A 57,671-nucleotide genomic window follows, 5' to 3' on the forward strand; every position below is an offset into this window, starting at 1 on the left:
AATCCACCAATACACTATCGAGTTCTCAAAGAACACACACCCACCAACACCACCCCACAGGGCGACCTTCGATGAGTTGTCGTTCAGGATTCGCCACCCAATCGCGGGCAACTCGTCCAGTGTGCCAGATCCTCGCGGTGTTCGCAACTCGCTGGTCGCGGCCGTTCGGTTCTGGCGACCCCGGGTCCTCGTCCTGGCACATGACTGTGCCCGGATCGATTTGTCTGGGGCGGTCAACGTCTACCCGGTTTCCTCTCCCCTACCGAACTCCTCTCGGAGCCCTCCGGGGCGGCGCCGCGGCGCGCTGACTTCGAATAAGTTACGCACCACGGCGCGAAGTTCCAAATCCGCTGGTCAGATGCCCGCCTGCGCAGCATGTGGTCATTCGGCACGGGTGGATGCATCGCCGATTCAGGACAGCTCAGACGGCACACGATCCGGTACGGACGTACCCGTCGTCCATCGGTGTGCACCTGCGATGCTGCGCTCAGGGGGGATTCGGACCGATCACCCCCGTCGGACAGACGACACGCAGAGCGGACAAGGAATCCCGTTGCGATTGGGTCGCAGTGGAGCTCGGCCGGCGTCCCACGCGATAGCGTATGTAGGACCAGCGTCCGGTTCGCCCGGATGCACTGGTCAACCGGGAGCACTGTCGCCTCGAGACCGCGGGCCGCTCTTGGTCATCATCCCGGCCGTGCGTACGCGCGACCGGACATCCACAGAGAGGTGGACACCATGCTCTGGACAATCATCAGCGCAATCGTCGTCGGTCTGATCGTCGGCGCACTCGCGCGACTGCTGATGCCGGGCAAGCAGGACATCGGCGTGATCATGACCATCGTGCTCGGCATCGTCGGGTCACTGGTCGGATCGTGGCTGACCTACCAGCTTGGCTACAACAACAGCAACGGCGGCTGGGAGGTCATCCCGTTCATCGTCGGCATCGTCGTGGCGATCGTGTTGATCGCCGGCTACCTGGCGATCCGCGGGCGTGCCGTGCGGCAATAGCTCCCAGAGACCAGTAGGCGTCCACAGCGCTGGACGTCCGACAACGCAGATGACCGCGTCCGGCCGAGGAGGCCGACGCGGTCATCTGTCTGTCCTGAGGTGTTTGACGTGGGCTTGTTGCCCCACGCACAACTACTTGAAGACGTCGAGCTTGCCGAACTTGTCGGCGAGCAGGTAGTACACCGCCAGGCGCGGATTGGACTTGCCGTCCTTCATGCCGGCCAGGACGTCGGCGATGGCCTTGTCGAGTTCGGCGTCACTCTGGGTGAGTCCGAGCTTCTTCTTCAGGAAGTTCTCGCGGACCGTCTTGAGTTCCGCGGGGTCACTGGCCGAGACCAGCGCGGCGTCGCGGTTACGCAGCGCGAGGGCGTAGGTCGACGCCATCTTGTCGATCACCGCGGTATCGGCGTTCGGTGCGTAAGCGAGAACGGTGTCACGTGCATCGGACATCGGGAGCCTCCATTGGTTGATGTCGGATTTCTTCACGGCCGTGGGTCACGTTACGCGCGTGAGCCTCCCCGGGAGGCCGACTCGAAATGAATTCTCACCTGCGTGCGTAGCATCGACGGTGATGCTGTACATCGGTACCTCCGGCTGGCAATACCGGGATTGGCGCGGACATTTCTATCCGCGTCGAATCCCGCAGCGAGAGTGGTTGGCATACTTCGCTTCCCAGCTCTGCACCGTCGAGGTAAACAACACCTTCTATCGACTGCCCGACAGGGCGACTTTCGAGTCGTGGCGCGGCCAGCTACCGACAGACTTCCGCATGGCGGTCAAGATGAGTCGCTATCTGACCCATGTCAAGCGACTCAAGGAGCCCGAGGAACCGGTCGAGCGTTTTCTCGATCGCGCAGCGGGTCTGGGCTCCCGGCTCGGACCGGTGCTGTTGCAGCTACCGCCGAACCTGCACGCCGAGCCGACGCAACTCTACGAGGTCCTGGGCCTCATCGGGAACCGAGCGCGCATCGTCGTCGAACCTCGCCACGACTCGTGGTGGTGCGACGAGGTTCGTGACGTGCTGGGCGAACACGACGCCGCGCTGTGCTGGGCGGATCGGCGCAGCAGCACTCTCACACCGCTCTGGGCGACAACCGATTTCGGGTATCTGCGCCTGCACGAAGGTCGGTCGTCGCGGTCGGTCGCCTACGGGCATGGCGCCATCGACTCCTGGCTGCGGCGAATCGCGGAGCACTTCGACGACTCCCACGACGTGTACGTGTACTTCAACAACGACACCGGCGGCGCGGCAGTCGACAACGCGCTGACCATGATCCGCCGCGCCCGGGCCGCCGGGATGTCGGTGGCGAGCCCGGCGCGGCGGTGAGTCCTTCGCTATTCCCTCAGCTGTCGCTACTCCCTCAGCTGTGCGCGGGGCTCACTTCGAGGAGGTGCGGCGCAAACGGGTGTTGACGAATTCGCCCATCCCCCATCGGCCGAGTTCACGCCCGAAGCCGGACCGCTTGACCCCGCCGAACGGCAGACCCGGCAGCGTCGTCCCGTGCTCGTTGACATAGGCCATGCCGACGTCGAGCCGGTCGGCGACCTGCGCGGCCTTCTCGAGATCGGTGCCCCAGACCGAACCGCTGAGCCCGAACTGCACGTCGTTGGCCAGGGTCACCGCCTCGTCCACCGACCGGTAGCGGTAGACCATCGCCACCGGGCCGAAGATCTCCTCGGAGTAGGCGTCCATATCCGGGGTGATGTCGGTGAGCACGGCGGGCTGCAGGAATGCACCGTCCCGATCGAGCGGAGTGCCCCCGGTGCGCAGCGTCGCGCCCTGGCTGACCGCGGTCTGCACTTGTTCGGCGACGGTATCGCGCGCCTCGACCGACGACAGCGGCCCGACACGGGTATCGGTATCGGTCGGATCACCGACCACCGCGTCGTCGAATGCCGTGACCAGCCCGTTGACGAAGTCGTCGTAGAGCGCATCGGGCACGATGAATCGCTTGGGCGAATTACATGCCTGTCCGGTATTCGACAGTCGCGCACGGGAGGCCACCTTGATGGTGCGGCCCAGGTCGGCGGTGTCGAGGAGGATGAACGGGTCTGATCCGCCGAGTTCGAGGACCGATTTCTTCAGGTTCTTCGCCGCCACCTCGGCCACCGCCGCACCGGCCTTCTCGCTCCCGGTCAGCGACACGCCGCGAACCGCGTTGTGCTCCAAGAGCTTCGCCACCTGATCGCTGTTGGCGTAGGCGTTGATGTAGGCGTCCTCGAGGACTCCCGCCTCGTGCAGGATCTCGGCCATGAGTGCCGACGAGGCCGCGCAGATCGATGCGTGCTTGAGGATGATGCTGTTGCCCAGCATCAGGTTCGGCGCAACGAAACGCGCCACCTGGTAGTAGGGATAGTTCCAGGGCATCACACCCACGAGCGGGCCTATCGGCTTGTGCTGCACCAAGGATTCGGCAGCACCCTGCGGATCCAGTGGTTCGTCGACGAGCAGGTCGGGGCCGTGCTCGGCGTACCAGCGGTAGATGTCGGCGGCGAGCTGCACCTCCCCGGCGGCTTCCTTGGTGACCTTGCCCATCTCGGTCGTGATGGCAGCGGCGAGCTCGTCGGACCGCTTCTCGTACAGATCCGCGGTGCGGGCCAACGCTTCTGCGCGTTCGGTGACGGGCACGTCGCGCCAGCGTTCGTATCCGCCGAGGCTGCGTCGGGCGAGTTCGTCGATCTGATCATCGGAGAGCATGGCGAACTCGCGTTCGGTGATTCCCGTTGTCGGGTTGGTCGTCACATATGCACTCATGACCCGACGCTACGCGCGCCAACCGCGACCCTGTGGGCGATATGTCCGCTTTGTGGTTGCCGTGGCCCGCAGGGGCCGGAGGGGCGCGCGTCGACGATGCACAGATTTCTCCGTGTCCACAGGTCGGGTGCCTCATCGGTCACCGGGGCGCGCAGCGGTCGGCACTCCGCCTACCGTGCGAAGCGAGCCGGCCGGAGTCGGCGCCGCCACCGATGAAGGGAAAGCGCATGTACGACAGCATCTTCGGGGAGTTCGAACGGCACGGCCACGTCGACACCCCGTCACCGCCGCCACCCGAGGCGGTCATCGACGGGGCGGAGCGGACAAGGAGCGCAGCGCATCTGCGGGCGCTGGTGATCGGGTCGCTGGAGGTCCTCGGGTCGCTCGACGAGGAGACCGGCCCGACATTCGAGTTCGATCCCGAGGGCGTGCTGACCATCCCCACCGAACCCTTGTCCCTCCGACTCGTGGTCAATCCGTCCGTGCCGGTGATCGAATTATTAACAACGCTCGCCGACGGTATTCGCCCCTCGAGCGCCGTAGCCGAACTGATCTGCCGCCCGCTGTCGAATCCGTTCGTGACCCTGACGCTGCACGAACAGACCGTCCGGGCACGATTGTCGCTGGAGTCCACGGTCTTCCACATCGAGAACTTCGAGTCTGCGCTGGGCAATTGGGCGGTTTTCCTGCGAGAGGAGGCACCTGCGTTGGCAGAGGCGCTCGCGGCGTACTCGACCCCGCACTCGGATCGGGTCGCGTCGGCCCCACCCATGCCCCGGGCCTCATGACAAAATGGTCGGTCATGGACCACCGGGCGTTGACGGCCTTACCGAAGGCCGAGTTGCACGTGCACATCGAGGGCACGCTCGAACCCGAGATGGTGTTCGCGCTCGCCCAACGTAACTCGGTGACACTGCCGTACGCCGACGTCGCCGCACTGCGAGCGGCACACGCGTTCACCGATCTGCCGCACTTTCTCGATCTGTACTACGCGTGCATGGCCGTGTTGCGAACCGAGCAGGACTTCGCCGACCTCGCGCAGGCCTACATACGCACAGCGGCGTCGCAGGGTGTGCGCCACGCCGAGGTCTTCTTCGATCCGCAGGCGCACATCGTGCGCGGGGTGCCGGTGGACGTCGTGGTCACCGGGTTGCGACGCGGCCTGGACGCCGGCGAGGCCGAAACCGGCCTGTACGCAGACCTCATCGCATGCTTCCTGCGCGACCGCCCGGTCCGGGAGGCGCACGAGACGCTCGACGCGCTCACCCCCCATCTCGGCTCGATCATCGGGGTGGGCCTCGACTCGGCCGAAGTGGGGTTCCCGCCCGGCCAGTTCGCTCCGGTCTTCGACCGCGCCCGCGAGGCCGGACTGCATGTGGTCGCACACGCCGGGGAGGAAGGACCTCCGGACTACATCTGGGAGGCCCTGGACACTCTCGGCATCGAACGGGTCGATCACGGCATCCGCGCCCTGGAGAGTCCCGAACTCGTTCGGCGCCTGTGCGCCGATCGCATGCCGTTGACCGCCTGCCCGCTGTCGAACGTGCGCTTGCGATGCGTGCCGACACTTGCCGAGCATCCGCTGCCGCGAATGCTGGCCGAAGGTCTGACCGTCACCATCAATTCCGACGATCCGGCGTATTTCGGCGGGTATGCCGGAGATACGTTCATCGCAATCGCCGATGCATTGGATCTCTTGAGCGCCGATCTGATCACCCTGGCTCGCAACTCTTTTGCCGCCTCGTTCATCAGCGAGGAGGACCGGAATCGCTGGTCGGACGAGCTGGCGGACCCGCCGGCCTGACGCGTCCTACCCTGGAGATCATGCGAGTTGTGATCTACGGGGCGGGCGCGATCGGTGGGGTCATCGGCGCACACCTGCATGCGAACCGAACCCCGACGACGTTGGTCGCGCGGGGTGCGCATCTGGCGGCGATGCGCGAGCACGGACTCGTCCTCGACACCGCCGAGGGCCGTCAGGTACATCGGATTCCGTTGGCAGCCAACGCCGGTGAGATCGAATGGACCGACGACACCATGGTGTTGCTGTGCGTCAAGAGTCAGCAGAGTGCCGACGCCCTCGACGACCTTCGGGCGCATGCGCCTGCGGACACACCGATCGCGTCGGCGCAGAACGGGGTCGCCAACGAGCCGGCGATTCTGCGTCGGTTCGCCCGGACGTACTCGGTGTGCGTGATGCTGCCGGCGTTGCACCTCGAACCGGGCGTGGTGGTGCAGGGGTCTGCGGCGCGTCCCGGCATCCTCGATGTGGGCCGCTTTCCGGCCGGCACCGATGAGGTGACCGAGCAGATGACGGAGCGTTTTCGTGCGGCCGGATTCCCCTCCGAACCCCGCGCGCAGATCATGGCGTGGAAATACCGCAAGCTGATCATGAACCTCGTGAACGGGATCGACGCCTGCTACCGCAATGACGTTGCAGCACATCGGGAATTGGTGACACGCGCACGCGCCGAGGGCGAGGCGGCACTCGCTGCAGCGAGGATCGAAACGGTAAGCGTCGAGACCGATCGCGAGCGCCGCGCCGACCACATCGTGCGCCGCGACACCGGGGAGGACAGCTACGGAAGCTCGACCTGGCAGAGCATCGCGCGTGGTGCCAGCAACGTCGAAATCGATTACCTGGCAGGAGAAATCGTCCTGTTGGGACGTCTGCACGGTGTGGCAACCCCGGTCAACGAACTCGTACAGGCGGCCACGACGCGCCTGGCTCGTGAACGCCTTCCGGCCGGGAGCCTGGATCCGGTGGAGGCGTTGGCGGGGCTACTCCCAGGCTAAGCTTCGGACTGAGCCGTGCCCGACGACGAGTGCAGGTGATCGGACTCGTTGACCGCCAGGATCTCCCGATATCCGTCGGGCTCGGCAAGCACCCGGGTGACCAAGGTGTAGTTCGTTTGGACGAACATCCAGCCGCGCGAGTCCGAGCACATGGGTGAGGTAGGCGTTGATGACCCCGCCGTGGCACACGACGGCCACTCTGAATTGCGCTGCCGACGCCGAGATCACCCCCTCGATACCCGGCTGGTCTCGGGCACCGTCGACCACGGGAACGGCATCGCGCTCGAACCCGAGGACATCGACGACGGCTACCTCCTGGCGTGTCAGGCAACGCCTCGCTCGGCCGAGGTGGAGATCGAGATCGAGTAATCGGCGTCAGCCGTTGTAGGCCCAGACCGACACCCAATCGACCTGCAGGTGCCCGGAGCTGGTGCCGTTGCCGTTGGTCTCGGCCTGCAGTTGCCAGCGCATTGGGCCCGAGGGCACCCAGGCGGTGGTGTCGAGGACGACGGTGTTGTCGAGCAGGTAGCGGATGCGGCCGGGACTCCATTCCATGGTGTAGGTGTGCCAGCTGGTGAACGTGGCCCCTATGTCGGTGGCGACGGCCTGACAGCTGACGCACGAACCGAGGCCGGAGTAGTGGTGATAGCCCTTGGCGGTGCCCGCGAGGGAACCCTCGGGGAAGTCGAATTCACCGCCGGCGGGCCATTGTTCGGACTGCGGCCAGAGCAGGAAGGCCACATAGTATTCGGACAGTCCCGGACGGTCGACGCGCATTCGCACCGAATAACGCCCGTAGGTCTGGTATTGGCTCGATCCGGTGATCAGCGGCGACGGATTCGCACCGGCGGGTTTTCCATCGACCTGATGGAGAAAGAAATCGAGCATGCCGCCGTCGACCGAGAGCACCGCGTCGGGGCGATAGGGCCGTTTCTGATACGTGTCGAGATAGCACTGGGGATAGGTGCGCCATTTCTGGCCCTGCGAGCCGGTGTAGACGATCTTGTCGGGCTCGCACGAATTGGCCCACGAGCCGAGTGCCGCGTTCTTGGTGAACTCGTCGGCGAAGATGTGGCGCCATCCGGCGAGGTCCACGGTGGGGGCCGCCTGGCCGGACGGGCTGGTCACCGCGGCGGGAGCGCTCGTCGTGGTGGTGGGTGGCGTGGTCGTGGGTGGCGTGGTCGTGGCAGGAGTGGTTGTGGTGGGTGTTGCCGCGGCCGAGGCCAGCGTCCATCGTTGTGCCGTCGTCCCAGCACAGGTCCGCAGCGAGACGGCGCCGTTTGCGGCGGTCAGGCAGTAGCTGCCGTAGTTGGGGCGTAGCGAGTCGTTGGCGCCTTGACCCCAGACCTGGGCCGGCGAGGTCGTGCAGGTCGCGATCTCGAGGTTGCGGCCGTTGGCGATGACCGCCCCGACCGGTTGCAAGCAGAAGCCCTGCACGCGAGCCCGGCCGTCGGCGCCGACCGTCCACTGCTGATTGATCCCGTCGTGGCATTCGTACAGCAGTACCCGGTTGCCGGAACGGGCCGCGGCATCGGAGTTGTCCAGGCATTGGCCGTTCAGCACGGATTTGACCGCGAATGTCGAATCGGCGGCCGATGCGGGTCCGTTGGCGAGCACCATTCCCGCAATGCCGAGAATGCTGCAGACAACAACGCACACCGCTTTTCGCACTGGCCCGCTCCTGATTCCTTGTTTCATACCTGATGATTATTTGGCATTGCTGCCGTGGGAATGATTGCATTTGGGAAAACAGTACGAAACCGACAGAATGCGCGAGCGGGCCCGGCGACGCGTGTGTCGTGCTGCGGGTGGGCCGAGACGGTGTCGGCGAGAGCCCGTCGGACCCATGCCCTACCGTGGTGGCGTGACTGGGGCACGTCAGCCGCTCCGTGCGGGACAGATCATCGTCGGCGACACCGGGTATCGCTACCGGATCGACGGGCTCCTCGACGGCGGCGGCTTCGGCCACGTCTATCGCGCATCACGGCTGGCGTCGTCGAGCGATCGGGTGACGCGCAAGGTCTGCGTCAAGGTGTGTGCGAGCGCCGCGGACTGGCACGGTGAGGCGCACATGGGGCATCTGCTCGCCGGCCGGCGGGAGGTGGTCGCGCTGCTCGACGCCTTCGCCTTCGGTTCCGGTCCCGGCCGCATGACGCGCTATGTCATCGTCACCGAGTGGATGCGCGAGGGTACGGTCGGCGATCTCGTGGCCGACGGCGTGTGGGCGGGATGGCGTCCGGCACGGGTCCGTCGTGAGATCCGCGGCCTGCTCGGTCTGATCACCGTGATGCACGCGGCCGGCGTCACCCACCGCGACATCAAGCCCGACAACGTCTTCCTGCGCGACGGCCGGCTGGCCCTCGGAGACTTCGGGATCGCCAAACATGCACTGACACCCCGGCATTCACCACTGGACGCCTACACACCGGCATACATGCCCGCCGATGTCGACGACTACCGTCACTGGGCGACGTGGTTCGACATCTATCAGCTCGGCCTGCTCACCTGCACCCTGTTGACCGGGGCGGACTGGACCAACGACGACATCTCCCGCATCCGCGACCTCGACGCGCCCGAGGATCTCAAGTGCTGGATCTGGCACGCGACCGCGGCCAAGGGCACCCGCTACGTCGACGGCACACAGGCTCTGCGCGCGCTGACCGATCTCCACAAGGTCGACATGAGTCCGGCACGCGGGCCGGCACGACTGGCCGGACACCGCGTGGTGATCACCGGCCGGTTCAGCACCGGCACCCAACAGGAACTGACCACGCTCATCGAGGAATCCGGGGCGGCGGTGCAGTCGATGGTCGGCGACGACACCACCGTCCTCGTGCGCGCCCATCAGATCGACCGCGGCCTCGGGGCGCACGAGGGCCGCAAGCTGTTTGCCGCGCGGGAACGCAAACGGCGCGGCCAGGCACTGCACGTGATCGACGAGGACCGTCTGTGTCGGCTGATCGGGCTGACTCCCGTCTGAGTCCCCTGTGGGGTCCTGTAACGCGGGGCGGTGTCGCGCCGATCACACCGGCACCGGACTGTGTCGGGCCGTGCTGAAACAGTGGGTGTCGCGGTGGCGACGAGTCGTCGACATCGCGGTACAGCGACGGTGTGCGCCCGGGTCCTACGAATGGGGGGATCCTCGTGCGCGATGCGGCACTCGGTGGTGGGGATCCGTAACCTCGCAAGCAGATCATGATGCAAGCCCGGTCATGATGCAGCCGGTCAGAATTGGTCGGGCCGTAGAGGAGCCGGATCGCCGAACGTGGGCCAGCAGAGGGTTTCAGCCGGATGAGAGGTGTGCCATGGGCGCAGACGACATGCGTGGGGACGTCGACTTCGACACGGCCGTCAACGAGGCCTGGGCCCGGTACCGGCACCTGCTCGCCGCTCTTCTGTCCGACCTCGACGACGGGCAGGAACTCATCGTCGAACAGAACCTGGAGATCCCCGAGGGTTCCCACGGGGTGCTGAGCTTCTCTGCCTGCGAGGACCGCATCGTGTGCACGATCGTCGAGGGCGATCTGCATCCGCATCCCGACGTGCTGCGAGAGAACATCGCCGATCTCGAACTGCTCGGCTGGGATCGCGACGATGGTGACGGATCGTTCACCTCCGAGGCCGACCGCGCGCAGGTCGATGCTCTCGCCGCGCTGGCCACCACCACACTGATCGAGATCTGGGGAGTCGGGCATCCGGCCTTCCTCACCGGGGATGTGCCGGACCGGCACGAGCCGGCGCTCGAGGTGATCGCCCTACCCGCACGGCACAGTGACCTGCGGGCGATGGTGCTCGAGGCGCTCGAAACGATGTCGGGGCATCCGGTGCTGGTCGACGACGACGGTGACATTCCGTTGCCGACCGGTGAGGTCAAGTCGTGGCTGCGGATCCTGCCCGCGCGCCCGACCTTGGAGTTCTTCGGCACTGTCGTCGACCACGTCACGGATCTGCCTGCGGCCTACCGCTTCGTGGCGACCGAGACGCTGCCCTACACCGGGATCAAACTCGTCGTGCACGACACCTGCATCGTCGCCGTGCTGACGGTGGAGGCCACGGCGTTCTCACGACACAACGTCGCGGCCGGCATCGGCCAGTGGTTGCAGTTCGTCGAGGAGGTGCGCCCGGAGATCGTCGCGGCACTCACCCACGACGCCTGCGGGCCGGATCTCTGAGGCCCGTCTCGACCTACCGCGCCCACTGCAGCGTGTCGGCCCACCTGAGTGCCGCGGTCTCGGAGTATGCGCCGAGTCCGTGCTGATCGTTGTAGGTCTGATAGTCGATGCGGGCGCCGCTGGCGCGAGCACGGTCGACCCACGCCGACGTCAGCGGGGCCGGCGCGACCACGTCGAGCGTGCCCTGCTGGATGAGCATCGGAGCGCGGTAGCCGGCGTCGGGGACGGCAGAGAGCTCATGCACCACGCCGATCAGCGGCCCCTCGGCCAGTGGTTTGGTCACCATCTGGCCGACGTTGTACTGCCGCGTCGAGGGACTGAACTCCGGATAGCACTGTGTCGCAGCATCTTCGACGAGTTCCTTACCCAGCGGCGTGAGGTAGGAGTCGACGTCGACGTCGGGTCGCGCGGCCTTCACACCGGCGAGCACGTAGGAGACGTAGGTGACGTAGTCGGGAATCGAGACGGGCGGGACGCCTGGTGCGACGACCTTCAACAGTTGCGAGGTGTCGACGGGCACCGAGCTGGCGGCAACCCCCACGTTGTGGAGTTCGGGTGCGTAGGTGGGTGCGAGATGTCCGGCCCAAACCGCGCTCTGGCCGCCCTGGGAGCCGCCGGAGGTGAGATAGTCGGTGCCGGCTCGGGTATCGGAGTACTGGGCGACGACGGTCCGCGCGGCGCGTACCGAGTCGATCACGTTCTTGCCCTGCATCTCTCCGTCGGCGTAGGGATGCACGCCCGGTCCGCCGACACCCGCGTACTCGGTGGCGGTGATGACGTAGCCGTCGTCGAGCCAGGGGCCCATCCAGTCGTGCCAGCGTTCCTTGCCGTCGACGCGGACGCCCATCCGGTCGGTGACCGTGCAGCCGTCGCCGAGTCCGGCGGTTCCGTGCGCCCACGCAAAGATGCGGTAATCACCGCCGTGCGGGTTCTTCTCGGGGATGGAGACGGTGCCGCGGACGGGGATCAGCTCACCCTGGGCGTTCTCCGACAGGTAGGTCATGGCGATCACCTGCCGGGCGCCGGTCATGCGGGCGTCCTTCTGATCGGTGATGTCGGTGGAACTGATCACCGTGCCCGCGCCGGCCTTGGACGTGAGACTCGGCGCCGCCTGTGCAGTTGGTGACCCGGGCAGGGGCGACCACAACAGGGCGACCACTCCGATCAGTAGTGCACCCAGCACCAGTCCTCGTCGACGCACTGCAGCAGTCCCCTCTTCCTCTTCGCTCGCGGGCCGCGGCCCGCAGCACACCGGACTTCCCCAATGTCGGTTAGCTTAACCTAAGCGGCCGCGGGTCCGGTCGGGCGGGATGGACCAGAGCAGGTTGTTGCAGATGAGAGCGTCTCCACGGCCGATCGGGGTGACTGCGCCCCCTCGATCCGGCACCCTGGTCGTGTGCCGGACGACCTGCTGATCGCGCGCAATCCCGAGGAGGGCACGTCGCTGCCCTACCTCGTGCGTTTGCCCCTGGGCGCGGACGGGATCGTGTTGAAGACCCGGGAGACGTGGCCGCGCACCACCAAGGTGTATTGCCAGCGCGTCGCCGAGTGGCCGGACGACCCCGAGATCGTCGAATGCCTGGCGGTGCGTTCGATCAGCCGGCGCGGCGCGGCCATCGACCTGGTGCTCGAACGCGGACGGGAGAACCGCTCGCAGTTCGTGCTCACCCGCGCCCGCGGGCGCGAGATGGTGTTCTGGCAGTCGCGACGCACCGCCAAACAGGCTCGACCGAACGTGACGGTCCCCAAGGCGCGGGCGCACGGTCGCGTGGTCGACATCGTCGTCGACACCCGAGAACGCTACGGCTACAAGTTCTCTGCGCAGCAGGCGCAGACCAGCAAGCGGGGCCTGCCGGTCGGCGACTACGCGGTCTTCGACGGCGACGACCTGGTGGCCACCGCCGAACGCAAGAGCATCGAGGACCTCGCGTCGAGCCTGTTGTCGGGCAAGATGACCTACCTGCTGGCCGATCTCGCCGCACAGCCGCGCGGCGCGGTGATCGTCGACTCCGGGTACTCGAAGATCTTCAAACTCGAACACGCCCCGACCTCCTCGGTGGCCGACGCCGTCGCCGAGGCGCAGGCCCGGTTCCCGACGGTGCCGATCGTGTTCTGCGAAACGCGTGCACTCGCACAGGAGTGGTTGTACCGCTGGTTCGGTGCCTGCCTGGCCGAGTGGGATCTCGACCGGGCGGGAAAGAGTTCGCCGACGCAGCTCAGTGGTGGGGACGTGAGCGCGTCGACGTCGATCGAATGAATCTCGGTCGGACATTTGCCGCAAAGCGGTTCGATTGATCGCCGCGCGCCGCACCCGCGACTAGATTCGCAACGGATCACGTCCGCTTCTGCACCCGAAGTGGTCGCAAACCGTTGCTGCGCAACCGTCATCGCGTAGATTGACTGCCAGCCACGATGGCCCGACGCCGCGCGGCTCGCACGATCGAGGGGGAAATGGTGAACACTCCGAACCCGCCCTACGGGCAACCCGGCCCGTACGGGCAACAGCAGCCGGGCCAACCCCGGTACGGGCAACCCCACTACGGGCAGCCGCCTGGCCCGGGTCAACCGTCGTACGGCCAGCAGCCCCAGTATCGACAGCCGCCCGGCCCGGGGTACGGCGCGCCCCCGGCGGGCCCACCCCAGTACGGTGCTCCCCCATCTGCTCCGCCCCCATCTGCTCCGCCCCCGTCTGCTCCATCCCAGTACGGCCGGCCGCCGGCGCCGCAACCCCCGAATCCGGCTCCACTGCAGAAGAATCCGGCTCCGGGCGCCTATCATCCGGGCGGTGGGCAGGGCGCGCCGCCGGTGCAGGCGGGTCAGCAGCAGGGTGTCGCCATCGACGCGAAGTTCTTCCCCCTGATGTGGTTGCTGTTCTTCATCAAGCCGAAGATCGTCGTCGACGGCCACGAGCTTCCCGGCACGTGGGGCCGCAACGAGATCCCGCTGCCGCCGGGACAGCATCACGTGCACGTCCACGTTCCGTACTTCCTGCCCCCGCGGATCGGGCCCGCCGATTTCCCGGTGCTCGTGCAGCCCGGACAGGGCGTCGAGCTGGAGTATCGCGCGCCGGTGTGGGCGTACTCCCGCGGTTCGCTCGGCCCTGCGCCGCAGCAGTACAACGGCGTTGGTCTGGCGATCGCGATCTCGGTCATCCCGATCGTGCTGATTGTGCTCATCGTCATCCTGAACGTGGCGATCGCCACGAGTTGATCGTGCCCGCAGACACACGCGAACAACCCCGCCCGGCGTCGGTGGGCGGGGTTGTTCGTGTCGCGCACGGCTCAGCGCGCAGAGCGCTGTCTCACTGCCACACCCAGAGCCACCGACGCGAACGCGGGTCGTAGCGACGGACGCGGCGGCGACGCTGGACCGGGGCGGGGTTGTTGTTGCGACGGGGTTCGGCCATGATCGGCTCCTCTTTCGTTGACACTTCCGAGATCCGCTGTGTGCGTTTCTCTCTGACGTGTTCCACGATGCACGGCCAGGCTTGACGCACGATGCCCGTCGGCTTGGGGGTTGCTGTCTCCCATGAAATGTGGCGTGGGTCACCATGATCCGGGTGGTTGCGAGCACAGTGCGCGAATCTTGACGACATCTTGGCGCCGGTATCCCTGTTGCCGCGCCGCAGAGCCGGGTAGACCGAAGAGGTGAGCTTGTTCGAGCTGCTGCCCTCTCTGAAAGGCGTTCTGGTGTCCCGATCTTTCGATCCCACGCTCTGGCCGGTCCCCATTCACTCGTCGGGGAACGATCTCTTCATCGGTGAGACCGACCTGCGCGCCGAATCACTGCGTCACACAACGGGATTCTTCGTCGACGCCGCAGGCGAGCCGCGCTGCCCGTCGACCGATGAGTGCGGTGCTGTAACACACTCGGTTCTGGTCACCAGGATCATCGCGGCGCACGTCACGGGTGGACGGGCGGTGGTGCGTGTCGATGCGGCGTTACCGCTGACCACCGCGATCGCCGATGTGGCGTTCGTCGGTGTCGGTCTGGCCGGAGCCACCATGGCCGACATCACCGTCGTCGACACCGCCGGGCATCGACGAACGGTGCATGCCGAGTTGCCGGCCGGCGTCATCGCCACCGGGACGCTGGTGATCGCATTGCGTCCGGTCGCCGACCGGGCCGCCGTCGTCGCCCGATAGCCGATAGACGGTCGCCGTCCGACGGGGACCGCCCTCAGACCGCCGAATCCGGGAACGCGATGACCGACAGAAAGCGGATCGGCAGTTCGATGAGCGCGACCGGCCCGTGGGGGGCCTCACCGTCGAGTTGCATGGAATCACCGGGCGCGAGGCGGTACACGCTGCGCCCGTGCGCGTAGTCCATGACGCCGTCGAGCATGTAGAGGAACTCGGTGCCGGGGTGCTGGAACAGCGGCTGGGTGATCGAGTCCTCGTTGAGCGTCACGAGTAGGCATTCGAGACGTTTGTGCTCACCGCGCAACGACCCGAGTAGCTCGTACTCGTGGCCCTCCTTGGACCCCGATCGCACGATCCGCGAACCCTCCCCCGCCTTGACGTACACCGCCGATCGCTCGACGTCGGCGCCCCGGAACAGCGAGGTCACGGCGACGTCGAAGGCTGTCGCCAGCCGCGCGAGAGTGCTGAGACTGCACGAGGTCTGGGCGTTCTCGATCTTCGAGAGCATCGCCTTGGAGATGCCGACGCGTAACGCCATGTCGCCGACGGTGAGACCCTGCTGCTGACGCAGGCGCCGGACGTTGGCGGCAATCGCGGTCTCGAGCTCGAGTTCCTCGACGGACTGATCGGTGGGCCGGTCACGGGCGATGCCGGACTGGTTACGAATCAGCGGATCGTCACCGACTCCTGCCGGTTGCACCGCCACTGCCTGATCGATCCCCGTCGATTCGTCGGACTCCGCCACCGGGCCAGCATATCGGGAGACGTCGTCCACTGTGGGGAACCGTGGCAGCTCGGCGATGAGTCCCGACCGCCGGTCCTCGGGCAGCTCGGCGACGCGGACTCCGCCGTTCAGGGCGCACATGGTGTACCCCGCACGACAGGTCTCACCGCATCTCCCCCGCGCCCACGTAGGGGAAGCGGGTCTTGAGCAGGTCGCCCTCGGCGAACCGGGACAACCGGAAGTCCGACTCCGGGATACGCGGGTCGTTGCTGTGACCATCGACGACGAGGTCGGCGACGAGCCGCCCGACGGCCGGCGAGATCTTGAAACCGTGCCCGCTGAAGCCCGCGGCGATCACCAATCCCTCGAGCGGACCGGTGGAGATGATCGGATTCCAGTCCGGGGTCACGTCGTAACACCCGGCGTAACTACTGGTGATGGCCGCGTCGGTGAACTGCGGGAAGCGGGTACCGACCTTGTCGACGGTCAGATCCAGGAACGCCTCGTCGGCACGATTGAGGTAGTTGTCGGGGTCGGCGATCTCCAGCTCGGCGAGATCGCTGTTGCCGAACAGGATCTCACCGCGGACATCGGGCCGCACGTATTGCAGTGAGACGAGGTCGGAGAACACCGGCACCTTGCCGAGTTCCATTCCGGGGTGGATCATCACGATCTGCTCGCGGTGGACCTCGATGGGGACATCGATGCCGTGGGCTGCGAGGAACGGGCGCGTCCAGGCGCCGGTCGCGACGACGACGGTCTCGGCCGAGATCGTCGATCCGTCAACCAGTCTCACGCCGGTGACGGCGTCGCCGTCGACGATGAGACCGGCAACCGGCGTGCTCTGGCGGATGCGGATTCCACCGGAACGCGCCGATGCGGCGAAGGCCTGCGCGGTCTGATACGCATCGCCGTACCCGCCGCGTTCCTCCCAGCCGAACGCCGCGAACGGCTCGAGATCGGCGGCCGGCCACATCGCGGCGACCTCGTCGACCCCGATCTCCTCGGTCTGCACACCGACCTCACGTTGCGCGGCAAGGCTTTTGCGGAGATTGCCCACATTGGCCTCACCGACTCCGACGACGTAGCCGGTCTGCCGGAACCCGATGTCGGTGCCGAAGATCTCCTCGGCCTTCTCGAACACCTCGAGCCCGACGGCTGCCATCGCCGCCAGCGAACTGACGCCGTAGTGGCAGCGGACGATGCCCGATGACTTGCCCGTCATACCCGCGCCCACGGTATCGCGTTCGCAGACAACCACATCGGTGACGCCACGTTGCGCGAGCGCCCAGGCGGTGGCCGCGCCCTCAAGGCCGCCACCGATGATGACGATGGATGCGGTCTCGGTACTCACAACGCCGCCCCTGCTCCGGGAATCCAGCTGGTGCCGGCCAGCGGGACGCGCGCCATCGCTGCGGCCTCGATCGAGATCGCCACCAGGTCTTCGGGTTCGAGGTGCTGCAGGTGTGCCTTGCCGCAGGCGCGGGCGATGGTCTGGGCTTCCATCGTCGTCACCCGCAGGAAGTTGGCCAGGCGCTTTCCGCCGACGATCGGATCGAACCGGGCGGACAGTTCGGGATCCTGGGTGCTGATGCCGGCCGGGTCGCGGCCGTCCTGGAAGTCGTCGTAGAAGCCGGCCGCCGAGCCGATCTTCTCGTACTCGTCGGCATACCGCGGATCGTTGTCGCCCAGGGCGATCAGCGCGGCGGTGCCGATGGCGACGGCGTCGGCACCGAGCGCCATGGCCTTGGCCACGTCGGCACCGTTACGAATCCCACCGGAGACGATGAGTTGGACCTCGCGATGCACACCGAGCTCCTGAAGTGCCTGCACGGCTTGCGGAATCGCGGCGAGTGTCGGGATGCCGACGTGCTCGATGAACACTTCCTGCGTGGCTGCGGTACCGCCCTGCATGCCGTCGACGACCACCACGTCGGCACCGGAGTGCACGGCGAGCTTGACGTCGTAGTAGGTGCGGGTCGCACCGACCTTGACGTAGATCGGCTTCTCCCAGTCGGTGATCTCACGCAGCTCGTTGATCTTGATGGCGAGATCGTCGGGGCCGGTCCAGTCGGGGTGGCGGCAGGCGCTGCGCTGATCGATACCCTCCGGCAGGGTGCGCATGTGAGCGACCCGCTCGGAGATCTTCTGCCCCAGCAGCATTCCTCCGCCGCCGGGCTTGGCGCCCTGGCCGAGGACGATCTCGATGGCGTCGGCCTTGCGCAGGTCGTCGGGGTTCATGCCGTAACGCGACGGCAGGTACTGGTAGACCAGGTTCTTCGACTGCCCCCGCTCCTCCGGTGTCATTCCGCCGTCGCCGGTGGTGGTGGACGTGCCGACCTCCGACGCACCACGCCCGAGTGCCTCCTTGGCGCCGGCCGACAGCGCACCGAAGCTCATGCCCGCGATCGTGACCGGGGTGTCGAGGTGCAAGGGGTACTTGGCATTTCGGCTGCCGAGCACGACGTCGGTGTCGCAGCGCTCGCGATAGCCCTCCAGGGGGTACCGCGACATCGACGCGCCCAGGAAGAGCAGGTCGTCGAAGTGCGGCAGCTTGCGCTTGGCGCCCCACCCACGGATGTCGTAGACGCCGGTGTCGGCGGCACGCTGGATGGCGGCGATGGTGGTGCGGTCGAAGGTCGCGGATTCGCGTAGACCGCGCTGTTCGTTGCTGAGGTTCATGATGTCTCCGGGTGCGGCGCTGGGTCGTCGGACGAGGGGCCGAGGGGTGGGTTCGCCGGGGGTCAGTACGCCGACGTGTTGTCGACGTGGAAGTGGTAGAGCTCGCGGGCCGATCCGTATCGCGAGTACTCGGTCGGGTCGTCGTCCTTGAAGCCCGCGGCCTTGAGCAGGCCGGCGAGCTCGTCGAGGTGCTCGGCGCGCATGGGTTTGGCGATGCAGTCGGCGCCGAGGGAGGCGACCTCACCGCGAACGTAGAGACGGGTCTCGTAGATCGAGTCACCCAGGCCTGCACCGGCGTTGCCGCGGATCACCATGCGGCCCGCCTGGGCCATGAAAGCGCTGTTGTGACCGACGTTTCCGCCGACGACGATGTCGATACCCTTCATCGAGATCCCGCAGCGCGCGGCGGCGTCGCCCTCGATGACGAGCAGGCCGCCGTGTGCGGTGGCACCGGCCGACTGGGAGGCGTTGCCCTTGACGACGACGGTGCCGCTCATCATGTTCTCGGCGACACCGGTGCCGGCGTTGCCGTTGATGGTGATCTCGGCCTGCTGGTTCATGCCGGCGGCGTAATAGCCGACGTGACCGTTGACGGTGATCTTCACCGGGGCGTTGACCCCGGCGGCGACGCTGTGCGCACCGGCCGGTGAGTTGATCTCGATCTCTCCGGCGATCTCCCCGTGCAGCACCGAATTGACTTCGCGCAGCGAGGTTTCGGACAGATCGAAGACGGTGCGATCGGTGTTCAGCGGGTCCATGCGTAGACCACCTCCGGTTCTGGTTCCCAGATTCGTGCGTTCTCCACGCCCGGCAGGTGCGCCAGGGCTCGGTATTCACTGGCCATCGCCACCCAGTCGTCGGTCTCGGCGATCACGGCGGGTTTGCAGGCGATGGCGTCGCGGACCACCGCGAACGAGTCGCGGTTGGACACGACGAGGGTGTAGAAGCCGTCGAAGGTGGCACAGACCTCTTTGAGTGCGGTCTCGACGTCCTTGCCCTGCGCGAGCTGGTGGGCGACGAAGCGTGCGCCGACCTCGGTGTCATTCTCGGAATCGAATTCAACGCCCTCCGCGCACAATTCGCGGCGGATGGTGGCGTGGTTGGAGAACGATCCGTTGTGCACCAGGCACTGTTCGGGTCCGACGGCGTACGGGTGTGCTCCGGCCGGGGTCACCGCGGACTCGGTCGCCATGCGGGTGTGCCCGACGCCCTGCCAGCCCTGTGCGGCGGCCAGGCCCCACTGGTCGGTCAGATCACGGGGTGCGCCAACACCTTTGAGGACGGTCAGGTCGCTACCGAAACCGGCGACGAGGGCGCCGGGGTAGGTGGTGCGGGCGGCGCCGAGCAGCTCCTCGGCGGGTACGGGCGCCGACAGCACGAGGGTGGTGTCGACATACTGGGCGACGACCGGACTGCCGAGTGCCTCGGTGACGGCAGCCTGGGCGTCGTCGGCGGCGACGTCGATCTCGAGAAGGGAGACGCAGGCGTGGTCGGCGGGCACCCAGCTGGGGTTGCCGTAGACGGCGATGCCCGCCGAATCGGCGCCGCGGTCCTGCATTTCACCGAGCATGCCGGTGAGCAGTTCCCCGAGGCGGGGATACAGATCGGGGTTGCGTAGATGCAACCCGACGATTCCGCACATGGTGTGGGCCTTTCGTGGTTCTGGGGTGGACGGATCAGGGATGTGAACCGGGTGTGTGGTCAGAAAGCGGTGAGATACTGATCGACCTCCCACGGGGAGACGGCCGAGTGCCAGGCGAAGAATTCTTCGCGCTTGAGCTTGCTGAAGTAGTCCGAGACCGATTGCTTGTCGGCGGGCCACTCCTCGGTCATCGCGGCGTCGAGGGTGCCGGCCACGACCGGGTCTGCCTCGAGCGCGTCGACCGCGTGCAGCAGTGTCAGCGGCAGGGTGCCGACGTGCTCGGGGCAGGTGCCCAGGGCGCCCGGATCGAGGCTGCGCTTGATGCCGTCGAGGCCGGCGCCCAGCGCGGCGGCGATCGCGAGGTACGGGTTGGCCGATCCGTCGCCGCCGCGCAGCTCGACACGCTGGTCGTCGGGGATGCGGATGTAGTGGGTGCGGTCGTTGCCGCCGTAGGTGGGCACGCGCGGTGCCCAGGAGGCGCCCGAGCGGGTGGCGGTGGCGCCGGTCCGCTTGTAGGAGTTGACCGTCGGAGCCATCACCGACTGCAGCGCGCAGGCGTGCTCGAGGACGCCTGCGACGAATCCGTAGGCGGTGGGCGAGATGCCGAGCCCGCGGTCGTCGCCGAACTCTGCGGGGAAGACCGGCTGGCCGTTGGAAGTCAACGAAAGGTGCAGGTGCAGGCCACTTCCGGTGCGCTCGGCGAACGGCTTGGGCATGAAGGTGGCCACCATGCCGCGTTCGGCGGCGATCGTGGAGAGCAGATAGCGCAGGGTGATGACGCGGTCGGCGGTGGTGAGCGCGTCGGAGTAGGCGAAGTTCTGCTCGAACTGGCCGTTGCCGTCCTCGTGGTCGTTGGCGTAGTTGCTCCAGCCCAGTTGATTCATCGCGGTGGACACTGCGGTGAGGTGCTCGTACATCCGGGTCAGACCGCGGACGTCGTAGCAGGGCTGATCGGAGTCGTCGGCGTCGTCGGCGGTCACGAGCGAACCGTCGGCGGCGCGCTTGAGCAGGAAGTACTCGACCTCTGCGCCCACCCACGGCTCGAAGCCGGCGTCCTCGGCCTGGGCGATGAGGGCCCGCAGGATGTTGCGTGGGGCGAACGGCCACGGCTTGCCCTCGACGTGCGGGTCGCAGTGCACGATCGCCAGCCCTTCCTTGATGAAGGGGATCGGCAGGAACGACGAGGTGTCGGGGATGGCCATGAGGTCGGGGTCGCGCGGCTCCTGCCCGATCGCACCGACCGCGTAGCCGGCGAAACCCACACCGTCGGTGGCGAGTTCGTCGACGGCCTCGACGGGAACGAGCTTGGCGCAGGGCTTGCCGCGCAAGTCGACGAACATGGCGAGGATGAACTTGGTCCCCGACTTCGCGCAGAGTTCGGCGAGATCGTTGGTGGTGTCAGTCATGGCAGGGCTCCGGTGGTTGTGTTGGCTCTAGTATGTCCACTCCGATGAACTTTTGTCTACCTGTAGTAGACCCTTGTTGTGTTGCGATCACGTTTCGGGGCTGTGAGGTGCAGGTATCGGGTTGGGTGGGTCGTCGCCGGTGGGCGCGATGTGCCCGCTGGAGGCCGCACCGCCCTACCCCTCCGCCACCCCACCCGATGGTCGAGGTGTGACGACCGGTGGCCGCACCACCTACTCCTCCGCCACCCCACCCGGTGGTCGAGGTGTGACGAGCCCCCTGGGGCGAGGAGCCTCGAGACCCCCGCAGATGACGCTGGAACCCGAAACCAGCACCGGTGCAAGGGGACTCGAGGCTCGGCCATCGGTCAAATGGGGCCGGCCATCGAGGGAAGTGCACGACCATCGATCAAAATGGCACCGGGGGCGCACCACGGTGTGATGCGCCCCCGGTGTCGTGCACAGCGATCAGGTGCCGACGGGCTGAGCGGTCTCGGAGAGCCCGTTCTCCACGCTCTGGGTGGCCAGTGCCGGCGACATACCCGAGAGGCCACCGTGACCGACGCCGGCCGCGGGGATCTCGTAGGCGGTCTCGGCGTGGATCGAGGAGTCGAGTCCCTGGGTCTCGGTCTCGGCGTCGACGCGCAGGCCGATCGTCTTGTCGAGGGCCTTGGCGATCAGCCAGGTCATCACGAAGGAGAAGGTGCAGGTGATGACGATGCCGGCGAGTTCGCGCCACAGGATGTCGATCGGTCCACCGAACAGGAGACCGGTGACACCGGCCGGGGCACTGCCCGCGGCGAACAGCACGATGCACAGGGTGCCGACGATGCCGCCGATTCCGTGGACGATGAATGCGTCGAGACTGTCATCGACCTTGAACTTGGGCTTGAAGCTCAGGAAGAACGCGACGACACCCGCGGCGAGGATGCCGACCATCAGTGCGCCGATCGGCGTCACGGTGTTGGCCGACGGGGTGATGCCGACGAGCCCGGCGATCGCGCCGGTGATCGAACCCAGAGCGGTGACATGACCTTCCCGCCACTTCTCGATCGCCCAGAAGCCGAGCATGCCGGCACCGCCGGCGAGCAGGGTGTTGAGGACGACGAACTGGGTGACGAAATTGGCCCCGCCGGCGCAACTTCCGTTGAATCCGAACCAGCCGAACCAGAGGATGCCGCCACCGAGGAGCACGATGGGCACGTTGTGCGGCCGCTCGGCACGGCGACGCCGGGCACCGAGGACCAATGCCAGGGCGAGCGCGGCCACACCGGAGTTCATGTGCACCGCCGTACCACCGGCGAAGTCGTGGATGTGGATCTTGTTGAGCAGGAAGCCTCCTGCGCCCTCGTCGGAGTCGGCGGCGAACACCCAGTGCGCGACCGGGAAGTACACCAGGGTCAGCCAGATCGGAACGAACACCAGCCACGCGCTGAACTTCATCCGACCGGCCGCACCACTGGCCACGATCGCCACGGTGATGGCGGCGAACAGAATGAACCACGCCGCGATGTAGAGCACCTGGATACCGCCGGACTGATCGTCGGTGAGGTGCTCACCGAGCCCGAGGTAGTGCACGGGATTGCCGATGATCCCCCAGCCGTGGATCGACGGCCCGGACACCAGGCCATAACCGTAGAGAACATAGATGACACAGGTGATTCCGAGGGTGGCGAACACCATTGACATCATGTTCAGGACGTTGCGTCCGCCGAGCATGCCCCCGTAGTAGAGACCCAGGCCGGGGATCATGAGTACCAGAAAGGCGAATGCGGCCAGCATCCATGACAGATCCGCGTGTGCGGCAACTACTTCCATGACAGTCCTTGGTAGAGAGGGATATGGAGGGTGATGGGGCGGTCAGTGCCCGCGGAGGTAGGCGACGACGTTGTCGCGGTAGTCGAGGAAGCCCTTGTACGCGGCGATGCGCTCGTCGAGGGTTTCGATGACGGTGGCCAACTGCTCGGCCCACGCCGGGATGCGCCGGACCTCGTCGAGCGAGGCCATGAACGTGCGGATATTGAACGTCACCGCACCGGAGGTCGGCAACCGGACGAAGTGCTCGAGTTCGATCCGAAGCCGCGCGCGACCGTAGTCGCCGTCGGCGATCATCGTGGGTATGTCGCGACCCCACTCGGGCAGTTGTTCGAGGCTGACGTCGAGCTTGTGTGAATCCGATGCCGACAGCGTCCAGTTGACCCGCCGATAGACCGCGTCGGCGGGTAGCCGACGGAGGAACTGTTCGGCGCGCGCGACGATCCCGTCGCGGATCAAACCCGGTACCGGAGCGTGGATTTCATACATGTCCATGCCGACGTCGAAGGCCACCGACCAGGCGGCTGCGAAGGTGACGATCCCGGCGTCGAAGTAGAGCCGGCCGTCGCGTTCGACGACGAGGAGCAAGTCGTCGGGGACCTCGCGCGCGAGGAACTCCAGCGGATGGCACGGGAGGCTCTCGAGGTCACCGAGAACGAATTCGGCGTCGGTGCCGAGTAACTCGTTGCGCCAGTGGAACCACCGGTCGGCGCCTTCGGTGAGATGCATCACGGTGGGGTAGGCCAGTGCCAGATCGCGGAGGTAGTACAGCAACAGATCCCAGCAGGCGACGTCCATTCCGGGCATGATCCGCACACGCGACGGATCCTCGTCGAGGATGCGACGTCGTTCGCGCATGTAGTCGAGATATTCGGCACCACCGAGGTCGACGAGGTGGCGTCCCCATTCCCCACCGCGCGTACGCCGCGGGACGCGGGCGGGCTCGACGTTGACGGTGTAGGAGAACTCGGAAGCGTCGTCGGGAAACGGCCACGGGATGTTGGCGCAATGGTCAACGGGCTGCGAAAGATACTCGCGGGCCGCGGGAGTCAGTGAGTCGAGACTCGACAGATCAGGGGTCGGCGAATCAGGGCTCGGCGAATCAGGGCTCGGCGGAGTGGATGTCGATGCGGTCAGGGGCGGGGTGAGGGTCACAGGTCCACCTCGATCTCAGGGCTGTCGGGCAGGGCACGCGATACGCAGCACATCATCGCGGTGTTCGCGGTCTTTTCCTCGTCGTCGAGGACGAAATCACGGTGCAGCACGGCACCTGCCCGCACCGGGATGCGGCATTCGCCGCACACTCCTTGCCGGCACAGGTTGGGCACCGCGACGCCGTGATCGAGAAGGCGCTCGAGCAGTGAGACCCCGGAGGGGACGTCGAGGCGCTCGCCTGTGGAGGCGAGCCGAACCAAGAACGGGTCCCCCGGGTCTTGTTCGGGTGCGGCGAAGCGCTCGAGATGGACGCGCGCCGCGGGCCACCCGGCGTCGGCGGCCAATTGGGTGTAGGTGTCGAGGAGCGCAGCAGGCCCGCACGCATACGCATGGGTACCGAACGGTTGCACCGCCATTCGCGATCGGATGGCGGAAATGGTTTCCTCCACCCCGCAGGCCTCCAGGACGGTGATGCCGTCGTGGGACGCCATCGCACGCAGGTCATCGAGGTGCGCGCCATGCCCGGGCCGATAGGAGTAGATGACCTCGGCGGTCACCCGAGAATCGCGCGCCAGCGCCCGGACGTGGGAGAGGATGGGGGTGATCCCGATGCCGCCGGCGATCAACAGCGCGTGCCGCTGGTCGAGGACGGGCGCGAACATCGAACGGGGACCCTCGATCTCGACCGTCGACCCCTCGGTGAGTGTGTCGTGCAACCAATCCGATCCGCCGCCTTCACCGCGTCGCAGGACCGAGATACCGTAACTGGTCGGCCACAGCCCGTCGTCGACGAGGGAATAGGCGTTGCGCACAGTGCTTCCGGGCGCACCGATCGTGACGATGAGGTGGCTGCCCGGCTGATACGGCACCAGCGACGGACCGTCATCGTCGGCCGGAACGAATCGGAAGTGGGTGACCGACTCGGTGAGTGCGCGTTTCTCGACGACACGCATCAATCGGGGTCCGGTGTGATAACCCGGGTGCAGATGTGTGCCCGCCGCGGATACGTCGGCGTCGTCGACCCCGTTCGAAGCAGCTCGGGTCACCACAGCTCCGGTCATGACAGCTCCCCGGCGTCGGCGGCGGAGGCGAGGAAACTTCCACGCGTGGCCGAATGATGCTCGTGGATCTCGATTCTCATCGAGCATCCCGGGCAGTCCACGGTCTCGCCTGGGCGGGCGAGAATGCGGCTGGTGGTGTGGCAGTGGGCGCAGTAGACCGGCAGATCGTCGGTAGAGGTGACATGGGCGGACAGTTCGTCCGCGATTGCCCCGGCCGCTCGTGCGACGGCGAGTGCGATCATCACATCGAACTGACCACCGGTGATCATCACCCTGGTTCCGGTGACGGACTCGTCGAGTGCGCGCCGCAGCGTCGCGACATCGTCCGCGTCGGTGAGTGTATCGAGGACCACCAGTCGGGTGGCCCCGGATTCGCTGGCCTTGGCGACCCAGGTGCGCGCGGTCTGTGCAGCCGACGGATCACCGCCGATCGATACGATGAGGAAGGCGGCGGCCTCGAGGTTCACCTCGGGTGGCGTGGCCGGCCACCGCGGCAGCCCGGGGTGCGGCTCGGGACTCGGTGGCGTCGGCGCGGCATCCCGCAACCATTGGGCGGCACGGTCTTTGTACTTGATGATGCCCTTGTAGTCGGCCATGTCTGCGGGCAGTTCGGCGAGCACGTCGGCGGCGCGCCGACGCCAGGGCTCGACGCCGGCGAGTTGTTCCAACGGAAGCATGTATGTGCGGATGAGGAACATCAGCGCACCCGAGTCGGGCAGCCGGATCAGGTGCTGGACCTCGACGCGAAGATGCACCAGGGCGCCGAATTCGGTGTCGTCGACATGCGCGATCGTCTCGCGGTCGGGACCCCATTCGGGGTAGATCTCGGTGGAGACGTCGAGTCGGCGGCCGATGGTCAGCGTCCAGTTGGTGCGGCGGTAGGGCTGATGTGGCTGAAGGCGTTTGAGGAATTCGTGGGCGCGGGTGATGACGCCCATCTTCTTCACGCGCGGGACCGGCCCGTGGATCTCCAGGAAGCTCATGCCGACGTCGAATCCGAAGCTCCAGTCGGCGGCGAAGGTGATGACTCCGGCGTCGACGAAGAGTTGCTCGTCACGCTGATCAAGCAGGGCCACATCCTCCTGGACCTGAGAGGTGATGTAGCGCAACGGTTCCTCACCCAGCGTGGCCTGGTCGCCGTAGCGGAAGTCGGCCTCGACACCGAGCAGGTCGTTACGCCACTGCCAGGTGTCGGGGCCGGTGGCGGTCAGGTGCATGTGGTCGGGGTAGGCGAGGGCGAGCTCGCGCATCAGTGTGAGCATCGCGTCCCAGGCGGCGGGCACCATGTGCGGCAGGACGGCGTGGCGGGTTGGATCGGACGCGAGAACCGCTGCGCGAGCGTCGAGTTCGTGATGGTACTCGGCGTCGATGTCGACCACGGCGGCACCCCACTGGCCGGCCGCGGTCACGCTGGGTGTGCCCGCAGGCTCGACGTTGGTGCTGTAGCGGTAGCGATCCTCGGGGAAGGGGAACGGGAAGCCGGTGACGAGGTCACCGGCGGCGTCGGGGGCCGGGGCAGGTGGCAGATCGATGGTCACAGTGGTATCTCCAGGGTGCATCCGTCGGCGGCGCGGGAAACGCAGGGCATCACTGCGTCTCCCGCGTTCTTCTCCTCGGCACTGAGGTAGAGGTCTCGGTGGATCGGGGTGCCTGCGGTGACGGGGATGCGGCATTCACCGCACACACCCTGACGGCACCGGTTGGGTACGGCCACGCCGGCCGCTTCGATGGCCTCGAGCATGCTGGTGCCCGACGGGACGTCGAGTGTGATCTCGCTACCGGTCAGGTGCACCTGGAAGGGATCGCCGGCATCGAGGGCGTCGATCCCGAAGCGCTCGAAGTGGATTCGTGACTCCGGCCAGCCTGCGGCCTTCGCGGAGTCGACGACGTGGTCGATGAGCCCGCCGGGTCCGCAGACGTACAGGTGGGTTCCCAGCGGTTGCGTGGTCAGGACCTCGGCCAGCCTGGTCACGAAATCGGCACGGACGGTGTAGAGTTCGGCCCGGCCGTCGGTGAGGGTGGTGACCTCGTCGACGTGCGCGGCGTTCTCCGGCCGGAAGGTGTAGAGCACTTGGGTGTCACGGTGCCAGCGGCGGGCCGCCCGCAGGTGCGAGAGGATCGGCGTGACACCGATACCACCGGCGATCAGCAGGTGTTTGGTGGCGCGAGCGATCGGCGGAAAGGCGCTGCGCGGCAACCACACCCGGATCTCATCGCCCACCTGTAGTCGGCTGTGCATCCAGCGTGAGCCGCCCGCGCCGTCGGCGACGCGCAGAACCGAGATCGAATACTCGGTGGGCGCGGTGCCGTCGGACACAAGACTGTAGGCGTTGGTGTACGGGCCGGCCCGCACCACCAGGTGGCTGCCCGGGACGAAGCCGGGTAGCGGCACGCCGTCGGCGCAGCCGGATCCTCGTGCACCGTCGGCGAAGGTGAAGGTGCGGATGTCGCGGCCGCTCTTCACGATCGAGGTGACGCGCAACGTCATCGTGCCGTCCTCGGGGACAGAACGGGCGGGCCGACTGGTCGTGAGGGTCATGCGGTGTCCTCTCGATTCGGGGTCTCGGCGTCGGCCATGAACCCGAGGAACGCGCCGCGTCTGCGGGAGACGTGGTAGTACACGAGAAGTCCACGGCCGCAACCGGTGCAGTCGACGATGTCGTCGATATCGGCAAGCGCCGAGGTGACCGTCCGACAATGCGAACAGAACACGTCGATCGGGCCGGCACCGACGGGTTCGACCACGAGTTCGTCGTCCTCGATCCCGGCGGTGACCGCCGCCGCTCGCACCGTCAGACAGGCACCGACCGGTCCGGCCACGTACACGCGCACACCGACCGTCGCCGAGGCCAGCGCATCCCGCAGCGCGTCGGTGGCCTCGGCGGGCGTCTCGACGCAGATGAGTGTGCTCGGCCTGCCCGACGGCAGGGTGGCGACCCGCTCGGTAGCCCACGCGTGCGCGGCCTCACCGATTCCGATGACGAGGTACGACGCGCCGTCGGGCGTGCGGTCGGCGCTCGGCGGGGTGACCTCGCCGAGCCCGGCGGGGCGTGCCCACGCCGGGATGCTGCTGAACGGGATCTGGGCGGCGGTCTCCGCCGAGATCTCAGAGGTGGTCATGGCAGAACTGGTCCGTTCCGGAGGGTCGGGCGGTTCAGAGCAGGGTGGAGTCGCGATGCCCGGCGTAGAACGCGAGCGCGTAGCTCGGGGTGCTGAAGTAGATCTTGGAGCCCTTCGGGAAGAAGATCGCGTCCTTGGCCTTGGCCACCGTCTTCTGTCCGGTCTCCTTGTTCTCCAGCAGGAACTCGCCCTCGAGGACGACCTTCATCTCGTCATAGGCATATTCGTAGTACAGCGGCGCGTCGGTGTGACGGAGCTCGAAGTAGCCCGAGCACATCTCGCTGCCGTCAGGGTTTTCATAGACGTCACCGATGAAGCCTTCGGTTCCGGGATACTCGGACTCGGGCATCTTCGGCAGGTTCTCCCACGCTCCGCTGGTGACCCGGAACTCGAGTGCGCTGTTGGTTTCGACGGTCATATCTACTCCTTCTGGTCGGTCGGTTCTCCAGGGAACTGGATCACCGTAGGAAACTTGTTGCCTGTGATTAGACTCTCGGACTGTTTCGAGAGTGTGACGACTGTGTTGAATGACAGGCAACATGTCCAGCGGTGGGAAATTCGGGCAGTTCTGCCCGGGTTGTCCACCACGTGTGCCCGGGTCCGACAACTGTCGGACCCGGGCACACATAGGCGTTGCACTGTCTACTCACCGTGAGGCGGCAGACCTCATGAACGATGCGCAGCTTCCCTGTCGGCCGCACGCTGGAATCCGACCTCGTCTGATGCACACGCCAAACAGATCAGCTGATGACCAGCCGACGGATCGCGGTCCATCTCATAGGCGATGTAGCTGTCACCGCACGCGTGGCAACGCATACGCGCCTCCCACATGTCCTCGACCTCGTCGCGAGGATCGTGCGGACGCTCCATCGTGAACCAGCCCGGCTTGCTGAACCTCAGCGCCAGCCCGTAGATCACGGCGGCGAGCACGAAGGACACCGGTGGCGCCCACACGGCACCGGCCGAACCACCTGCGGCCACCATGGCGATACCCACCACGGCCGAGACACCCCACGCGGTGACGCCACCGGGATTGATCGCGGGCACACGGCCGGGCCGGAATTCGAGCGACTCCGCCTTCATACCCCGCACCCGCATCCAGCCGATGTGGGTCAATGCGATCGCCACCCAGCCGACGATGAGCACGCCCTGATACTGCAGCGAGACCGTGATCCAGCTCAGCACGTTGGTGAGCATCATGAGATAGACGACCACAGCTACCACGATCACCCAGAATGTGCGCGGCATCGAGAACTTGACGGTGCGGGCGAAGAAGTTCTGGAAGTTCGTCGATGCGAGATAGAAGTTGCCGCTGTTGACCCGCGTCTGACTGACGAGCACCCAGAGCAGGCCCCAGATACCCATCATCGAGATGATCCCGAGGATCGCCGACTCCTCGCTCAGGGCGCCGGCGATCGAGATCGTCTGCGCGAGGAAGATTCCCACGGCCGCATTGACGAGCAGGGCCGCGACGTAGAAGGGCGTGCCGAAAGTGATGTGCGAGTTGAACCTCACATCGGCGGGACGACCGAAACGGGCGTAGTCCCACGCCATCATCGTCACCACCCACACCCCCATGTAGATGACGAAGGCATACCACCAGCCGGGCACGCCGAGATCGGCACTCGAAGACGGTGTGTAGGTGAGCCACTCGTCGCTGTAGCCGTACTCGACGATGGCCCACACCACCGAACCCACGAGTCCCAGCACGTAGAGCGGTAGGAGTAGGCCGTTGAGCCGGTCCAGCCAGGTCGCCACCCCGCGCCACGCCAACGGTGCCTGATAGAGGACCACGATCAACGCCCAGAACGCGATCGGCAACCCGCCGAAATAGGCATGCAGCGCCGAGACGACGATCGAACCCTCGGCGACCACGTAGTAGGTGATCGTGATGCCGAACAATGCCGCGGCGAAAGCCGAGCCAGCTCGGCCGAAAAGCACCCGGGAGAACAGCGACACGCTCGTCCCCGTCGTGTTGGCCACCCGCGCGGCGACGGCGTTGATGAGCCCGTAGGCAATGACCGACAGACCGATCCCGATGAGGGAGTTGATCGTTCCAACGGCCAGGGCGACTGTCGCGCCGACCACCACGAAGAACATCGCGCTCATCAGACCGAACCAGGCCATGGCGACCGACACGCGGCCGGTGCGCCACGAGAGCGGCACGATGTGCAGTGAATAGTCCTCTGCAGCAGCTTTTTCGAGAACATGGGGATCATCGGTGTAGGTGATCTCCGCCGGCGGCAGACTGCCTGAGGCAAGTGGTTGGGCGTCTGTTGACATTAGTACTCCTCTGTGCCGAAAGGTTTGACGAAAGTCGATGGCGGGCCACGGCGTCATTGCCGCGACCCGCCATTGGGTTGTTGTGGAAAGGGTTTGGTGTGGAAAGCGTTTGGTGTGGGAAGGCACCGACCGATACGGGCCGGCGCGTCACTGCGCGCGAGTCGGCCTCACACGGTGGCGGACTGCTCGATGCGCAGGGTGTCCTTGACGAAATCCGTTGCGGGGTCGTCAGTCCAGTGCGTGATGGTTCGACGCTGCAACATCGCGCGGAACTGTGTGGTGGTGTTCTCGAGCACCACACCGGTACCCCAGTTGAGGATGACGCCGTACTGGCGTACACAATCCATCTCGTTGATCAGGCCCGCCCGATACTCGTCGGCGACCTCTTTCGGGTCCCGGCGCATCCACTCGTGCCGATGCGATCGGATGTAGGACCGCGCGAGGTCAGTCGCCGCCTCGTCGATCTCGTACTCGAAGACCTCGGGATCGATCTCGCGGATCACCACGCCGTAGTCCTTCTCCGCGCGGCCGATACTGACGTAACCATCGATGACGTCCTCGAGGACCGCGGCGGGATCACGCTGCAGGGCATCGCCGAGACCGCCTCCGCCGGCCGAGGGACGGGTGAACTCGTCGCCCGACTTGATTGGCAGGGCCGCGAAGATCGAACCGAGATACTGCTCGTCCGGCGTGCCCTTGTTGAGCCAGACACCATGCGGAATCGACGGCAACCCGCCCCACAGCCCCCAGGTCACCGAGCGTTCCCGGTCACAGCAGTACGACATGACGGTGTTGTCGCTCGCCCACAGTCGACCGCCCTTCTCCGCTCCGAGGCCGCCACGGAACTTCCCGGGGCCACCCGAATCCGGAACGAGCTCATGGCAGGACGTGAGAACCGGGGCCAAGCGTTCCTGACCTTCGAAAGGCTGTGTGCCGTACTGCACTCCGAAGACGGCGGCCGATCCGTTGTAGCCGTCGGCGCCGTTGCGGGCACCCCAGCCGCCCATCATCCAGTCGTACCACATGAAATTCGGACTTCCGTCCTCCCTGCTGTCGCGGCCTCCCACGAGCAGATACTCGAGATTGAAAGTGCACGCCATCGCACGCTCCGGTTGAATATCCGACCAGATCTCGAAGACCGAACTCATGATCTTCTCGAAGGGACCCGAGCAGAATCCCGCACAGGGAGAAGGCCAATCGGCGTTGACGACCGAGCCCGCCGGACCGAGATCAGCGGTCACCACCCGATAGAAGCCGGAATTCAGTGGAATATCCGGGAATTGCATCTTCGTACCGGCCACGATGCCGGCGAACGACCCACCGAAACCCGCATTGAGCATCGAGGAGATGGAGGCATGTGACCCGCTGAGGTCGTAGTGCACGCGGTCACCCTCGATGGTCATCTTCATCGTCACCGGGATGAGCCCCTCACCGCGCGCCGGGTCCTGGTCGATGTAATCCTCGGTATACCAGACACCGTCGGGCAGGGCGGCGATCTTGGCGCGGGTCAGGTCTTCGACGTAATCCTGGACCTCGGCCATCGCCGTCTTGATCGTTTCGACACCGTACTTGTCGCACAGTCGTTGGATCTCGCGCTCGGCGACCCGTGTCGCCTCCGCCTGGGCTTGCATGTCGCCGATGATGTCGCGCGGGTTGCGGGTGTTCTTCGCGATGAGATAGGCGACGTCGGTGAGGAATTCGTCCTTGCTCCACAGGCGCGTCGGCGGAATCCGCAGACCCTCGCCCATGTGATCGAGTGCCTTGACGTTGAACGATCCCGGCGTTGCCCCACCCACGTCGGCCCAGTGCCCATTGGCCTGTGCATAGCCGAGCAGTTCGCCTTCGTAGTAGATGGGTCGGATGATGCGGGTGTCGTTGAAATGGCTGCCGCCCTCGTAGACGTCGTTGATGACGAAGACGTCACCGGGGTGGATGTCACCGTCGAACTGACGGATGACCGCCTTGGCGGTGTAGTGCAACGTGCCGACGTGCGCGGCGATGTCGCCGGTGCCCTGCATGACCGTGTTTCCCTCGGTGTCGCAGATGGCCGAAGAGAAGTCGCGGGAATAGATGACGAATGAGTAGCAGGTCCGCAGGATCTGCTCAGCCATCTGGTCGACGGTGTTGATGAAAGCGTTCTTGAGGACCTCGAAGGTCACCGGATCGAGCGAGGTTGGCATGGGTTTTTCCTGTTCAGTAGGGCGGCAATGTATTTCGGGAACAGATCAGGAGGCGAAGGTCAGGATGAGGTTTCCCCACTCGTCCACGGTCGCCGTCGTCTGTGGCGGAACTACCGTCGTCGAGTCGAGTTGGTCGATGATGCACGGACCTTGCAGTACTGCTCCCGCGGGCAGCTCGCCGCGGTCGTACACCGGCGTCTCGAGTCGGGTGGCCTCGTCGGGAAACAGGACCGAGCGCAGTTCGGTCGGCGTCGGGGCGAAGGTGGCCGGATCGATGAGCTCGGCGCGCGGAGCGTCGGTCCGCGGGGTCAATCCGATGGCGCGCACCGAGATCCGATAGATCTCCACCCCGCCGTCCTCGGCAGAGAAGTTGTGCTCCTTGAGATGGTTGGCGTGGAAGGTCGCGACCACGTCGTCGAGACTCGTCAGCGGCATGCTCACCGGCACCGCGATCGCGCGCCACTGACCCATATACCGCATGTCGAGGTAGTACTCGAAGACCATGTCCTCGGCTGCCACGTGCTCGGCCTCGAGTCGGGCCCGCCCCTGTTCACGGAGGTCCTCGAACGAGCTGACGAGATGGTCGAGATCGGCTTCGCTCGCATCGGTGAGGTACATCGTGGTGATGTCGTGCTGGATGTCGACCAGCATGCACCCCATCGCCGAGGTGACACCGGGATGGGGCGGAATGATCACCGTTGGAATGCCGAGATCCTTTGCCAGATAAGCAACATGGAGTGGACCGGCACCACCGAAGCCGACCAGGGCGAAGTCCCGGGGGTCGTGTCCCTTGCGGATGGAGATGAGTCGAATCGCATCGGCCATGTTGGCGTTGGCGACCTTGATGATCGACTGCGCTGCGGCCTCGGTGTCGAGCCCCAACGGGGCGGCGATCGTGGCGACGGCGGCGTGCGCGAGCTCGTCGTCGAGCTCCTTGACCCCACCGGCGAGCTTCTTGCCGACGGTTCCGAGGATGAGATTGGCGTCGGTGTTCGTGGCGAGGTCACCACCACCGCCGTAGCACGCCGGCCCGGGTTCCGAACCCGCGGACTGCGGCCCGTTGCGCAGCGAGCCCGCATCGTCGAGCCAGGCGATCGAGCCCCCGCCGGCGCCGATGGTCAACACCTCGATGCTGGGAAAGCAGATGGGATAACCGAACTCGACGCTCCACATGTTGGTGGTACCGAGGACCCCGTTGTCGGTCAGGGACACATCGGTGGACGTCCCGCCCATGTCGAACCCGATCGAGTTCTCGTAGCCGCACATCCGGGCGATGTGCCGACTGGCGAGCGCTCCGGCCGCGATACCCGAAGCGGCAAGGCGCGCACCGTACTTCTCGGCCATCGCCGGTGTCATCACACCGCCGCCCGAATGAAGGAGCAGCACGTCGTTGTCGTAGCCGCTCTCGGCCAGGCGCGACTCAAGGGTCCGGGCATACGGACCGATGATCGGGACCAGGGCGGCATTGGCGACGGTCGTGGAGAACCTCTCGTACTCGAAGATCTCCGGGAGCACGTCGCTCGAGGTGGTGATGGCCACGCCCGGCAGCTCCTCTGCCAAGATCTCGGCCATCACCTCCTCATGCTCGGGATTGGTGAACGAGTTCACGAAACATACTGCCACCGTTTCGATTCCGCGGCGTCGCAGAACTCTGGCCACCTCGCGGGCCTCGTCCTGATCGATCGGCTCGAGGACCTTGCCGTCGTAGCCGATGCGCTCGGTGACGGTGAGCCGATTGCGTCGCGCGACGAAGGGCTTGGCCACCTCCTGGTACGGATCCCACGACTCGCGATCGCCGCGTCGGATTTCGGTTACGTCCCGGAACCCCTTGGTGGTGACGATCGCGATCTTGGGAAAGTTGCGTGTGATGAGCGCATTGGTCGCGATTGTCGTTCCGTGCGAGAAGAACTCGACGTCCCTCCAGTCGATTCCGGCCTGCTTCATCCCGGCGAGGACACCCTCGATCGGATTCGCCTGCGTCGGATACTTGGCGGTGACGATCCGGCCGTCGCCGCGCTGGACGAAGACGTCGGTGAACGTCCCGCCGATGTCGACGGCCGTGCGGATCGTGGGACTGCTGATGGCCTCGGTCATGGGTGCCTCCTGAACGGTGTCGCTGTCGCACACAGACAACAGCCCGAAGGCCCACGGCCACAATTGGTTCAACACCCAACTCGGATGACCGCGAGGCTGGAGAATACGACACGCCCGTCCCTCGGCACCTCGCTGATCTGCGCGAATCGTCCACCGACCCGCGTTACATCGAGATGACGACACGCCGGCGTAATCCGTCGTCACCCGACCGCAACATCGCAGGGCCGCCGATCCGCCCGCGCCGACACCCCGAGTCGGCATCGCGGTGGCATAGTGGGGTCAATCACGAAGCCGGTAAAGGGGTGCGACGTTGAAGATCGGGATGCTCTTCTCGCTGTCCGGTCCGGATGCCCAAACAGGCCAGTCCATCCTCGACGGGGCGCTGCTCGCCGTCAGCGAGGTCAACGACCGCGGCGGGGTCGGTGGACGACCGGTCGAGGCGGTGGTCGTCGACGACCGCTCAGAGGTCTCGGCGCTGACGCGTGGGGTCGGCGAACTGTGTGAGACGCATGCGGTCGATCTCGTCGTCGGCGGATACACCTCGGCGAGCCGGGTTGCCATGATCCCGCTGATCCACCAGTTCCGGTCGCTGTTGATGTACCCGACCTATTTCGAAGGCGAAGAGAACGATTCACGGGTGTACTACTGCGGAGCAGCACCCAACCAGTACATCGCCGACTACCTTCGCTGGATCGCCGGCCACCTCGGCCGGCGTGTCTACATCGTCGGGTCGGACTACATCTATCCGCGTATCCTCACCGAGGCGATCCGCCGTCTGGGCGCGCAGCTCGACATCGAGATCGTGGCAAGCAGGTTCGTTCCCCTGGGGGAGACCAGGTTCGGCGCGATCGTCGCCGACCTCTCCGAGCGGCAACCCGACGTCGTCCTGTGCAACCTGGTCGGCGTGCACTCGACGTCCAGCTTCTACCAGCAGTTTGCGGCGGCCGGACTCACGGCCGACCGCGTACCCATCGCCGCCACCGTCACCACCGAGATCGACCTGGCACACATGCCGACCTCGATCAGCGATGGTCACTACATGGTCGGTACCTACTTCTCGGCACTGGACTCACCGATCAATGCCGCCTACCGCGGAGGTCTGTCGGCCGTTCGCGGACAGCGGTGGGCCCATCCGGCGCAGGTCGGCGCCTACAACGCCGTCCACGCCGCATGCCTGGCCGCAGACCAGATCGATCTGACCGGTGCCGACTCACTGAACGCGGCCATGACCGGCGTGCGCTTCGACGGAAACCCGGAAGGGGCACCGTTCTATTTCCGCAGCGATCACTACAGCGTCCACCCGTCTTACCTGGTGCAGGCGCGCGACGGCGCGTACGTCATCCTCGAGGAATTCGGCACCCGCGTGCCGGAGCCCTGGTGGTCGGGCAGCTCACCCTCAGCCGCGATTCGGTGACTCCGGCTGCATCGACTCCCGTAGACACAGGGCCAGGTAGTAGTCGCTGCGGTCCCCGGTGGTGGCGAGTCCCCGACCGCTGAGGTTCTCGATCCTCGACAACCGATAGCGCAGGGTATTGATGTGGATGCCCAATTCATTTGCAGTGGCACCGAAGTGGCCGTCGAGCGCCAGAAAGGTGCGCAGGGTCCCGAGGTACTGCGTACCGCGACGTGCGTCGTAGTCCTCGACCGGGACCAGCAGCGTTCGGATCAAGGTGTCGCGCGCGGTGGGGTCTCCGGCGAGTAGTGCCCCCGCGGTCGTCGGCGGTAACGGCAACCGATCCAGCGGGGCGTTGACCTTGCGCGCGGTTCGTTCCGCGAGCTGTCGCCCGCTGATGAATCCACGCACGAGATCGTCGGCGCTCTGCAGGACACACGAGCTGAACCCGACGTTCACGGTGAGTCCGTCCCGGGCGGCGAACAAGCGCGCCAACCCTGCCAGGCTGTCCTCGAATGCTTCCCCGGCATCGGCGGTGTCCGACGCTTCCCATTCGACAAGGGCATAGGCGCACGGGCCGTGAGCTCCTGCCACACATCGGGTTCCCGCATTCACCGCCACGTCGTGCAGCGCGTCGACGAGAAACGCCGGCGCGGAATCGTGCTCGTCGACCACCAGCACGATCGCCCGTACCCGTGCGCCGGTGGTGAACCCGAACGATCGGACCCAGGGGTCGAGTGTGGCCGACGGGGCGTTCGCCTGCGCCAATTCGCGGATCAGCGCCGCTTCTATCGAGGCCCGTGCCGATCGCCGTACCTGCAACGCGTGGCGCCACGCCGCCACCGCGCGGACCAGCGAGTCGACGGAACGTCGACTCAGCTTGCGGCGATGCGGATTCAGGATCACCACCGAGGTGCCCGGCGCCACCTCGATCCGCAACGACACACCCTGCAGGGCGGCACCGGAGAGCTTCGAGGGTTCACTGCCGAGGACGTCGATGACCCGTGCCGCCGGACGCATACCCGGGGTGCCCGGGATCAGGCAACCCGACAATGCCAGCCACACCTCGGTCCCGGTGTCCTCGGCATGACGGCCCAGCAGCTTCTGGATCTCCGACACGTCGGTGGCGTCCTGAACCGCGCGATCCGACGGTGCCGGCCCTACAGCTGAACGGATCTCGTCGACGGTTGTGGTTCGCGGAAGCACGAACACCGGCAGGGACGACCGCAGACAATCATGGACAAACTCGGGCGGTAGTCCGAGATCGTCGTTGTCGACGAGCACCGCCACCCCGCCACCGGATCGGATGCGCTGGGCAAGGGTTGCCGGGGTCACCACATCCGGCCACTGATGGCGCGCGACATACACCAGCGCACCACGGGCGACCTGCGGTTCGCCCCGTCTGGTCACCTCACTGATCCCGTGCACCTCGTGCTCGCGGCTTCGCTCCACCAATCCCGGCGTCAGGGTTATCAGACCGTGCCGCGCAAGGATGTCGTCGACGGTTGTCACCACATCTCCTCCGAGCGAACGAACCCTCAGTATCGCCGCGAAAGAGACATATCTCGACCCGAGCGCACCCGGTGACGGCACCGGAGGATTGTCGTGGTCGAACCATGTGTCGCGACTCGCCCGATTCCCCGACCCAGCCTTTTCCCAGATTTGTCGCCTAGCCTCGGGCACATGAGTGTCCTGGCAACGACGCCGCCCGGCGACGTGACGCCGCGCCGCGAGGTTCGTCGGCCGACGGGCCTCGGCGCGGCGGTGGTCACCACGATCCTCGCGCTGCTGCTTGCGGCGGCGGTCTACGGCATTGCGGTCCGCACATCATGGGGCCAGCTCGTCGACCAGTACGTCCTCGATGCGGCGCGGCGCGCTTCCGCTGTCGCCCATGTGCCGCACATCCTCACCGTGCAGGCGGTCACCGATCCGCGAATCTGGGTGATCGCGGCGATGCTTGCCGTCGGCGGGTCGGTGATCCCAGCGGTGACCGGACGTACACCAGTGGGCATCGCGCTCGTCAAAACCGCTGCGCTGCTGGTTTTTCCGGTGATCATCGTGGTGCTCACCCGTTACCTGCGCGATGGTGTGCTGGTCCGGCCGCGGTTGCATTCCTGGATCGCCGAGACCTCCAACTCGGCGCCGTCGGGTCATGCCGCCGCGGTCACCTCGTGCGTGCTGGTGTTGATCGCGGCGGCACCGAAGTGGCTGCGGCCCTTCGTCGTCGCCGTCGGTGCGACGTGGGCGTCGGTCATCGAGTTCGGTCTGGTCGCCGACGGCTGGCATCGGCCCAGCGATGTGGTGATCTCCGTGCTCATCGTCATCGGTCTCGGCGCGCTGCTGCCCGATCCGTGGCCGGACTCACCGACCCCCCGGGGTTCGTTCTTGATGCGCAGCCTGGCATTTCTCATCACCGTCATCGCCACACCGCTGATCGTCGGCACGTCTTACGGCGACCCGCGACAGATCGCGACGGCGGTCGGTATCGCGACGGTCATGGGTATCGCGCTGGGTGGATATCGCCCGTGCGCGTATCGCTCGCGGCTGGGCTGACCGCGGCTCGATTGTCTCCGTCCGGGCAGACCCTTCGCCCCAAAGATGCCATTGACTAATGTCACGGTTGATGCTGTCATGGACTCATGACCGTGGCTCCCCTCACATCCACCGTCGATTCGGGTCCCGACGAGGTCTCGGCCCGTCTCCTCGAATCCGCGGCGCGCCTGTCCCGCAACGCCATGACCGAGATCGATTGGGACGCCCCGATGGATCCGACGAAGTACGGTTGCAGTCCCGAATGGTCAACGCTCTACGGAACTCCGTACTGGGAGGAGATGACCGAGGAGCAGCGGATCAAGCTCACTCGGCACGAGTTCGCGTCGATCATGTGCATCGGGATCTGGTTCGAGATGATGCTGCAGGGCGTGGTCATCCGTGATCAGTACCTCGCCGACTATCACCGACCAGAATTCCAGTTCGCGCTCACCGAGATCGCCGACGAGTGCCGCCACTCGATCATGTTCGCCAAGGCCAGCGAGAAGATGGTCGGCACGTCTTATAAACCGCATCCGCGGCTCGGACGCTTCGGCAAATTCTTCATGGCCACGGTCAAGGACGAGGTGGCCTACGCGGGCATCCTCGTCGCCGAGGAGATCCTCGACGTGTTCCAGCGCGGCTGCATGCGTGATGAGCGAGTGCTGCCGTTCATCCGGACGGTCAACGAGATCCACGTCCTCGAGGAATCGCGGCACATGAAGTTCGCCCGCGAGGAGGTGCGGAAGTCGGTGCGCGACATCGGCTTCATCAAGCGACAGTGGAGCGCTTTCTACCTCGCCACCGCCGCCTCGTACATCTTCACCAGCCTCGTGCGCCCGCAGGCCTACATCGACGCCGGCCTCGACCACCACCGGGCCATCGGCGAGATGCGGCGCAACCATCACTTCCAGTCGATGGTGCGCACCGGGTGCGCGCACCTCATGGAGTTCCTCGACGACGTGGGGCTGCTCACCCCCGCCGCCGCCCGCGTGTACCGCAAGGTGCACATGCTCTGAGTGGTGATGGGGTTGGGATCGTTTGTGGCTCAGGGGGTCTCGAGGCTCCTCGCCCCAGGGGGCTCGTCGCACCTCGACCATCGGTCGAAGAAGACCCGGCGGGGCAAACCCGACCAACGATCAAAGTACACCCGCGGGGGCGGGCGCGACCAACGGTTGAAGAAGGCACTCAGCGGGAGCGAACCCGACCACCGATCGGTGAGGACCCGGAACAGCGGGAGATACGAATACAACTTCCACCGATCCGGGGCGACACGCCGTGAAATCACGGGTGCCGGCCCGCTCACGTGGAAGCTGTATTCGTATTCCGCGGAAACGACGGCTACGCGGGCTGGACGGGCGCCTTCTTCAGTTCCCGTAATGCCGTGCGCAGACCTCGGCGCTTGCCGGTGTCGGGATCGACGCCGAAGTGGTTCGACATACCGCCACGAATGGCGAACCGCAGTTCCGACGCGGTCTCCGGCGCATCGTCGGAGGTCGCCTTCAAGAGCGCGTTCGGCAGGGCCAGCTTGAGGATCGTGCGGAACGACTGCGCGTACTGATTCAGGAGGCTGCCGGTGGTGTAGGGCAGGTCGTACTTGTCGCAGAGTTCGCGGACGCGGACGCCGATCTCCTCGTACCTGTTGCTGGGCAGGTCCGGGAACAGGTGGTGCTCGATCTGGTGACTGAGATTGCCGCTCATGAAACGCATGATCGGTCCGGCCCGGAAGTTGGCCGATCCCAGCATCTGTCGCAGATACCAGCGCGGCTGATCTTCTTCCTCGTACTCGGCGACGGTGAACTTCTCCGCACCGTCGGGGAAGTGACCGCAGAAGATCACCATGTACGACCAATAGTTCCGGATGAAGTTGGCGGTCAGGTTCGCGGTGATCGTGGTGCGCCAGTTGGGACCAGAGAGCGCCGGGAAGATCAGGTAGTCCTTGGCGGCCTGCTTGCCGACCTTGCGGCCGATGATCTGCAGATCCTTGGCCGCCTGACGGTAGGTCTTCTCCTTCTTGCGGAGCTTCTCGGTCTCGAGATGGTGCAGCGCCACACCGTATTCGAAGAACGTGCCGAGTGTCAGGTTGTAGATCGGGTTACCGACGTTCCACCACTCCCACGGCTGGTCACGGGTGACGCGCAGGATTCCGTAGCCCACGTCGTCGTCCATTCCGACGATGTTGGTGTATTTGTGGTGCACGAAGTTGTGTGAGTGTTTCCACTGCACGCTCGGGCACGTGGTGTCCCACTCCCATGACGACGAATGGACCTCGGGATCGTTCATCCAATCCCATTGGCCGTGCATCACGTTGTGGCCGAGCTCCATGTTCTCGATGATCTTGGCCGCGCCGAGCAGTCCGGCGCCGAGTAGCCATGCGGGTTTGCGGTTGCTGAACAGCAACACCACCCGCCCACCGGCGGCCAGTGCGCGCTGAAAGGTGATGGTGCGCTTGATGTATCGTGCGTCGGCCGCTCCGCGCGATTCTTCGATGTCGCGCCGGATGGCGTCGAGTTCGGCGCCGAGCGCCTCGACGTCGACCTCGGTCAGATGGGCATAGGTGTCGATGTCGGTGATCGCCATGAGCATCGTCCTCCCGATGATCGGACTGGTGTGCGGCGATGTGCCGCGTGGCGGGATGCGGCCGCGGGCTGGACCGCGATCCCGATTCTTCTACAGGTCGAGCGTGCATTCCCCGGATACGGCGCTGATACACGTCTGGATACGTTCGCCCTCGCGACGTTCCTCTCCGGTGCGCAGGTCACGCGCATATCCCTGGGCCAGTGGGACCACACAGGTCTGGCAGATGCCCATCCGGCAGCCGAACGGCATCTGGATTCCCAGGTTCTCACCGGCCTCGAGAAGTGTGGTGGCACCGTCGAGTTCGGCGGTCTTCTGGGATCTGGCGAAGGTGACGGTGCCGCCCTCACCACCGAAATCGGTCCGCGCGATGGCGAAACGTTCGATGTGCAGTTGATCGCGGAGGTCCGCCGCCGAGTACGCCGACTCGATGTCATCGAGGAAGGCGACCGGCCCGCATGCCCAGCAGGACCGTTCCCGCCAATCGGGGACCTTCGCGTCGATGTCGTCGATGGAGAACTTACCGTCGGACCTGGTCAGTTGCAGCGCAAGCGAATACGTCGGCACCTGCTCGTCGAGGGACTCGAGTTCGTCCAGGAAGATGACCTCGTCGCGGGTGGGCGCAGAGTGAACGTGGACGGTGTCGGGGATCTCGCCGCGTGCACTCATCGAGCGCAACATGCCCATGACCGGGGTGATCCCGCTGCCCGCGGTGAGGAACAGGATCGACTCGGGCAGCGGCTCCGGTAGATGGAAATCGCCCTTGGGCGCGGCAAGGCGGATCACCGTGCCCGGGGCGACACCGTCGACGAGGTGCGTCGACAGGAAGCCGTCGGGATTGGCCTTGACGGTGATGGAGATGGTGTCGTCGGTGTTCTCCCCGAACGACGTCAGCGAGTACGAGCGCCAGTGCCAGCGTCCGTCGACCTGCAGACCGATGCCGACGTACTGGCCGGCCTTGTAGTCCGAGGGGAATCCCCAGCCCGTCTTGATGACGACCGTCGCCGAGACGTCGGTCTCCTTACGGACCTCGACGATGCGTCCGCGCAACTCGCGCGCCGACCACAGCGGATTGATCAGGTGCAGGTAGTCGTCGGGCAGTAGCGGTGTGGTGGCCCGTGCGACGAGTCCGCGCACGACGTTGGCCTGCGGGTTCTTTGCGTTGACCCCCGCGGCTGGGCGTTTGCTCCAGCGAAGAAGATTCATCGGCCTCCCTCCGGCAATGTGTGTGCACGACTGTACACCCAATTGGTGGTGCGCATCACAGACTCCGTGCGGTCCGCATCACGGATGGATGTGGACGTCCAGCAGATGTGCACCCCAGCCGGGCAGCATGACGAAGACGTACTCGTCGGGGTCGGCAGGCCGGTGATGGTCGATGCCGGTGAGCAGGTCGGTGAGGGTGGCGGTGGACCCGGTCAGCGCAGGCCATGGAGTCTGTACACGACCGGCGGCCGCGGCGTCGTCGAGGTTGACCACGATCAGGTGGCGGCCCCCGCCGTCCGATGCGTCACACGCATCGGTCCACGCCCAGGCAACCAATCCCCCGGTGGGCCGATCCGGCCAGCCGTGAATGTGCAGCGGATCGAAATCCCCTGTGCGCATCGGGCTTTCATTGAGGGCGCGCAGAAGGGTGCGGTAGAAGTCGCGGAGGTCGGGGTCCACCGGTTCAACGGGCTCGCGCCGCAACTGCACCGGCAGCCGGGTGGTCCGGCCGTCGGCCTGGCCGTCGTGAACGAGGCGGGCGCCCGGCTGGGTGAGTGCCGTCAGCGCCGCCGTCCGATGGCGGTGGCCGAATACCGATTGCGCGCGCGGCTCGTCGTGATTCTCGAGGAAGCGCACCTTGCCGGCGGGGTCCGGGTCGTGGTGGATGAGGCGGGCGACCTCGTGCGGATGGTGCTCGAGGGCATCGGTGAATGCCTTGTCGTAGCAGTGGTCGAAGCCCTGGGACCGTAGCAACTGTTCTGTGCCCCAATAGGACTCGGCGACGAACAGGAAGCCGGGGTGCTGCTCGCGGACAGCGGGGATGACCCGCGTCCAGTAGTCCTGCGCCGGTGCCGGACCGACCCGGTCGCCCCAGGTCCGGGTGAAGATGTCGGTCGTCATGAGCATCGCCATGTCGCAGCGCACCCCGTCGCAGCGCTCGGCGATCCCGCGCAGTTCGTCGATCGCGGCGTCCACGGTCTCCGGGTGGAAGGCGTTGAGCTGCAGAACGTCTCGCCACGGCGGGAAGTGGGGGTCGCGGCCGTTGGCCAGAACCCGCCCGCCGACCCCGACGAACTCGGCCGGGCGTGCGTCGATGTCCTCGGTGGTGCCGGCGACGAAGCGTTCGGGATGCGTGGTGACCCACGGGTGGTCCGTCGCGAGATGGTTGGGGACGTAGTCGAGGATCAGTCCGATCCCGCGGGCGGCGAGGGCGGCGCGGGCGGTGGCCAGCCCGTCGCACCCGCCCAGGTGCTCGTCGACGACATAGTCGCGGATGCAGTAGGGCGAGCCGACGACGTCGTCGGAGGTGTAGTCGGGCAAAGCGGCGCGGAAGGTGTCGACGAGGGGACCGTCGGCCAACGCGATCTGCACTCCTGCCGGACTGCGCTGCCACACGCCCATGAGCCAGACGGCGTCGACGGGTCCGACGGCGATGCTGTCCCATACGTCCTCGGGCACCGTGCCGAGGGTGACCGGGTGGCCAAGACGCCGACCGATCCGCTCCAACCACGGCCAGGTGTTGATCTCGTAGATGACCGGGTGGGGCTGCACAGCGTTACTGTGCCAGATTTCTCGCCGTCAGCCACCTCGGCGGTCGGGTTCGGCGACCCCGGATATCGCGGTCCTTACCCTGAGGGGGTGGTCGACCTGAGGTGGCAGTACTGGCAGTTGCTCGATCCGGCGGACGAGAGTCTGCGCTGGCTCGCGATCACCCGGCCCAAGGCGCATGCGCGGATCGACCGGACCAAGATGTGGACCCTGCTCGCCGACAAGGCGGTGCTGGTGGCCAATTGGTTCGTTGCGGAGGATCATCAGCGCCCCGAGGCGCAGCGCCGGTGGATCCACGACAGCATCACCGGATGGGACTTCTGCGAGGCGGCCGTCGAGGCGGGCCTCCCGACGGCCGACGAGCTGGCGCGGATCGCTCGTCCGGAGGCGATGCTGACCGTCGATCAGATCGATCGCATCCCGCTGGTCGGTGTCGTCGGCAAGCGGGAGGCGGAGCGGATCTGGGTGGCGCGGCGGGGCTAAGCCTGACCGCCCGCTCCGGTCAGCTTCCACCGGCCCGCGGCGCTCTGATGCTCCCAGAATCGGGTGAAACGTCCACCCGCGGCGAGCAATTCGTCGGGCGTGCCGTCCTCGACGATGCGTCCCCGGTCGAGCACGATGACCCGGTCGGCGCGGCGGATGCCGGCCTGTCGGTGGGCGACGATGACGCGGGTGCGTGGGCGGTCCTGCGCCGACAGGGCATCGACGATGGCGCGCTCGTTGCTGTTGTCGAGGGCACTCGTTGCTTCGTCGATGAGCAGCACGGGCGCGGGTTTGACCAGGGCGCGGGCGATGCTGACGCGTTGGCGCTCACCGCCGGAGAGAACCGAACCTCCCTCTCCCACAGCCGAATCGACGCCATCGGCCAGACGATCGGTGATCTCGTCGACCTGGCCGAGCGCGGTGGCGCTGCGCAGGCGCTCGGGTGTCGCCGATGGATCGCCGGCGGCGACGTTGTCGGCGATGCTGCCCTCGATGAGATAAGGCTGCTGGAACACCACGCTGGTCAGCGCGCGACGGGACTCGTGATCGAGGTCGGCGGCATCGACGCCGTCGAACAGGATGCGCCCCGCCGTCGGCTGATGCAGGCCGGCGATGAGTCCGAGGATCGTCGACTTCCCCGATCCGGACGGGCCGACGATGGCGGTGGTAGAGCCGGGTTCGATGATGAGGTCGAGGCCGTCGAGGACGGGGTGTTCGGGGTCGTCGTAGTCGAATCGGATGCCCTCGAACGTGATTCGCGGTGCCGTGGTCGGAGCCGGCCGCGACGTCGGTCCGTCGATGAGCGTCGGGGCGTCGAGGACGGTGCGGATGCGCCGCAGGGTCAGACGCACACTCTCCAGTCCGCCGGCGAGTTCGCCGAGCGCGGTGAACGGTTCGAGGTAGCGGACGGCCACCACGATCAGCGCGACGGCCTGCGCTGTTGACAGATCACCGCGCACGGTGAGCCATGCAGCGGTGCCGGCGAGCGCGAACAGTGCGATCTGCGCTGCGAGACCGAACAGCAGTTGACCGGGGACCTGCAGCAACAGCAGCCGCAGCGTTGCGCCGTGCTGGCGGGCGAGTGCGTCGCCGGCGAGGCTGCGCTCCGGATCGGCGCGACGCGCGACGCGCAGCGCCGGTTGTGTGCGGGCGAACTCGACGACGCGCTCGGTCAGGGCGGCGTTCGCGGCGTCGGCCGCGTGGTCGGCGCGCCGACTGATGGCCCCACTGCCCCATAGTGCGCCGAGGAGCAGCGGGACATCGGCCAATGCCACCAGTGCGAGTTGCCACGAGATCGCCAGCAGCGCAACGCCGATGACCACCGGCAGCAGGATCGCACCGAGGAGCGGCACCACCAGATAGACGACGACGCCGACCAGATCCGGGCCGGTCGCGGCGATGGCCTGCCGGGCGGTGGCGGTGTTCTCCGCGCCGAACCAGGTCGGCCGGATGCGCGAAAGTCGCTCGGCGAGCATATGTTGGCCGCTGCCCAGCAAGGTGAATCCCAGGTCGTAGGCCACCCGCGAGCCGACCCAGTCGGTGAGCCAGCCGGCCACGGTGGCCGCCGTCAGTGCGGCGAGCCAGGCCAGTGCGTCGCCGTGGCGGCCATCGAGCAGCGCCGACACCAGCGGTACGAGCAGCACGACGCCGACCGCGCGCACCAGCACCGAGAGCACACTCAGCGCGACGAACTTCCGCAGCTCCGGGCGAGACCGATCCGGCAGCAACGAGATCAAGGTGGTGATCATCGACGGGCTCCCTCGGTCAGTGCGTCGTGCTCGGCCAGTGGGTCCTGGCTGTCGGGTTCGGTCGCGGCCCACAGTGTCGCGTAGGTCCCACGCGCGGCGAGAAGCTCACGGTGCGTTCCGGTTTCGACGATCCGGCCGCCGTCGAGGACGACGATGGCATCGGCGTCGGCAATGGTGTGCAGCCGGTGCGCGATGACCAGCACGGTACGACCGGCGGCCAGGCGGCTCAGCGATTGCTGGACGAGGAACTCCGACTCCTGGTCGGCGAAGGCGGTGGCCTCGTCGAGGATCAGCACCGGGGCGTCGGCGAGGATGGCGCGGGCGATCGTCAACCTCTGGCGCTCACCACCCGACAGTGCGGCGTCGGGTCCGAGTGGGGTGTCATAGCCGTCGGGCATCGCGAGAATCCGCTCGTGGATGTTGGCGTCGCGAGCGGCCCGCTCGATCTGTGTGCGACTCGCGTCGGGGACCGCCAGCGCGATGTTCTCCGCGACGGTCCCGGCGACGAGTTGGGTTTCCTGCAACACGAATCCGAGTTGACGGTAGAGCTCGTCGGCGTCCATGGTGGCGATGTCGCGACCGTTGATTCGGATGGTTCCGGCGTCCGGGTCGTGGAAGCGGGCCAACAACGCCGCGAGAGTGGACTTGCCCGAGCCGGACGGGCCGACCAGTGCGGTGACGGTTCCCGGCGCCAGGTGCAGTGAGATGTCGTGCAGGACAGGCACTGCGGGGCGGTAACCGAAGGTGACGCGATCGAAGACGACGCCGGCGTCCGCTGTTCGCGGCGTGGTCGCGTCGCGAGTGACGAGTTCGGGCTCGTCGAGGGTGATCTGGATGTCGCGGGCGGCGAGCATACCTGCCTTGAGCCCGCTCAGACCGTAGCCGATGCCGAGGAGTCGGGCGCCGAAGGTGGTGCCCAACAACAGGAACGGGATGAGGTCGATCGGCTCGATCCAGCCCCAGATGACGAATCCCGTGCCCACCAGCGCGATCAGCCACAAGAAGGTGGTGGGCCGGGTGACGAGGTCCATGACGGTCTTGGTTCGGACGAAGGGCCGTTGCCACTCTTCGAGGAAATCGATGTACTCCTCGAGTCGGGCCCGGAATCGCGAATCCATCGCGCCGCCGAACACCCGGATCACCGGTTGCGCATCGAGATACGATGCGGCCTCACCGTTCATCCGTTCTTCCCACGCGTGCGCGACCGGGATCTTGGAGCCGGACGCGATGATCATGCGGTACATGGTGAACACGTAACCGAGGACGGGTAGCAGTAGGAACAGTGCCACCCCCCAGTCGACGATGAACAGGTAGATCAGCACCGCGATCGGCGCGACGACGGCCGACACCGCGTCGAGTACCGCGTGTGTGACCAGATAGTGCAGCGAGAGGGTGTTGTCCTGGACGAGTGATTTGATGCCACCGGAGCTGCGGGAGTCGAACCAGCCCAAGGGAAGTCGTGCGAGCTTGCGCAGCAGCCGGCTGCGCAGATGGCGGGAGAAGCGGGCGTCGACGGTGTGCAGCCAGAACAGCAATGCCGACTCCAGCAGGATGCCCAGCCCGATCAGGGTGACCGCGAGTGTGCCCACGAACCACAGCTGTCCGGAGTCGGCGCCGGCCAGCAGGCGGCGGGACAGTTCGACGAGAAGCACGTAAGGAGCGAGCTGGAGCAGGGTGACGATCGCCTGCAGGACACCGGCGATGGTGAGGATCGGCTTCAGCGGGGCGAGCAGCTTGCCCGCGGCGTTGGCGCGCCACTGGCCCTGCGAAGCGGGCTCGGCGGGAGCGACCGCACCGGTGGCAGCTGTGACGGCCAGCGGCTCGATCGTCTCGACCGCCGGGGTCCGCTCGCCGGCGGTTCCGTCGGGGGACTCCGCGTCGGGGTCGCGCTCTTTACCCATCGCCTTGCCCTGCGCCCAGTAGGCCTGGACGTGGGTTTCGGACTTGGGGAATCCGAACTCCTTGAGTCGTTTGCGGATCTCTTTGAGCGAGTTCGATTCCGGGCCGGCCCAGGCGTACCAGTCCGACCAGTCGCGGGGCTCCAACGCGGACGCGAGCGCGGTGGCGTCGGTGCGTGGGACCCAGTGCAGCCGCATCCGCGGGTGATTGTTGAGCGGGATCTCGCGGTCGGCGGGCTCGTGCTGCTCGAGGTAGGCCTCGATCGGGATGTCTTGCGGCACGGCGTCGATGATCGAGTTGATCGCCGGGATGGATGCCGAGTCGCCGATGACCAGGTAGCCGGCGGGCGGGTTCTCGTCGGGCACCTCGAACGGCACCGAACTCATGTACATCGCCGAGATGGACTGTCCCGGTTGTGCCTGTCGTGCCCATTGCGATGCCGGGCCCGACGGCTCGTGGAGCACGAAGTCGAGGGCGAAGGTTCCGGCATCGGCGTCGGCATCGGCAAAGGTGTAGCCGCGCTGGTGTTCACGACCGTCGTCGTCGGGAAACCAACCCCGAATCCACGACGTGGGTCCGGTCAACGCCTCGGAGAACAGGGTGTCGGAGTGGAACCGCACACGAACGAGGTGTGGGGCGCGTTGCTCGACGCTCGTGACCGTTGCCAGGTGGTCACGAGCGCCGAACGCGCGCATGACCGCTCCCCCGAATCCACGGGACATCTGCCCACCCCCATCGTCGTTGCGTCTTCTTCGCGACCGGCGCGTATCGGGCGAGTGTCCGAAATGCCGCGCAGCTTAGGCAAGGCTAACAAACGAGGAGTGGGGTGCACAGGGTTCTGGGTCGGTCGTTCAGGTTCGCTTGACGACGGCAACGATTCCCGCGGATCGGGGAACAATCAGGTGCCGGGGAGCGCGAAGCGCAGGTAGTGCACTACTCGTGCCGTGCCGGCGGCTCGGTGTGCTTCCCCTTTCACCATACGACTGCAGGTGGGGCTTGCGGCAAGGGCCGGTGGCGGGTGCACACTCGGTGCGCTGCGAATACGCCCACCGCCCACACACCTGAGGAAGGCCATTGATGACCGATGCTCCGACGCCCTTCGAAGTGCACGACTCCGGCGCCTACCTGCACGGCACCAAGGCCGCGCTGAACGTCGGCGACCTCCTGGTACCGGGATACGGCTCGAACTACGAGGAGGGCCGCATCGCCAACCACATCTACTTCACGCGGACTCTCGACGCCGCGGCGTGGGGTGCCGAGCTGGCTCTCGGCGACGGACCGGGCCGCATCTACCTCGTCGAGCCGACCGGACCCGTCGAGGACGACCCGAACGTGACCGACAAGAAGTTCCCCGGCAACCCGACCCGCTCGTTCCGCTCGCGAGAACCGGTGCGGGTGGTCGGCGAACTGACCGACTGGGTGGGGCACTCTCCGGAGCTGATCGACGCCAGGCGCGCCGGCCTGGCCGATCTGCGCCGACGCGGCGCGGCGGTGATCTACGACTGATCGTCTGCGGGCGGGGGCCGCTGCGACGGCTAGACTCGTGCCAGGCCGCCGTCAGCCCGAAACCGGTTGGGCTGCAAATGGTGTGCCCGGAGAAGAGAGCACCGTATGGTCCGGTTTGTCGCAGTAGCCGTCCTCGTTGTCGCGGCGGTGGCCGCGGTGATCGCGGCCGTCGAATGGTCGTGGGCGTGGATCGTCGCCGCGGTGATCCTGGTGCCCGTCGCCGTGGTGGCCGTCTACGACATCACGCAGCGCCGGCATTCGATCTTGCGGAACTATCCGGTGCTCGGCCACATGCGGTTCCTGCTCGAGGCGTTGCGCCCGGAGATGCAGCAGTACTTCGTCGAGCGGAACTTCGACGGCCGGCCCTATGACCGCGACACCCGCTCGCTGATCTACGAACGCGCCAAAGGCACCGCCGCCGAACTCGCCTTCGGCACCGAGCGTGACATCGACCGGCCCGGCTACGAGTACCTCGTCCACTCGACCGCCCCGATCGAGAATCCGCCCGAGCCGTTTCGCATCCGCATCGGCGGGCCCGACTGCACCCGCCCGTACGACATGGCGCTGCTGAACGTGTCGTCGATGAGCTTCGGTGCGCTCTCGGCGAATGCGCTGCGCGCCTTGAACAAAGGCGCGATGAAGGGCGGGTTCGTCCACGAGACCGGCGAAGGCGGGCTGACACCGTTTCACCTCCAGGGCGCCGACGTCGTCTGGGAGATCGGCTCCGGCTACTTCGGAACCCGCACCGCCGACGGGCATTTCGATCCCGACACGTTCGCGGAGAAAGCCGCCGACGAGCGCGTCAAGGCCATCAACATCAAGCTGAGCCAAGGCGCCAAGCCGGGTATCGGCGGCGTCCTGCCGGCGGCGAAGGTGACTGCCCAGATCGCCCGCTATCGCGGTGTGCCGCAAGGACAGAAGTGCGTGAGTCCGGCCGCGCACTCGGCGTTCTCGACGCCGCGCGAGTTGATTCGATTCGTCGCGAGACTGCGAGAGTTGTCGGGCGGCAAACCCGTGGGTTTCAAACTCTGCGTGGGCTCGCGGATCGACGTGCTCGCCATGTGCAAGGCGATGCTCGCCGAGGGCGCCACCCCGGACTTCATCGTCGTCGACGGTGCCGAAGGCGGAACCGCCGCTGCGCCTTTGGAATACGAGGATCACGTCGGCCTGCCCCTGACCGACGGGTTGATGACGGTGCACAACGCGCTGGTCGGCGTGGGGCTGCGCGACCGCATCCGGATCGGTGCGAGCGGAAAGGTGGCCTCCGGCAACGACATCGTCAAACGACTGATCCAGGGTGCGGACTACACGAATGCCGCCCGCGCGATGATGATGGCCGTCGGATGCATCCAGTCGCAGCGCTGCCACACCAATCACTGCCCCGTCGGCGTCGCCACCCAGGACCCGCGGCGTGCCCGCGCCCTCGACGTCGCCGACAAGAGCGAACGCGTCTTCAACTATCAGAAGGCCACCGTCGCCCAGGCCATGCGGATCATGGCATCGATGGGCGTCGACGACCCGGCGCAACTGAGCCCGCACATGCTGCGAAAGCGGTTGTCGGCGACCGATCAGCGCTCCTACGCCGAGATCTTCGAATGGCTCGACGAGGGGGTACTGCTGGCCGATCCGCCGGCGTCGTGGCGGGCGGACTGGGAGCGGGCGGATGCGGAGTCGTTTCGGCCGTACGTGGGCAGCCGGATGTGGACCACCACGGGTGAAAAAAATCGATCAGTATGACGAAGCACCCGGAATCCGGGTGAAACGTCATACTGATCGTTATGTGTCGATCCGTGGTGGGCGAAGGGGGACTTGAACCCCCACGTCCCGAAGGACACTGGCACCTGAAGCCAGCGCGTCTGCCATTCCGCCACTCGCCCGTGGCCGCCGAGTTCTCGGCGGGCATGACCGTGAATCGATGGGTTCGATCAACGGCCTGGACGACGATAGCACGCACCTCACCGCAAGTGAAAAACGATGAATTTGACCCGTCGGACAACCCGCGTCATTCAGCTACGCGCAACCCAGGGGGTGGACGCCAAAGCGCTGGTCAGGGATGATTTCAGGGGTAGGCGCACACCACATGACGGTGGTGATGCGAATGTTGCAGACGGTACAGCAGTTGCTTCATGGCAGCCTGGGCCGTCAGTATCGGTATCATCTGTAAAGGCCACACGCACGGCGACACGCCACACAAGCCGCGAAGGGAGGTCGACGGTGGGGATTTTGCAACGCATCGAGCGCAAGCTCGAGGGTGCTGTCGATGACGGCTTCGCGCGCGTTTTCGGCGGCGAGGTCGCCCCGCAGGAGATCGAGAACGGCCTGCAGCGAGAAGCCGAGGAATCGTTGGAGAATCTCGGTGACGGTACAATCCTGGCCGCGAACAGCTACACGTTGCTCTTCAGTCCGACCGACCACGATCAGATCGCGGCCGAGTACGAGCTGAACCGCAAGAGGTTCTCCAAACACCTGGAGAACTTCATCAAGGACAACGGGTGGCAGACATACGGTCAGGTCGTCGTCGAATTCGACCAGTCTCCGTCCCTGCACACGGGTATGTTCCGTGCGCGCGGCGCGGTCAACCCGGACGCCCAGCCGCGACCGGTGCGTGACGGAGGCGTACCCCGACCACAGTCACAGCCGCATCCACACGATGCGGCCAAACAAGTAGGAGCCCCAGAGATGACGCAGAACCCCGGATACGACCAGCGCAGGGCACCGGAACCTGCGTACGACCAGGGCTACGGCCAGCAAGGCGGGTACGACTACCAGCAGGGCTACGGCCAGCCGGGCCACGAGCAGGCCGGTTACGGGCAGCCCGCCCATGAGCAGAACGGCTACGGACAGCCCGGCTACGACCAGGGCTACGGCCAGCAGCAGGGTTATGCCCAGCAGGGCTACGAACAAGGCGGCTACGGCCAACAGGGCTACGACCAGGGCTATGCGCAGCCCGGCCAGGGTTACGAGCAGGGCGGCTATGGCCAGCAAGGCTACGAGCAGGGTTACGGCCAACAGGGTTATGACCAGGGCTACGGCCAGCAGGGCGGCTACGACTACCAGCAGGGCTACGGCCAGCAGGGGTACGAGCAGGGCGGTTACGGCCAGCAGAGTGGTTACGACTACCAGCAGGGCTACGGCCGTCCGGCAGCCGGTTACGCGCCGACCGCGATCACGCTGATCCTCGAGGACGGCAGCAACCGCACCTTCCAGTTGCGAGAGGGCTCCAACGTCATCGGCCGCGGCCAGGATGCACAGTTCCGCCTCCCCGACACCGGCGTCTCGCGTCGTCATCTGGAGATCCGCTGGGACGGCAGCACCGCGATGCTCACCGACCTGAACTCCACCAACGGCACCACCGTCAACGACGTGCAGGTCAACAGCTGGGAACTCGCCGACGGCGACCGCATTCGCGTCGGTCACTCCGACATCACCGTCCGCTTCCAGTAGGCGTCGAGTTCGGCGGTACGACGCGCCTCCGCCGTGGCGGCGGTCGGTGCCGACGACGGCCGCGCGTACGCAGGCACGACGCCCGTTGATGCAGAACTGACACATCTGAATGACGGGCGCACCGGGTTGAGCCCATAAGATGCACCTCGGGTCTTGTACGTCCCGGACCCGCCCGGGTGGGGATCCTCCGTATCGTCGGAGACCGACTCGTTCGATCGACGACCGTTGAGATGCGCTGGAGGTGGATGACGACATGCAGGGGTTGGTGCTGCAGCTGACCCGGTTGGGTTTCTTGCTGCTGCTCTGGCTGTTCGTCTATGCCGTGATCCGCACCGTGCGCGCCGACATCGTCACCGCCTCGGGATCCCGGCTGCCGCGCTTTCGAGGCACGGCCGAGAAGGGACGGGCGAAGCCGAGCACGAAGGGGTCCGCGCGGTACCTGGTGGTGACCGCGGGTGCGCTCGCGAACACCCGCATCACGCTGGGAACGCAGCCGGTGCTCCTCGGACGCGCCGACGATTCGACGCTGGTGCTCACCGATGACTACGCCTCCGAGCGGCACGCACGACTGTCCCGCCGCGGGGATGACTGGTACGTCGAGGATCTCGGGTCCACCAACGGCACCTACCTCGACCGATCCAAGGTGACCACGGCGGTGAAGGTCCCGCTGTCCACGCCGATCCGCATCGGCAAGACCGTGATCGAGCTGCGCCCGTGACACTCGTACTGCGCTACATCGCGCGTAGTGACCAGGGTCTGGTCCGATCGAACAACGAGGATTCGGCGTACGCCGGTCCGCGGTTGCTCGCGCTCGCCGACGGCATGGGCGGTCACGCGGCGGGTGAGGTCGCCAGCCGACTGGTCATCGAATCCATGCGCACCCTCGACGAGGACGACGCGACCGGAGATCTGCTCGACGCCCTCAATCACGCCACCCAGGCCGGCAACCACGCGATCGCCGCCCAGGTCGAGGCGAAACCCGAACTCGACGGGATGGGCACCACCCTCACCGCGATCCTGTTCGCCGGCTCCCGAATCGGCTTGTGCCACATCGGCGATTCCCGCGGATACCTCTACCGCGACGGTGAGCTCACCCAGATCACCCGCGACGACACCTTCGTTCAGACGCTCGTCGACGAGGGCCGCATCACCCCCGAGCAGGCCCACACCCATCCGCAGCGATCACTGATCATGCGGGCGCTGACCGGTACCGAGGTCGAGCCGACCCTGACCGTGCGCGAGGCGCGTGCCGGCGACCGGTATCTGCTGTGCAGCGACGGGCTCTCCGATGTGGTCAGCGAGGAAACCCTCGCCGAGACACTCGGTTCGATCAGCGACTACAAGGAATGCGCCGACCGGCTCATCGAACTCGCCTTGCGCGGCGGCGGACCGGACAACGTGACCGTCGTGCTCGCCGACGTCGTCGACACCGACTACGGCGAATCACGGCCCATCGTCGGCGGCGCCGCGGGTACCGGTGAGGACGCCTACACCCCGGACCCGAAGACCGCGGCCGGCCGCGCGGCGGCGCTGCGTCCACCGCTCGAGGCGCCGCAGCAGCCGACGATCCTGCCCGACGACGACGAGCCGGTACGGACCGGACACAAGGGCCGATGGTTCACCATCGGGTTCATCATCCTGGTGATCGTGGCCATCCTCGCGGGCTTCTTCGGGTTGCGCTACTACCTGCACCGCACCTACTACATCGGCGAGCAAGACTCGAAAGTCGTTGTCTACCAAGGCTCTCCCGACGCGGTGCTGTTCTACTCGGTGAGCAACCTGGTGCAGAAGGGCTGCATCGTCGACGCCGACAAGGACTCCGCGCGCATCACCTTCGTGCCCGCGGACGCCGCCGACTGCACCGCGCTCAACGTCGCCGACCTCCAGCCGTTCTCGCAGTCGGCGGTCCGCGAACACCGGATCTCCGGCAAACCGCTCAACGACATCCTCGGCACCACCAGCGAGCTCGAGTTGCTGCCGCTGTGCAAGGCAACGATGCCCGGCGTCAACGACCAGTCGATGCCGTCGGAATCGCCCGCGCCCGCCCCGCCGTCATCCACCCCGGCGCCCGCTCCCGGGCCGGCCACGCCGGTGCCCGCGACCTTCGGGCCCGGCGGTGCCCACATCGCCCCGGTGACCGAGGCGCCCGCGCCCCCTACGTCGGGTGCCCCGAACAGCTCGGCGCCCGGCAGCTCCGCACCCTCCAGTTCGGCACCCTCCGGCTCGGCGGGATCATCGACGTCGCCCTCGGCTGACCAGCCCGGAACGAACTGCCGGGAACCGTAGATGACGCAAGCCGCCGCCCCGACCCACGCACGGCCCACCCAGCCCGAACACACCGGACGCAACGCCGAATTGGCGCTGCTGGTGTGCGCCATCGGGGTGGTCACCGTCGCGCTGCTCATCGTGCAGAGCGCCCAGGATCAGTCGCTGACGTGGGACATCGCGAAGTACGTCGCCGCCTACATCGTGCTGTTCGCGATCGGTCATCTGGTGGTGCGGCGCTTCGCCCCGCACGCCGACCCCGTCTTCTTGCCGGTGGTGGCGATGCTCAACGGCCTCGGTCTGGTCCTCATCCACCGGCTCGACCTCGGGTCGGGCAACACCGGGGAGTCGATCAATCCGACGACCAAGACCGACAACGCCGACCAGCAGTTGCTGTGGGCGTTCCTCGGGATGGCCGTCTTCGCCGCGATCCTCATCTTCATCCGCGATCACCGCACCCTGTCGCGCTACGCGTACACGCTGGGTCTGGGCGGTCTGATCTTCTTGGCGATCCCGGCGATCCTGCCGGCGTCGTTGTCGGAGATCAACGGCTCCAAGAACTGGATTCGCACGCCGCTGTTCAACATCCAGCCCGGTGAGTTCTCGAAGATCCTGCTGATCATCTTCACCGCGGCCCTGCTGGTCTCCAAACGCGACCTGTTCACCACCGCGGGCAAACACTTCCTGGGCATGGACCTGCCACGCGCCCGCGACCTCGGCCCGCTGCTCATCGCATGGGTCGTCGCGATCGGCATCTTCGCCCTCGAGAACGATCTCGGTGGCCCGCTGCTGATCTTCACCACGATCTTGGCGATGCTCTACGTGGCCACCGAGCGGGTGGGCTGGGTGGTCATCGGTCTGACCATGTTCGCCGTCGGCGCGATCCTCGCCTACCAGTTGTTCCCGCATCTGCAGGTCCGCGTATCGGTGTGGCTCGATCCGTTCGGCGACTTCTACAACACCGGCTACCAGATCGGCCAGAGTCTGTTCGGCCTGGCCACCGGTGGCCTGTTCGGCACCGGACTGGGCTCGGGGCGACCCAACGCGGTGCCGTTCGCCAACACCGACTTCATCATCGCGACGATCGGTGAGGAGCTCGGGCTCGTCGGCCTGGCCGCGGTGCTGATGATGTACATGATCTTCGTCGTGCGCGGCCTGCGGACCGCGGTGACCGTCCGCGACAGCTTCGGCAAGCTGCTGGCCACCGGACTGTCGGTGACCATGGCGGTGCAGGTCTTCGTCGTCGTCGGCGGCGTCACCAAGCTGATCCCGCTGACCGGTCTGACCACCCCGTTCATCTCCTACGGCGGCTCGTCGCTGCTCGCCAACTATGTGTTGGTGGCGTTGCTGATCCGCGTGTCCAACGCTGCCCGCGAGCCGGATCCGACGAAGCGCCGGCCGACCCCCAAGTCCGTCGAGTCACTGCCCACGCAGGCGGTGAAGCGCACGTGAACACTCCGATCCGTCGGGTGTCGGTCGCGGTGATCGCGTTGATCGTCGTCCTGCTCGCCAACGCCACCTACGTGCAGGTGATCAAGGCCGACAAGCTGCGCTCCGACCCGCGCAACGACCGGGTGCTGCTCGACGAGTACTCCCGGCAGCGCGGCTCGATCATCGCCGGCGGCGAGGTCATTGCGATGTCGCAGGCCACCGACAGCCGCTACAAGTACCTGCGCCGCTATCCGGTGAACCCGCGCGCCTTCGCTCCGATCACCGGCTACTACTCGATCCAGTACGGGTCGGCGGGCCTCGAGCAGTACGAAAACTCGATCCTCTCCGGCAACGACGACCGCCTGTTCGGTCAGCGGTTCACCGACATGTTCTCCGGTCGGGATCCACGCGGCGGCAACGTCGTCACGACCATCGACCCGCGGTTGCAGCAGATCGCCTACGACCAGCTGAACTCCGGGGCCACGTGCGACGGGCCGTGCGTCGGTGCGGTCGTCGCGATGGACCCGAGTACCGGCAAGATCCTCGCGATGGCCTCGACGCCCAGCTACGACCCGAATCTGCTGAGCAGCCACGACCAGAACGTGCG

Annotated in this window: 48 protein-coding genes, 1 tRNA gene and 1 pseudogene (1 of these 50 running past the window's edge); 22 read left to right on the top strand and 28 right to left on the bottom strand. The window is 66.4% G+C overall.

Features of this window, described 5'->3' with window-relative positions; genetic code table 11:
• The first annotated feature begins 738 nt into the window (after positions 1–738).
• Entirely contained in the window at positions 739–1,011 is a 273-nt protein-coding gene (locus P3L18_RS25525; RefSeq protein WP_006368925.1) for a GlsB/YeaQ/YmgE family stress response membrane protein, read from the top strand.
• A gap of 132 nt (positions 1,012–1,143) precedes the next feature.
• On the opposite strand, the gene P3L18_RS25530 is transcribed toward P3L18_RS25525, so the two are convergent.
• On the bottom strand, positions 1,144–1,461 hold the full coding sequence (locus tag P3L18_RS25530) for a DUF2853 family protein (protein WP_014358214.1): 318 nt from the start codon (positions 1,459–1,461) through the stop codon (positions 1,144–1,146).
• Positions 1,462–1,582: 121 nt separating this feature from the next.
• On the opposite strand from P3L18_RS25530, the gene P3L18_RS25535 reads away from it, so the two are divergent.
• On the top strand, positions 1,583–2,338 hold the full coding sequence (locus tag P3L18_RS25535) for a DUF72 domain-containing protein (protein WP_276115693.1): 756 nt from the start codon (positions 1,583–1,585) through the stop codon (positions 2,336–2,338).
• Between the two features lie 51 nt (positions 2,339–2,389).
• Here the strand turns inward: P3L18_RS25535 and P3L18_RS25540 are convergent, their stop codons facing one another.
• The gene (locus tag P3L18_RS25540) at positions 2,390–3,766 is read right to left on the bottom strand and encodes an NAD-dependent succinate-semialdehyde dehydrogenase (protein WP_276115694.1); all 1,377 of its coding nucleotides are present in this window, start codon (positions 3,764–3,766) and stop codon (positions 2,390–2,392) included.
• A gap of 227 nt (positions 3,767–3,993) precedes the next feature.
• On the opposite strand from P3L18_RS25540, the gene P3L18_RS25545 reads away from it, so the two are divergent.
• From P3L18_RS25545 to P3L18_RS25555, 3 genes are read left to right on the top strand one after another with little or no spacing between them, the layout of a single operon-like run.
• Complete coding sequence (locus tag P3L18_RS25545) at positions 3,994–4,554, top strand: hypothetical protein (protein WP_276115695.1); 561 nt, start codon at positions 3,994–3,996, stop codon at positions 4,552–4,554.
• 14 nt (positions 4,555–4,568) lie between these two features.
• A complete protein-coding gene (locus tag P3L18_RS25550) occupies positions 4,569–5,570 on the top strand; it encodes an adenosine deaminase (protein WP_079931939.1) in 1,002 nt (333 codons plus the stop codon).
• A 20-nt stretch (positions 5,571–5,590) separates the two neighbouring features.
• Complete coding sequence (locus P3L18_RS25555) at positions 5,591–6,562, top strand: 2-dehydropantoate 2-reductase (RefSeq protein ID WP_276115696.1); 972 nt, start codon at positions 5,591–5,593, stop codon at positions 6,560–6,562.
• Here P3L18_RS25555 and P3L18_RS25560 read toward each other — a convergent pair.
• Positions 6,559–6,690 (bottom strand): hypothetical protein, encoded by a 132-nt coding sequence (locus tag P3L18_RS25560; protein ID WP_276115698.1) that lies wholly within the window; start codon positions 6,688–6,690, stop codon positions 6,559–6,561. The two genes, P3L18_RS25555 and P3L18_RS25560, sit on opposite strands and share 4 nt — an antisense overlap.
• Before the next feature lie 112 nt (positions 6,691–6,802).
• Between P3L18_RS25560 and P3L18_RS25565 the strand changes: the two are divergent.
• Positions 6,803–6,931, top strand: a pseudogene (locus P3L18_RS25565) (3-ketosteroid-9-alpha-hydroxylase); the annotation flags it as partial.
• 6 nt (positions 6,932–6,937) lie between these two features.
• Here the strand turns inward: P3L18_RS25565 and P3L18_RS25570 are convergent.
• Positions 6,938–8,233 carry a ricin-type beta-trefoil lectin domain protein gene (locus P3L18_RS25570; RefSeq protein ID WP_276115699.1) on the bottom strand — a complete coding sequence of 432 codons (1,296 nt, stop codon included), beginning with the start codon at positions 8,231–8,233 and terminating at the stop codon, positions 6,938–6,940.
• A gap of 193 nt (positions 8,234–8,426) precedes the next feature.
• On the opposite strand from P3L18_RS25570, the gene P3L18_RS25575 reads away from it, so the two are divergent.
• Positions 8,427–9,542 (top strand): protein kinase, encoded by a 1,116-nt coding sequence (locus P3L18_RS25575; protein ID WP_276115701.1) that lies wholly within the window; start codon positions 8,427–8,429, stop codon positions 9,540–9,542.
• Between the two features lie 325 nt (positions 9,543–9,867).
• Positions 9,868–10,734 carry a hypothetical protein gene (locus tag P3L18_RS25580; RefSeq protein WP_276115702.1) on the top strand — a complete coding sequence of 289 codons (867 nt, stop codon included), beginning with the start codon at positions 9,868–9,870 and terminating at the stop codon, positions 10,732–10,734.
• A 13-nt stretch (positions 10,735–10,747) separates the two neighbouring features.
• On the opposite strand, the gene P3L18_RS25585 is transcribed toward P3L18_RS25580, so the two are convergent.
• Positions 10,748–11,935, bottom strand: coding sequence for a lipase family protein (locus P3L18_RS25585; RefSeq protein ID WP_276115704.1), 1,188 nt, complete (start codon positions 11,933–11,935; stop codon positions 10,748–10,750).
• A gap of 195 nt (positions 11,936–12,130) precedes the next feature.
• On the opposite strand from P3L18_RS25585, the gene P3L18_RS25590 reads away from it, so the two are divergent.
• The 3 genes from P3L18_RS25590 (at position 12,131) to P3L18_RS25600 (ending at position 14,879) form a co-directional block, all read left to right on the top strand.
• Positions 12,131–12,991: an ERCC4 domain-containing protein gene (locus P3L18_RS25590; RefSeq protein WP_006368894.1), complete on the top strand. Its 861-nt coding sequence runs from the start codon at positions 12,131–12,133 to the stop codon at positions 12,989–12,991.
• A 548-nt stretch (positions 12,992–13,539) separates the two neighbouring features.
• Positions 13,540–13,944 (top strand): hypothetical protein, encoded by a 405-nt coding sequence (locus P3L18_RS25595; RefSeq protein WP_014358175.1) that lies wholly within the window; start codon positions 13,540–13,542, stop codon positions 13,942–13,944.
• A gap of 443 nt (positions 13,945–14,387) precedes the next feature.
• Positions 14,388–14,879, top strand: a complete 492-nt coding sequence (locus tag P3L18_RS25600) for a hypothetical protein (protein WP_079931948.1) — start codon at positions 14,388–14,390, stop codon at positions 14,877–14,879.
• A 34-nt stretch (positions 14,880–14,913) separates the two neighbouring features.
• Here P3L18_RS25600 and P3L18_RS25605 read toward each other — a convergent pair whose 3' ends face one another.
• The 16 genes from P3L18_RS25605 to P3L18_RS25680 form a co-directional block, all read right to left on the bottom strand.
• A complete protein-coding gene (locus P3L18_RS25605) occupies positions 14,914–15,741 on the bottom strand; it encodes a helix-turn-helix domain-containing protein (RefSeq protein WP_006368890.1) in 828 nt (275 codons plus the stop codon).
• Positions 15,742–15,763: 22 nt separating this feature from the next.
• Positions 15,764–16,954, bottom strand: coding sequence for an FAD-binding oxidoreductase (locus tag P3L18_RS25610; RefSeq protein WP_006368889.1), 1,191 nt, complete (start codon positions 16,952–16,954; stop codon positions 15,764–15,766).
• Positions 16,951–18,282: an FMN-binding glutamate synthase family protein gene (locus tag P3L18_RS25615; RefSeq protein ID WP_276115705.1), complete on the bottom strand. Its 1,332-nt coding sequence runs from the start codon at positions 18,280–18,282 to the stop codon at positions 16,951–16,953. Before P3L18_RS25615 ends, P3L18_RS25610 begins: the two co-directional genes overlap by 4 nt.
• A gap of 62 nt (positions 18,283–18,344) precedes the next feature.
• Complete coding sequence (locus P3L18_RS25620) at positions 18,345–19,040, bottom strand: protein glxC (RefSeq protein ID WP_079931949.1); 696 nt, start codon at positions 19,038–19,040, stop codon at positions 18,345–18,347.
• Positions 19,028–19,924 (bottom strand): glutamine amidotransferase, encoded by an 897-nt coding sequence (locus P3L18_RS25625; protein WP_079931950.1) that lies wholly within the window; start codon positions 19,922–19,924, stop codon positions 19,028–19,030. The genes P3L18_RS25620 and P3L18_RS25625 overlap by 13 nt, the downstream gene beginning before the upstream one ends.
• A gap of 59 nt (positions 19,925–19,983) precedes the next feature.
• Entirely contained in the window at positions 19,984–21,330 is a 1,347-nt protein-coding gene (gene glnT, locus P3L18_RS25630; RefSeq protein WP_020172891.1) for a type III glutamate--ammonia ligase, read from the bottom strand.
• A gap of 465 nt (positions 21,331–21,795) precedes the next feature.
• Positions 21,796–23,145, bottom strand: coding sequence for an ammonium transporter (locus P3L18_RS25635; protein ID WP_079931952.1), 1,350 nt, complete (start codon positions 23,143–23,145; stop codon positions 21,796–21,798).
• 42 nt (positions 23,146–23,187) lie between these two features.
• On the bottom strand, positions 23,188–24,213 hold the full coding sequence (locus P3L18_RS25640) for a DUF3445 domain-containing protein (protein ID WP_276115724.1): 1,026 nt from the start codon (positions 24,211–24,213) through the stop codon (positions 23,188–23,190).
• A gap of 80 nt (positions 24,214–24,293) precedes the next feature.
• The gene (locus P3L18_RS25645) at positions 24,294–25,358 is read right to left on the bottom strand and encodes a PDR/VanB family oxidoreductase (protein ID WP_079931953.1); all 1,065 of its coding nucleotides are present in this window, start codon (positions 25,356–25,358) and stop codon (positions 24,294–24,296) included.
• Positions 25,355–26,896, bottom strand: a complete 1,542-nt coding sequence (locus P3L18_RS25650; RefSeq protein ID WP_276115706.1) for a DUF3445 domain-containing protein — start codon at positions 26,894–26,896, stop codon at positions 25,355–25,357. Before P3L18_RS25650 ends, P3L18_RS25645 begins: the two co-directional genes overlap by 4 nt.
• Positions 26,893–27,897, bottom strand: a complete 1,005-nt coding sequence (locus tag P3L18_RS25655) for a PDR/VanB family oxidoreductase (RefSeq protein WP_079931955.1) — start codon at positions 27,895–27,897, stop codon at positions 26,893–26,895. The genes P3L18_RS25650 and P3L18_RS25655 overlap by 4 nt, the downstream gene beginning before the upstream one ends.
• Positions 27,894–28,478: a dimethylamine monooxygenase subunit DmmA family protein gene (locus tag P3L18_RS25660; protein WP_079931956.1), complete on the bottom strand. Its 585-nt coding sequence runs from the start codon at positions 28,476–28,478 to the stop codon at positions 27,894–27,896. The genes P3L18_RS25655 and P3L18_RS25660 overlap by 4 nt, the downstream gene beginning before the upstream one ends.
• A gap of 34 nt (positions 28,479–28,512) precedes the next feature.
• A complete protein-coding gene (locus P3L18_RS25665; RefSeq protein WP_006368878.1) occupies positions 28,513–28,896 on the bottom strand; it encodes an ethanolamine utilization protein in 384 nt (127 codons plus the stop codon).
• A gap of 248 nt (positions 28,897–29,144) precedes the next feature.
• Complete coding sequence (locus tag P3L18_RS25670) at positions 29,145–30,761, bottom strand: thiamine permease (protein ID WP_276115707.1); 1,617 nt, start codon at positions 30,759–30,761, stop codon at positions 29,145–29,147.
• Positions 30,762–30,928: 167 nt separating this feature from the next.
• Positions 30,929–32,941 carry a hydantoinase B/oxoprolinase family protein gene (locus P3L18_RS25675; RefSeq protein WP_265077218.1) on the bottom strand — a complete coding sequence of 671 codons (2,013 nt, stop codon included), beginning with the start codon at positions 32,939–32,941 and terminating at the stop codon, positions 30,929–30,931.
• A gap of 45 nt (positions 32,942–32,986) precedes the next feature.
• Positions 32,987–35,035: a hydantoinase/oxoprolinase family protein gene (locus P3L18_RS25680; protein ID WP_265077217.1), complete on the bottom strand. Its 2,049-nt coding sequence runs from the start codon at positions 35,033–35,035 to the stop codon at positions 32,987–32,989.
• A 310-nt stretch (positions 35,036–35,345) separates the two neighbouring features.
• Between P3L18_RS25680 and P3L18_RS25685 the strand changes: the two genes are divergently transcribed.
• Positions 35,346–36,449, top strand: a complete 1,104-nt coding sequence (locus P3L18_RS25685; RefSeq protein ID WP_253194094.1) for a transporter substrate-binding protein — start codon at positions 35,346–35,348, stop codon at positions 36,447–36,449.
• Here the strand turns inward: P3L18_RS25685 and P3L18_RS25690 are convergent.
• The gene (locus tag P3L18_RS25690; protein ID WP_139765812.1) at positions 36,432–37,940 is read right to left on the bottom strand and encodes a PucR family transcriptional regulator; all 1,509 of its coding nucleotides are present in this window, start codon (positions 37,938–37,940) and stop codon (positions 36,432–36,434) included. The two genes, P3L18_RS25685 and P3L18_RS25690, sit on opposite strands and share 18 nt — an antisense overlap.
• A gap of 171 nt (positions 37,941–38,111) precedes the next feature.
• Between P3L18_RS25690 and P3L18_RS25695 the strand changes: the two genes are divergently transcribed.
• Together P3L18_RS25695 and P3L18_RS25700 are read left to right on the top strand one after the other, a co-directional pair.
• Positions 38,112–38,981 (top strand): phosphatase PAP2 family protein, encoded by an 870-nt coding sequence (locus P3L18_RS25695; protein WP_276115708.1) that lies wholly within the window; start codon positions 38,112–38,114, stop codon positions 38,979–38,981.
• 86 nt (positions 38,982–39,067) lie between these two features.
• Positions 39,068–39,976 carry a diiron oxygenase gene (locus P3L18_RS25700; protein ID WP_006368876.1) on the top strand — a complete coding sequence of 303 codons (909 nt, stop codon included), beginning with the start codon at positions 39,068–39,070 and terminating at the stop codon, positions 39,974–39,976.
• Positions 39,977–40,298: 322 nt separating this feature from the next.
• On the opposite strand, the gene P3L18_RS25705 is transcribed toward P3L18_RS25700, so the two are convergent.
• The 3 genes from P3L18_RS25705 to P3L18_RS25715 form a co-directional block, all read right to left on the bottom strand.
• Positions 40,299–41,537 carry a fatty acid desaturase gene (locus P3L18_RS25705; protein WP_276115709.1) on the bottom strand — a complete coding sequence of 413 codons (1,239 nt, stop codon included), beginning with the start codon at positions 41,535–41,537 and terminating at the stop codon, positions 40,299–40,301.
• 90 nt (positions 41,538–41,627) lie between these two features.
• Positions 41,628–42,740 carry a ferredoxin reductase gene (locus P3L18_RS25710; RefSeq protein WP_079931051.1) on the bottom strand — a complete coding sequence of 371 codons (1,113 nt, stop codon included), beginning with the start codon at positions 42,738–42,740 and terminating at the stop codon, positions 41,628–41,630.
• Between the two features lie 78 nt (positions 42,741–42,818).
• Positions 42,819–44,291, bottom strand: coding sequence for an alpha-amylase family glycosyl hydrolase (locus P3L18_RS25715; protein ID WP_079931052.1), 1,473 nt, complete (start codon positions 44,289–44,291; stop codon positions 42,819–42,821).
• A gap of 87 nt (positions 44,292–44,378) precedes the next feature.
• Between P3L18_RS25715 and P3L18_RS25720 the strand changes: the two genes are divergently transcribed.
• A complete protein-coding gene (locus P3L18_RS25720; RefSeq protein ID WP_276115710.1) occupies positions 44,379–44,771 on the top strand; it encodes a hypothetical protein in 393 nt (130 codons plus the stop codon).
• Here P3L18_RS25720 and P3L18_RS25725 read toward each other — a convergent pair.
• Both P3L18_RS25725 and P3L18_RS25730 read right to left on the bottom strand, forming a co-directional pair.
• Positions 44,768–46,519 carry an ABC transporter ATP-binding protein gene (locus P3L18_RS25725; protein ID WP_276115711.1) on the bottom strand — a complete coding sequence of 584 codons (1,752 nt, stop codon included), beginning with the start codon at positions 46,517–46,519 and terminating at the stop codon, positions 44,768–44,770. The two genes, P3L18_RS25720 and P3L18_RS25725, sit on opposite strands and share 4 nt — an antisense overlap.
• Positions 46,516–49,140, bottom strand: coding sequence for an ABC transporter ATP-binding protein/permease (locus P3L18_RS25730; RefSeq protein ID WP_276115712.1), 2,625 nt, complete (start codon positions 49,138–49,140; stop codon positions 46,516–46,518). Before P3L18_RS25730 ends, P3L18_RS25725 begins: the two co-directional genes overlap by 4 nt.
• Positions 49,141–49,495: 355 nt before the next feature.
• Between P3L18_RS25730 and arr the strand changes: the two genes are divergently transcribed.
• Positions 49,496–49,924, top strand: coding sequence for an NAD(+)--rifampin ADP-ribosyltransferase (gene arr / locus P3L18_RS25735; RefSeq protein WP_006368867.1), 429 nt, complete (start codon positions 49,496–49,498; stop codon positions 49,922–49,924).
• Between the two features lie 105 nt (positions 49,925–50,029).
• On the top strand, positions 50,030–51,661 hold the full coding sequence (locus P3L18_RS25740; protein WP_276115713.1) for an FMN-binding glutamate synthase family protein: 1,632 nt from the start codon (positions 50,030–50,032) through the stop codon (positions 51,659–51,661).
• A gap of 54 nt (positions 51,662–51,715) precedes the next feature.
• On the opposite strand, the gene P3L18_RS25745 is transcribed toward P3L18_RS25740, so the two are convergent.
• Positions 51,716–51,801: transfer RNA gene (locus P3L18_RS25745), tRNA-Leu, on the bottom strand.
• A gap of 337 nt (positions 51,802–52,138) precedes the next feature.
• On the opposite strand from P3L18_RS25745, the gene P3L18_RS25750 reads away from it, so the two are divergent.
• The 5 genes from P3L18_RS25750 to P3L18_RS25770 all read left to right on the top strand — a co-directional run.
• Positions 52,139–53,368 carry a DUF3662 and FHA domain-containing protein gene (locus tag P3L18_RS25750; protein ID WP_276115714.1) on the top strand — a complete coding sequence of 410 codons (1,230 nt, stop codon included), beginning with the start codon at positions 52,139–52,141 and terminating at the stop codon, positions 53,366–53,368.
• Between the two features lie 253 nt (positions 53,369–53,621).
• A complete protein-coding gene (locus P3L18_RS25755; protein ID WP_006368640.1) occupies positions 53,622–54,086 on the top strand; it encodes an FHA domain-containing protein in 465 nt (154 codons plus the stop codon).
• Entirely contained in the window at positions 54,083–55,654 is a 1,572-nt protein-coding gene (locus P3L18_RS25760) for a PP2C family serine/threonine-protein phosphatase (protein ID WP_094601462.1), read from the top strand. The genes P3L18_RS25755 and P3L18_RS25760 overlap by 4 nt, the downstream gene beginning before the upstream one ends.
• A complete protein-coding gene (locus P3L18_RS25765; RefSeq protein ID WP_276115715.1) occupies positions 55,655–57,085 on the top strand; it encodes an FtsW/RodA/SpoVE family cell cycle protein in 1,431 nt (476 codons plus the stop codon). It abuts the gene before it with no gap.
• Positions 57,082–57,671, top strand: the start of a protein-coding gene (locus P3L18_RS25770) for a penicillin-binding protein 2 (protein ID WP_014358164.1). 895 nt of this gene lie beyond the right edge of the window; only the first 590 of its 1,485 coding nucleotides appear in the window; the start codon lies at positions 57,082–57,084; the stop codon falls past the right edge of the window. Before P3L18_RS25765 ends, P3L18_RS25770 begins: the two co-directional genes overlap by 4 nt.

Source organism: Gordonia sp. N1V, assembly GCF_029269935.1.
Classification (GTDB): Bacteria; Actinomycetota; Actinomycetes; order Mycobacteriales; family Mycobacteriaceae; genus Gordonia; species Gordonia polyisoprenivorans.

Coding starts and splice junctions, on each gene's coding strand:
- P3L18_RS25755 (WP_006368640.1), top strand. CDS start 53,622: ATGCAGGGGTTGGTGCTGCAGCTGACCCGGTTGGGTTTCTTGCTGCTG.
- P3L18_RS25710 (WP_079931051.1), bottom strand. CDS start 42,740: ATGAATCTTCTTCGCTGGAGCAAACGCCCAGCCGCGGGGGTCAACGCA.
- P3L18_RS25530 (WP_014358214.1), bottom strand. CDS start 1,461: ATGTCCGATGCACGTGACACCGTTCTCGCTTACGCACCGAACGCCGAT.
- P3L18_RS25560 (WP_276115698.1), bottom strand. CDS start 6,690: ATGTTCGTCCAAACGAACTACACCTTGGTCACCCGGGTGCTTGCCGAG.
- P3L18_RS25765 (WP_276115715.1), top strand. CDS start 55,655: ATGACGCAAGCCGCCGCCCCGACCCACGCACGGCCCACCCAGCCCGAA.
- glnT (WP_020172891.1), bottom strand. CDS start 21,330: ATGACTGACACCACCAACGATCTCGCCGAACTCTGCGCGAAGTCGGGG.
- P3L18_RS25615 (WP_276115705.1), bottom strand. CDS start 18,282: ATGAACCTCAGCAACGAACAGCGCGGTCTACGCGAATCCGCGACCTTC.
- P3L18_RS25740 (WP_276115713.1), top strand. CDS start 50,030: ATGGTCCGGTTTGTCGCAGTAGCCGTCCTCGTTGTCGCGGCGGTGGCC.
- arr (WP_006368867.1), top strand. CDS start 49,496: ATGACCGATGCTCCGACGCCCTTCGAAGTGCACGACTCCGGCGCCTAC.
- P3L18_RS25680 (WP_265077217.1), bottom strand. CDS start 35,035: ATGACCGAGGCCATCAGCAGTCCCACGATCCGCACGGCCGTCGACATC.
- P3L18_RS25725 (WP_276115711.1), bottom strand. CDS start 46,519: ATGATCACCACCTTGATCTCGTTGCTGCCGGATCGGTCTCGCCCGGAG.
- P3L18_RS25635 (WP_079931952.1), bottom strand. CDS start 23,145: ATGGAAGTAGTTGCCGCACACGCGGATCTGTCATGGATGCTGGCCGCA.
- P3L18_RS25730 (WP_276115712.1), bottom strand. CDS start 49,140: ATGTCCCGTGGATTCGGGGGAGCGGTCATGCGCGCGTTCGGCGCTCGT.
- P3L18_RS25540 (WP_276115694.1), bottom strand. CDS start 3,766: ATGAGTGCATATGTGACGACCAACCCGACAACGGGAATCACCGAACGC.
- P3L18_RS25550 (WP_079931939.1), top strand. CDS start 4,569: ATGGACCACCGGGCGTTGACGGCCTTACCGAAGGCCGAGTTGCACGTG.
- P3L18_RS25525 (WP_006368925.1), top strand. CDS start 739: ATGCTCTGGACAATCATCAGCGCAATCGTCGTCGGTCTGATCGTCGGC.
- P3L18_RS25555 (WP_276115696.1), top strand. CDS start 5,591: ATGCGAGTTGTGATCTACGGGGCGGGCGCGATCGGTGGGGTCATCGGC.
- P3L18_RS25580 (WP_276115702.1), top strand. CDS start 9,868: ATGGGCGCAGACGACATGCGTGGGGACGTCGACTTCGACACGGCCGTC.
- P3L18_RS25700 (WP_006368876.1), top strand. CDS start 39,068: ATGACCGTGGCTCCCCTCACATCCACCGTCGATTCGGGTCCCGACGAG.
- P3L18_RS25535 (WP_276115693.1), top strand. CDS start 1,583: ATGCTGTACATCGGTACCTCCGGCTGGCAATACCGGGATTGGCGCGGA.
- P3L18_RS25665 (WP_006368878.1), bottom strand. CDS start 28,896: ATGACCGTCGAAACCAACAGCGCACTCGAGTTCCGGGTCACCAGCGGA.
- P3L18_RS25645 (WP_079931953.1), bottom strand. CDS start 25,358: ATGACCGGAGCTGTGGTGACCCGAGCTGCTTCGAACGGGGTCGACGAC.
- P3L18_RS25620 (WP_079931949.1), bottom strand. CDS start 19,040: ATGGACCCGCTGAACACCGATCGCACCGTCTTCGATCTGTCCGAAACC.
- P3L18_RS25670 (WP_276115707.1), bottom strand. CDS start 30,761: ATGTCAACAGACGCCCAACCACTTGCCTCAGGCAGTCTGCCGCCGGCG.
- P3L18_RS25705 (WP_276115709.1), bottom strand. CDS start 41,537: ATGGCGATCACCGACATCGACACCTATGCCCATCTGACCGAGGTCGAC.
- P3L18_RS25675 (WP_265077218.1), bottom strand. CDS start 32,941: ATGCCAACCTCGCTCGATCCGGTGACCTTCGAGGTCCTCAAGAACGCT.
- P3L18_RS25625 (WP_079931950.1), bottom strand. CDS start 19,924: ATGTGCGGAATCGTCGGGTTGCATCTACGCAACCCCGATCTGTATCCC.
- P3L18_RS25660 (WP_079931956.1), bottom strand. CDS start 28,478: ATGACCACCTCTGAGATCTCGGCGGAGACCGCCGCCCAGATCCCGTTC.
- P3L18_RS25695 (WP_276115708.1), top strand. CDS start 38,112: ATGAGTGTCCTGGCAACGACGCCGCCCGGCGACGTGACGCCGCGCCGC.
- P3L18_RS25605 (WP_006368890.1), bottom strand. CDS start 15,741: ATGTGCGCCCTGAACGGCGGAGTCCGCGTCGCCGAGCTGCCCGAGGAC.
- P3L18_RS25545 (WP_276115695.1), top strand. CDS start 3,994: ATGTACGACAGCATCTTCGGGGAGTTCGAACGGCACGGCCACGTCGAC.
- P3L18_RS25655 (WP_079931955.1), bottom strand. CDS start 27,897: ATGACCCTCACGACCAGTCGGCCCGCCCGTTCTGTCCCCGAGGACGGC.